The organism is Neorhizobium petrolearium (genome assembly GCF_017873175.1).
Classification (GTDB): domain Bacteria; phylum Pseudomonadota; class Alphaproteobacteria; order Rhizobiales; family Rhizobiaceae; genus Neorhizobium; species Neorhizobium petrolearium.
The window spans coordinates 166,899-223,082 of the sequence record NZ_JAGGJW010000001.1 but is presented as its reverse complement, the minus strand read 5'-3'; the positions used below and the strand labels follow the sequence as shown (position 1 = coordinate 223,082).

Genomic DNA, 56,184 nt, shown 5'->3' with positions numbered 1-56,184 from the left:
CGATATCATCGGGGATTCGATGGACCGCATCTCGCCGGAAGGCTCGGTCATCATCGTCAACCGCAAAGACAAGCGCCTTGTCCAGAACGCTTGCTATATCGTTCTGGACGGCCATGGCGGCGCCACCTACAAGCGTTATCGCCAGAGCCCGACGCGCTTCGAACCGGTTTCGACCAATCCGGCACACGAGCCGATCTTTCCCGACAACGACAATATTCCGGAAATCTTCGGCCGGGTCGTCATGACCATCGTCCGGATGTAAATCGCCCGTCACCTGCCTTTCCACCTACGCGCCTGGCCCTGATCGGAGCCGGGCGCGTCGCGTTTTGGATGGGCGCTTGCCGAATCAGAAGCCGACGCGGCGCTTATCCCGCAAAATGCCAATCGGGAACGAAGCAAGAAACATGCGGTATATATACCGTATTTCTGTTGACGCGGGATAAATACCGCATTATCGTCTCTCCTTGTCCGGCATCGTCCCCCGTGCCGGCTATCCCCGCCGAGAACGGCCGGCGCGCCTGTTACCCCCTTGGGCGCGCCGGTCGAGCGGGAAAACCCAGCCAAGGAGAGAGCAGTGAGCCGTATCTTGAAGACCAGTGCCCGCAACATCGAAACCGAGATGTTCGATCTTTACCGCGAACGCGGTGCCATGACCGACGCCGACCTGATCCGCGCCGGTTTCACCCAGGAAGAAATCGCAACCCACGCCCCGAAGGTGGCCGCCCGCATCCGCGAGGCCGGACAGGTTGCGGCATGAACGCCCGCGCCATTCGCATCGAGCCCTTCGCCGACGGATCCACGCGCGAGCGCCGCGCCGATCCCGATCTGCTCGACATCCTCGCGACTGTCCATTTCTGGCGGCTGCGCGCCGTCGAATTCACCCTTCTGAGCCTGATCGTCTTCAGGCTCTGCTTCGCCATCGCCTGCCGCCTGTGAGGGGCGGCAGTCATTCCTTTTGAACGGGGACGAAACCCATGAAGATCATACGCGATGCCAAAGTGCTGATCGGCCTTCTCGAAAGGGGCGATCTCAACAGGGAGTTTTCCGACACCCTGCACAATACCCAGAAGGCACTTGCCGAACTGGTCGAGAGCGAATGGTTCGTCGGCAGATACGGCCTTGTCATCCGCAACGCCCGCCCGGTCACGTTTATCGCGGTCAAAGGGCAGCTCGGATTTTTCGAATGGCGCAAGATGCTGGAGGCCAATCATGGCTGAAAACTCCCCGATCTCATGGACGCGCCACACCTGGAACCCCTGGATGGGATGCACAAAGGTCTCGCCAGCCTGCGACGGCTGTTATGCTGAAGCGCTGATGGACAAGCGTTATGGCAAGGTGAAGTGGGGACCGCACGCCGAAAGGGTGCTGACGTCGCCGGGCAACTGGAAGCTCCCGTATCGCTGGCAGCGGCAGGCCGAGCGCGACGGGGAGCGGCCCTTCGTCTTCTGTGCATCGCTTGCAGACATCTTCGACAACCAGATCAATGCAAAGTGGCGCGCCCACGCGTTCGAGGTCATGCGCCGTACTCCAAACCTCGTTTATCTCCTGCTGACGAAACGCCCCCAGAACATCATCAGGCTTGTCGCCGATGTCGGATATCTGCCGCCGAACGCGGCCATCGGCGCCACGATAGAGGACCAGCCGCGGGCGGACATCAACCTGCCGGCGCTCGATCGGGCGTTTCGCGCCCTGCCTGCCGCGTTCTCGTTCGTATCCTGCGAACCTCTGCTTGGCCCGATCGTCATACCGCCGCACCTGATGCCGCATTGGGTGATCACCGGCGGTGAGACCGACCAGGGCGGCCACAAGGCCCGGCCGACGCACCCGGATTGGTTCAGATCGTTGCGGGATCAGTGCGCGGCTGCCGGCGTTCCGTTCCATCACAAGCAGAACGGCGAATGGGTTTCCGTTTCGGAAGTCGCCGGGCCGGGCGCGCACTTCACGTTTGAAGACGGCGCCACCGTGCGGCGCGTCGGCAGGCACCTTTCGGGCCGCACGATCGATGGCGTGACTTACGATGCATTCCCGGAGGTTCGCGATGGATTTTGACAATGGCCAGCCGGACCATGAGCGGAGGGCGAAGTGATGGCACGCCGCGCCGGCATCCGCGCCACCGACATCAAGACGACGCTCGCCGCACTCAAGGAGAGCGGACTGACGCCTTGCGCATTGGATACCTTGCCGGATGGCGGCATGCGGTGGCATTTTGTCCCCCAGAAGGCGTCTGAAGAGGACGAGATCGATCGCGAAATCAAGGAGAATGAGGCCAGGTGGTCCAAGTCGAGTTAAAAGGCATCCACACCGTCAAGATCAGGAAGAACGGCCGCATCTTCGTCTATTATTATGCATGGCGAGGCGGCCCGCGGCTGGAAGGCGTTCCGGGCACGGCCGAGTTCATGGCCTCCTACAACGAAGCCATCGAGATCCGGCACGCCGTCGACGACACAAAACTCCAATCCGTCATCAATCATTACAAGAAGACGGAATTTCCGAAACTTTCCGATTCCACCAGGCGCGTCTGGTCGCCCTGGCTCGACAGGATCTCCGCGCAGTTCGGCCAGATGCGGACGGCGACATTCAATCACCATGAGAAGATCAGGCCGTCTATCCGGCGCTGGCGAAACCAGTACGCCGAAACGCCCCGCACTGCCGACCTCGGCATGCAGGTCTTGTCCCGCATCCTTTCGCACGCGGTCGACCCTCTGGGAAAGATTGCTTCCAACCCTTGCGAGGGCATCAAGCACCTCTACACCAGCTCCCGCGCCGAGATCGTCTGGACCGATGACGATATAGCCCAGATCAAGGCAGTCGCCTCGGATGAAGTCTGTTTCGCCGTCGACCTCGCGGCTCACACCGGCTTGCGCGTCGGAGATCTCGTGCGTCTGTCATGGTCTCACGTCGGCGAGGATGCGATCGTCATCACGACGGGCAAGAGCAAGCACCGGCGGGAAGCCGTCGTTCCGCTTTACGATGATCTCAGGAGCCTCCTGGGCAGGATCCCGAAGCGCTCGCCGGTCATCCTGACGAACAGCCGCAAGAAGCCATGGACGAACGACGGCCTCGCAAGTTCGTTCTGGACGGCGAAGGTCGAAGCGAACATGCAGGAGCGCGATCTCCACTTCCACGACCTGCGCGGCACGGCAGCGACGAAATTCTATATCGCCGGCCTGTCTATCCGGGTGATCGCGGAAATCATGGGCTGGGAAGAGGAATACGTCGAGAAGATCATCAAGCGCTATGTCGCGCGGGGAGCGGCCACGCGCGAAGCGATTCGGCAGATCAACGATGCCCGCCAGCGCCGTGCGGATGATGCCAAAAAGAACGGCCGATGAACACGCAGGTGTAAAACTGACTGTAAAACCACGGTTTGTTCTGAAGGCTTTAAAACGCCGGAAGTGCCTTAGGATCAAGGTGGAGCGGGTGAAGGGAATCGAACCCTCGTATTCAGCTTGGGAAGCTGCTGCTCTACCATTGAGCTACACCCGCTTGCGCGTTGAGACTTTCAACAGATGGGGCTGCGTGTCAAGCGTTCCCGCTTTCGATCATGCACGAAAATGTTTGGAGAGCTTCAGGCCCTGCGCCTGATAGTTCGAACCGACACCCGTGCCGTAAAGCCCTTCCGGCTTTTCCTGCATATGCTCGTAGACGAGGCGACCGACGATCTGGCCGTCCTCCAGGATGAAGGGCACTTCATGGCTGCGCACTTCGAGCACCGCCCGGCTGCCGCGGCCGCCTGCGGCTTCATGGCCAAAGCCCGGATCGAAGAAGCCGGCATAATGAACGCGGAATTCGCCGACCAGCGGGTCGAAGGGCGTCATTTCGGCTGCATAGAGAGGTGGAACGTGCACGGCCTCGCGCGAGACAAGGATATAGAATTCATCCGGATCGAGGATCAGTTCGGTGCGGCCGCGGCTATAGAGCGGCTCCCAGAAATCGAAGATGTCGTGCTGGGCTTTCTTGTCGACATCGACCACCGCCGTGTGGTGCTTGCCGCGATAACCGATCAGCCCCTCTTTGTCGCCGGTGAGATCGATCGACAACGCGATGCCGCCGCCCGAAACGTTCGGCCTGCTGGCGGCGACGAGAACCTGGTCGTTGTGGAGTTGCAGCAACTCCGGCTCGCCGAGCAGGGCATTCCCCACCCGGAAGCGGATCTGCGACAGACGCGAGCCGCGGCGCACGACGATCGGGAAGGTGCGCGGCGAGATCTCGAGATAGAGCGGGCCGGAATAACCGGCCGGGATCTTGTCGAATTCCTGCGCGTAGTCGGTGATGACGCGGGTAAAAATGTCCAGCCGGCCGGTCGAGCTCTTCGGGTTAGCCGAGGCCGACATGCCGGCCGGCAGGTCGAGCCTTTCCATCAGCGGCACGATATAGACGCAGCCGGTTTCAAGCACCGCGCCTTCCGAAAGATCGATCACATGCAGTTTCAGACGGTCGAGCTTGTCGGATACGAGGTGCGTGGGGCCAGGCATGAAGCTCGCGCGGACGCGGAAGGCTTTCGTGCCCAGGCGCAGGTCGAGACTTGCGGGCTGGATCTGATCAAGGTCGAGCTCCCGCTCGGAAGTGAGCCGTCCACTTTTGAAAAGCGCCGCAATCGCGCGGTCCGCCAGAATGCCTGTTTCGCGAGCCATCATGTCTCTTCCGTATTTCAGGTGACAAAACCAAATCGAGACCATTGACGCAAGAAGGCAGCGGGCGTATGGCAGCTTTATCCCGTGGTGATTTGGCCGGTCGGCTTGCAGCCACGTTAAATAAGTGGCTAAAAAGACCGGGTGCCAAACCGGTCTGCTTTTGCGACCGGTTTTTTTGTTGTTGAAGGTGGGAACTTAACATGACCAAGACATGGCGCCCGGCAACCCAGCTCGTTCACGGCGGCACGTTGCGCTCGCAATATGGCGAAACCTCGGAAGCGATCTTCCTGACCCAGGGCTTCGTCTACGATACGTCGGAAGCCGCCGAGGCCCGCTTCAAGGGCGAGACGGACGGCTTCATCTACGCACGCTACGGCAGCCCCACCAACGACATGTTCGAGAAGCGCATGTGCATGCTGGAAGGAGCCGAAGACGCGCGCGCCACCGCCTCCGGCATGGCCGCCGTCACCGCCGCAATCCTGTGCCAGCTGAAGGCCGGCGACCATATCGTCGCCGCACGCGCCCTCTTCGGCTCCTGCCGCTGGGTGGTCGAGACACTCGCTCCGAAATACGGGATCGACTGCACGCTGATCGACGGCCGCTATCTCGAAAACTGGGAAAAGGCGATCACTCCGAAGACCAAGGTCTTCTTCCTGGAAAGCCCGACCAATCCCACACTGGAAGTGGTCGATATCGCCGGCGTCGCCAGGCTTGCCAACCAGATCGGCGCGAAAGTGGTGGTCGACAACGTCTTTGCAACCCCGCTCTTCCAGAAGCCGCTGGAGCTCGGCGCGCATATCGTCGTCTATTCGGCAACCAAGCATATCGATGGCCAGGGCCGCTGCCTCGGTGGCGTGGTGCTGTCCGACAAGGCCTGGATCGACGAGAACCTGCACGACTATTTCCGCCATACCGGCCCGGCCATGTCGCCGTTCAACGCCTGGACGCTTTTGAAGGGGATCGAGACCCTGCCGCTGCGCGTCAAGCAGCAGACTGAGAGCGCCTCGAAGATCGCCGATTTCCTGGCCGAGCAGAGCCAGGTGGCGCAGGTCATCTATCCGGGCCGCAAGGACCATCCGCAGGCCGATATCATCGCCAGGCAGATGACAGGCGGCTCGACGCTCGTCGCCTTCGAGCTGAAGGGCGGCAAGGAAGCCGCCTTCAAACTTCAGAACGCGTTGGAGATCGTCAGAATTTCCAACAATCTGGGTGATTCCAAGAGCCTCATTACCCATCCGGCCACGACGACGCACAAGAACCTGACGGACGAGGCCCGCGCGGAGCTCGGCATTTCGCCCGGCACCGTACGCTTTTCCGCTGGCATCGAAGACACCGAGGACCTGCTCGAGGATTTCGCGAAGGCGCTTTCCGAAGTTACGGCCTAACGATCCGGCATGGTGAGTCCGGTCCTGCCGGATTCACCATATCAGTTATCCCTAATTTCAAGAAACGCTCACACTCCGTTGTTCAAACCGTGAGAATTCTTGACGTTTCAGCAGCCCTGTACAATATCGGCCAGTGTGGTGGATTGAAATTCGCAGTATTGTTCGCGGCAAGCGCTGCGGCGAACTTCCAATCCAAAACCACACTGGAATTATAAAGCTGCTCATGTTCTTTGGATTCGGAAGTTCGCTCCAAAGTTGCTGCGAAGTATGACGAACTTCGAAATCAGAAACGCAAGTGAGCATTGTTGAGGTGCCGCATGTATCGCGCCCGGACACGAGATATCGAAGTCGCTGTCGAACCCTACTATCTGGAGGAGCAATCCAATCCGGAGGAAAGCCGCTACGTCTGGGGTTACCGCATCGTCATCGAGAACCATTCGCCGATCTCCGTCAGGCTGGTCCATCGCTACTGGCACATCACCGATCAGAACGGTGTGGTGGACGAGGTCGACGGTCCCGGCGTGGTGGGCGAACAACCCCTGCTGAGACCCGGCGATTCCTATGAATACTCCTCGGGCTGCCCGCTCGACACGCCGTCCGGCATGATGTTCGGCCATTACGACATGCAGACGGATGCGGGCGAAACCTTCGAAGTGACCATCCCCGCCTTCTCTCTGGATTCGCCCGGCCTCCTGCGCGTACTCAACTGAACCGCCGCGGCGGAGACAACCCCGAGGTTATGGGTTGTGCCGTTTTTCTATTTGTTGCTCCTTTCCTCTTCCGGCATTCTCAGTCCGTCAAAACGGTCTTTGGGAGGAGCCTTGATGACCCGTCCTCTTCTGCTCGCGTCCTGCGCCCTTTTGGCGCTCGCAGCCTTCACACCCGCGCTGGCGCAGAACAAAAGCAGTTTCCTCGACATGAAGGACAGGCCGGATTTTTCGGCCGCCACCGTCTCGCCGCAGATCGCCTGCGGGATGCTGAACGGCCAATCCTTCGCCGAGGTAACCATGCTGAAGGCCACACATGCGGCTGGCGCCGGCAATGTGCCGGGCCATTGCCAGGTGACCGGATATATCCGACCGCAGATCCGCTTCGAGATCACCCTGTCCGACAACTGGAACCGGCGGCTCTACATGTTCGGCAATGGCGGTTATGCAGGCGAGAACCTTGCCGCATCATCACGCATCGCGACGCGCGATGCCGCACTTTCGCGAGGTTTCCTGACAGTCCAGCAGAATACCGGACATGACGCAGCCACCTACAAGCTCGGCGATTTCGCCCAGGACCTCGATCTCCTGATCGACTACGGTTCACGTGCCGTGCATGTGACGGTCGAGACGGCGAAGGCGATCGCCGCACGTTATTACGACCGGCACCCTTCCTTTTCCTACTGGGATGGCTGCTCGACAGGCGGGCGCCAGGGGCTGATCTCAGCGCAGCGTTATCCCGGCGATTTCGACGGCATCCTAGCCGGTGCGCCCGTCCTCGACCTCACCAACACGCAGATATGGGGTGTCTGGAACGCCCGGGCGCTCATCAAGGCGCCGATCAGCAAGGCGCAGCTTCCCGTGCTGGCCAAGGCCGTGATGGACAAATGCGACGGGATCGACGGCGCCAAGGACGGGCTGATCGCCGACCCGCGTCAATGCAATTTCGATCCCGCCAGAGACCTGAAGACCTGCGAGGCCGGCGGTTCCGACTGTTTCACCAATGCGCAGGTGGAAACGCTGAAGACATTGGCGGGCGGCGTGAAGATCAAGGGCGAGACGGTGTTTCCTGGCGTGCAATACGGCACCGAGGGCGTCGATGCCTCCGGCAGCAGCGGCTGGGACATGTGGATGGTCTCCGAAGAGGGACCGAGCCGGCAGCTCGCCTATGGAGAAACCTTCGTGAAGAACATGGCGATGCTGCCCGCCTCCGGCAAGGCGATCGACTGGAAGACCTTCGACTTCGACACGGAATATCCAAAGATCGGCATGATCCGGGAGATTGTCGACGCGACCAATCCCGACCTCAGCGAATTCGAAAAGCGCGGCGGGCGGATGATCACCTATTTCGGCTGGTCCGACCCGGCGCTCAACCCGATGATGGGGGTCAATTACTACGAATCCGTCCGCAAGCAGATGGGCGCCGAGCGGACTGCGGAATTCTACCGCCTCTTCATGGTGCCCGGCATGTACCATTGCAGCATGGGCTACGGCACGGACGTCTTCGACGCCTTCACGCCGCTGATGGATTGGGTGGAAAACGGCAATCCGCCGGAGGTGATACAGGCCGCTCAGGTGAAGGACGGCAAGCCTGCCATGACACGGCCGCTCTGCCCCTACCCGCAGGTCGCAAAATATTCCGGCAGTGGCGACCTCAAGGACGGCACCAACTTCCAGTGCAAGATGCCATGAGATGAAAAAGGCGGGAGGACACTCCCGCCTTCGACTTCAAGCCGCGGCGAATTCGGTCGCCTCGTAGCGATACGTGGTCGAGCAGAACTCGCAGGTGACGGCGATATGGCCATCTTCCTGGCTCGCCTCGATCTCCTCGGCGGTAAAGCCGTTCAGCACGCTCTTGATCTTCTCGCGCGAACAACTGCAGCGGTCATAGACGGTCTGCGGTTCGTAGACCCTCACCCCGCGCTCATGGAACAGCCGGAACAGCAGCCGCTCGATCGGGACCTGCGGGTCCGTCAGCTCGTCCGTGTCGATCGTCTCCACCAACGTGCGCGCTTCCGTCCAGGCATCGTCCTCGGTGAAATCGAGCTCGCGCTCGTCGCCGTCACCGCCATGCAGGTCCGGCTGGCGCATGCGTTCCGGCGCCTGCGGCAGGAACTGGGCGACCAATCCGCCAGCCCTCCAGTTGTGGCGCGGCCTGCCTTCGGCATCGCGGTCGAAAAGCTCGGCAACACCCAGACGCACCCTGGTCGGAATCTGCTCCGACTGGCGGAAATAGACGTCGGCAATTTCCTCGAGCGACGAACCGTCGAGCGGGACGATGCCCTGATAGGGCTGCATGCCCTTGCCCTGATCGATGGTGAAAGCAAGCACGCCGTTGCCCAGAAGATCGGGTGGAGAGGTTCGATCTTCCTCGATGGCCTCGGCAAGCGCCTCTTCGTCGTAGCGGGCATAGGCGCGCAGAGCATCGGGCGTGGAAAAGTCAGCGACCAACAGATCGACCGGACCGTCGCCTTTGGTCTGGACGGTGAACTTGCCATCGAATTTCAGCGAGGTGCCGAGCAGCGCGGTCAGCACGATCGCCTCGGCAAGCAAACGCGCAACCGGCGCCGGATATTCGTGGCGGCCGAGAATGGCATTGAGCAACGGCCCAAGCTGCACCGCCCGTCCACGTACGTCCAAGCCTTCCACCTGGAAGGGAACGACGCGGTCATCTCCAGCAAAATCGAGATCGTTCAGTACCACAGTCGCTTCCGCCATGACTTCACTCCTTCGCGCCAGCAGTCTTACACAAGCGCCAGCCCGAGCGGAACCGCTGGCTGGAGGAAAAGACGTGGCGATGTATGTTGAAACGCCGCTTCTTCAAAACGCGGCGGGATTGACAGCCGGTAGATGGGACCGGCTGCATTGAAAATCAAGACTGAGCGCAATGAGGCTCAGACAGCGCCAAAGCACCAGGCGAGGATGGACTTCTGGGCATGCAGGCGGTTTTCCGCCTCGTCGAAGACGACCGACTGCGGACCATCGATCACCTCGTCGGTGACTTCCTCGCCGCGATGAGCGGGCAGGCAATGCATGAAGAGCGCGTCCTTGTCCGCCCGTTTCATCAGCGCGCCGTTGACCTGGTAGGGCTGGAAGATGTTGTGGCCACGCGCCTTGTGCTCCTGGTTCATGGAAACCCAGGTGTCCGTGACGACGAGATCGGCGCCGGTGACCGCGCGTTCAGCATCATGGCAGAGCATGATATCGCCGCCGTTGTCGCGCGCCCAGTTCAGGAACTTGTCACGCGGTTCGGACCCCATCGGCACCGCCATATTCATGCGATAGCCGAAACGAGCAGCGCCTTCCACGAAAGAATGCAGGACGTTGTTGCCGTCGCCCGTCCAGGCGAAGGTCTTGCCCTTCACTGGACCACGATGCTCCTCGAAGGTCATCAGGTCGGCCATGATCTGGCAGGGATGGGTGTCGTCCGTCAGGCCGTTGATGACCGGCACGGTCGCATGTTCGGCCATTTCCATAAGGCGCGAATGATCGGTGGTGCGGATCATGATCGCATCGACATAGCGGGAGAGGACCTTTGCCGTGTCGCCGATCGTCTCGGCGCGACCGAGCTGCATTTCAGTGCCGGAAAGAAAGAGCGTCTCGCCGCCGAGCTGACGCATGCCCACATCGAAGGAAACGCGGGTGCGCGTCGAAGGCTTTTCGAAGATCATCGCCAGCATCTTGCCGGCAAGCGGCTTTTCCGCCGTGCCCGCCTTGGTCGCCTGCTTGCGGGTCTTGGCGTCGTCGAGGATCGTCCTCAGATCCGCCGAAGACATGGCGGAAAGATCGAGAAAATGTTTCGGTGCGGCCATCTTACGGTTCCCTATAGAGAGGGAACCATCAAATGGCGCCCCCTTCTGCCCCTCAGGCTGATTTCTTCAGTTCGGCGGAGGAGAGCTTTTCCGCCGCCTTTTCAAGACGGGCAAGCCCCTCGCGGGCCTCCTCGACGGTAACAGTCAGCGGCGGCAGGAGGCGCACCACGTTGTCGCCGGCCGGAACGCCCAGCATATGTTCGCCGCGCATCGCCGCAACGAGATCACCCGCCGGTACCTTCGCCTTGATGCCGAGGAGCAGACCTTCGCCGCGGATTTCCTCGATGACATCTGGGAAGCGATCCTTGAGGCCGGCAAGCCCCTGGCGGAAGATCAACGATACGTTGCGCACGTTTTCCAGGAAGCCATCGGCAAGGATGACATCCAGCACGGCATTGCCGACCGCCATGGCGAGCGGGTTGCCGCCATAAGTCGTACCGTGGGTACCGGCCGTCATCCCCGAAGCCGCATCCGCGGTCGCGAGGCAGGCGCCAACAGGGAAGCCGCCGCCGATGCCCTTGGCGAGCGCCATGATATCCGGAGCGACACCCGACCACTCGTAAGCGAAGAGCTTGCCGGTGCGGCCTACGCCCGTCTGCACTTCGTCGAAAATCAGGAGCAGACCATTGTCATCGCAGATCTTGCGCAGCGCCTGCAAGAATTCCTTCGGAACCGGACGGATGCCGCCCTCACCCTGGATCGGCTCGATCAGGATCGCAGCCGTATTTTCCGTGATGACCGCATTCAACGCGTCCAGATCGCCGAAAGGCACCTGGTCGAACCCTTCGACCTTCGGCCCGAAGCCTTCCAGATATTTCGCCTGACCGCCTGCGGCGATGGTCGCAAGCGTGCGGCCGTGGAAGGCGCCTTCGAAGGTCACGATATGGAACCGCTCCGGATGGCCCTTCACATACTGATAACGGCGGGCTGTCTTGATGGCGCATTCCAGCGCCTCCGCACCGGAATTCGTGAAGAACACCTTATCCGCGAAGGATTTCCCAACGAGGCGGCGCGACAGCGTCTCCTGCCCGGGCACCTCATAGAGATTAGAGGTGTGCCAGACCTTCTCTGCTTGCGCCTTCAGCGCTTCAACGAGATGCGGATGGGCATGACCAAGCGAGTTGACCGCGACACCCGATCCGAAGTCGAGATATCGCTCCCCGCTTTCCGTCACGAGCCATACACCCTCGCCACGCTCGAAACGCAACGGGGCCCGGGCAAAGGTGTCGAAAAGCGCGGCTTCAGCCATGGCGACATCACTCCTCTAGGCAAACCAAAAAGCCGTGGAACCGGCCAAAAAATCAAAAATGCCGCCCACTGGGCGGCGGTGGCACTATCGATGTTTAGGCTATGAATGTCAACAAACCGCGGCATTTTGCGTGACTTCGGCTAGGAAACAGACAAGCGCCTTCACATGTGACAAAAATGACTCTCCCGAACAGCAAGTTGGGGAAAACCACGAAATCGATTCCTGCAGATTCCTCCGACTCTTGCCACGGAGTCAGCCTCACACTAGGTTAATCGTCAATTACTAGACTGCAAGCGGCGGAACTAGTCACCTCAAGCATAGATGTAGTGGGTGCTGTGGAATGATGTCCTCAGCAAAGGTGGAAGGATTCTGCATGCCTGCAACGTTCAACGGCGGAGAACGGGCATGAACTGGACAGACGAGCGTGTCGAGAAACTCAAGAGATTGTGGTCGGAAGGCCTAAGCGCCAGCCAGATCGCTGCGCAATTGGGGGGCGTGAGCCGCAATGCTGTGATCGGCAAAGTGCATCGCCTCAGCCTGCCGGGCCGAGCGAAGGCCGGGGGCACCGTGGCAACCGGTCGCAGCACCACCAAGCGCACGACGTCTGCACCCCGGGCTCCGAACTACGCCTCCCGGGTTACGACCCGGACCGTCGCCCGTGCTGTCGGCGCGACCGTCATGAAGGAGGAGATCGAGGTCGACTCCTTCCAGGAAATGGAATACGTGCCGGCCGGCAATGTCGTGGTGCCGATTTCCCGCCGCCTGGCACTGACGGAACTCACCGAGCGCACCTGCAAATGGCCCGTCGGCGATCCACTCAAGGAAGATTTCCACTTCTGCGGCTGCGACTCCCCGGATTCCTCACCTTATTGCAACTACCATGCCCGGCTCGCCTATCAGCCGGTGCACGACCGCCGCAGAGCCGCCGCCCGGGCCTGAAAAAACGGCACGAGGATGAATTGAAAGCGGGCTTCGAGGCCCGCTTTTTTCTTGCGCTTGGCAGCCATGCCTTACAAGACTTGCCGAGTGGTTCGAAAGCCCCTATCTCAACGGAGCGAGGACGGCCTCCCCCGTATCGGGCCAAGACTTCGGGACGACCCGGAACCAACCCATTCGGGGAGTATCATGCGCTCGACCAGCGACCGTATCCGCCACGCCATCAGCTTCGAAGTTATCGCGCTGCTCATCGTCACGCCACTTGGTGCGCTTGCCTTTGGCAAGCCGGTCTCCGACATCGGCGTTATCGCAATCGGCGGTGCGACGATCGCCACCGGCTGGAACTACCTCTACAATCTCGGCTTCGACCACCTGATGCGGCGGCTGACCGGGGGCACCCAGAAGACGCCGGCAATTCGCGCAGGACATGCCATCCTTTTCGAGGTAGGCCTGCTCATCGTGCTTCTGCCGTTCGTTGCCTGGTATCTCGATATCAGCCTGTGGGAAGCGCTGATCATGGACCTCGCCTTTGCCGCCTTCTACGTCGTCTATGCCTTCGTCTTCAACTGGGCCTATGACCGGCTTTTCCCGCTGCCGGAATGGCAGAAGGCAGAGGCGCGTTGATGCGCACCTCTTTTTTCGCCGTCAGGATTCCATAAGACAGGCTGTGAGTGCGAAAAGCGCCATCCGCTGCCTCGCAGGCACCCGGTTTACATCAGAAGCGTACGGTGAACTCACTTCCCTTGCCGACTTCCGACTTCACGATCAGGCGCGCCCGGTGACGGGTAAGGATATGCTTGACGATCGCAAGCCCGAGACCGGTGCCTTTTTTTGAGCGACTGTCGGCAACGCTGACCCGGTAGAAACGCTCCGTCAGCCGCGGAACGTGCTCGGCGGGAATGCCCGGCCCCTGATCCACGACGCTTACCTCAACCGGCTTCGATGGTCCGTTCTTAAGATAAACATCGACGAACTTGCCTTCCTGACCATATTTGCATGCATTCTCGATCAGGTTCTCGAAAACCTGGACGAGCTCGTCGCGATCGCCCAGCACCTCGACCTTGCCCTCAGGCAGGTGCGTGCGAATTTCCACCCCGAGGTCTTCGGCAAGCGGCAGAAGCGCATCCCGCACATGGCCGATCAGAGGCCTCAGATCGACGGTCTGATCGGGAGCGATATGGGATTTGAGCTCCAGGCGGGAAAGCGACATCAGGTCGTCGACGAGGCGGCTCATCCGCGTCGCCTGGTCGAACATAATGGCAAGAAACCGCTCCTGGGCTGCCGGGTCAGACCGTGCCGGTCCTTGCAGCGTCTCGATAAAACCCCTCAGCGACGCAAGCGGCGTGCGCAATTCATGGCTTGCATTGGCGACGAAATCCGAACGCATCCGGTCGATGCGGCGCAGTTCCGAAATGTCCTTGAACGACAGAAGGTAGAATTTCTGCACCTCGTCGTCCGGGATCTCGGGCGCCCGCTCACCGAGATCGATCGGCGCGACACGCAGCATATAGACGCGTTCGGAAGGCAGGCGTTCGGAATGCTCGATCTGGTTCGGCTCGTCCGTGGCGATGGTCTCGCGCACCATGTCGAGAATGCCGGGCGAGCGTAGCTTCGCGGAAAGATGCGAGCCGGTGGGCAACGCACCGAAAGCCTTTTCCGCCGCCTTGTTCTGAAAAAGGACGGAGGCATCCTGCCCGAGCACGAAAGCCGGAATATCCAGCGCCCCGAGGGTTGCAGCCACCTGCGGCAAGGGATCGAAAACCGGTTCCTCCTCTTCGACAATCTCCGGCTCCGCGACCGGCAAGACGGCCGGCTTGCGGGCCACCACGACGAGGACCAGCAGCAGCCAGCCGGCAAGCACACCCGGCCATGCCATGCCGGCCAGAAGAGCAAGGGAGGCAACGAGCGTCAGGAGCAATAGCAAAGGCCGTTCCTGGCGGGCCTGGACAACCATCTCGCCCGAACTCCGCCGCCATTTTTCCAATACTGACTCCACGATCCGACTCGCCGTTCCCACAAGTTGAACACGCGCACATATATGCCTTGCGTGACAGATATACATCGCCTCCAATGGACCGATCAAAAAAACCGCGCTCACATGACGGTAGCCGGATTTCGAACCTGCGTTACATTTGAAAGTCGCTCCGTTCGCAACATTGAAGGAAGAGAATCATGGTGGATGTCACTGAAAGCCGGGCTGTCGACCTCAGGATAGGCGGCAAGATCAGGCGGTTCGACATCGACGATCCCAAACTGCCGGATTGGGTTGACGACAACGCGCTCAGCTCGGACGGTTATCCCTATGACGACAAGATGGACGAGGATAAATACGAGAAGCAGCTCGAGAAGCTGCAGATCGAACTCGTGAAGGTACAGTTCTGGCTGAAGGCGACCGGCAAGCGGCTGATGGCGCTCTTCGAAGGCCGTGACGCCGCCGGCAAGGGCGGCACGATCTTCTCTATCCACGCCTATCTCAACCCGCGCTCGGCCAGGGTTGTGGCGCTCAGCAAACCCACCGAGACCGAAGCCGGGCAATGGTATTTCCAGCGCTATATCGCGCATTTCCCGACCGCCGGCGAGATCGTGCTCTTCGACCGCTCCTGGTATAACCGCGCCGGCGTCGAACCGGTCATGGGTTTTTGCACGCCGGAACAATACAAAGATTTCATGAAGGCCGTGCCGCGCTTCGAGGACACTATCTTCGACGAGGGCATCATCTTCTTCAAGTTCTACCTGAGCATCGGCCGGGAAATGCAGCTCAAGCGCTTCCACGAGCGCCGGCACGATCCCTTGAAGATCTGGAAGCTCTCACCGATGGACATCGCCGCGCTCGACAAGTGGGACGACTACACCGAAAAGCGCGACGCGATGCTGGAAAAGACGCACGAAAAGGAAACGCCCTGGGCAGTGGTGCGGGCGAACGACAAGCGCCGCGCCCGCATCAATGTCATCCGCCATATCCTGCAGTCACTCGACTACGACGGCAAGGACAAGAGCACCATCGGCGAGGTCGATGACAAGATCCTAGGCTTCGGGCCGAAATTCCTGAAGTAGAACTATTGGCCCGGCAGGATGCGCACCGAATAAAGCAGCACCGGCCGGTCGGCGCCGTCGAGGCCGCTGTTGACGATCAGGCGGCCGGGACTATTGGGCGCTAGCGACCGTTCGAAGGTGACGCGGAAGAGCACATCCTGCTTCTCCTGCGTTGCCGTGAACCGATGGCGGCTGCAGTTGCCGAGGCTGCCGAAATCGCAGCGCACCGAGAGTTGCACGGAACTGTCCTGGGCCGATTGCAGCGTCAGCGCCACCGTCGAGCTCTTGCCGGCCATTTCTCGCAACACTTCCGGCGGTACATCGATTGCCACGTCGCCGCCTTCGCCGGGCGTGGCGGATACGATGCGGACGGCCTGTCCCTCCGCTCCCGCCACGGCCTCCACCTGCGCCTGGTTCCCAGGCTTCAATTCCGCAGCCCGGGAGGGAACGAAGATTTCCGCCCAGTCATCGGAAAACCCGCTTCGCGGATCAAAGGCTATCGGTCTCTCTCCCGATCCTGCGGCGGTGGCCCGGTCGGCCGCCTTCATCGCCTCCTCGATAAACGACTGAACCATGCCGGACTGATAAAACCACCAGCAGGCGCCACCGACGACGGCGAGCGTGATCAGCCATGTCATGAGATGCGAGAGGAAACCGCGGCGCCGGCGCGGCTTCGCAGCGCGCTCCGGCGGAACGTCCAGGGTCGTGCCGGAAGGTGGTGCCGGCGCCTTCTTTGCCTTTGCGGCCTTGGCAGGCTTCGCTGCCGGAACGGCCTCGAGGCGCTCTGCACGGGCAGCACCGAGACCGCCGAGATCGCCCGAAGACCCCATCGGCGCGGCTGCCGCCGCCTCAACCGGGGGAGCGGTGGAAGCAGCAGGCGCGGTCGTCGCCGATCGCGTTTCGCCATCGAGCATGACCTCCGGCTCCCGCCTCGCCGGCCCAGAAGCGGCGGTCGTCTGGACAGGCGGATCCACACGCTGTGGTTCCGGGTCATAGGGAAGTCTGGTATCGAACTCGACGACAGGCATTGGCGCCGGTTGCTCCAAGCGCTTAAGTTCCTCCGCCTCGATCTCCTGAATTTTCCGCTCCAGCAACTCCTGCTGCTGCATGATGGTCAGCCGGTCGGAGACGCCCTGCTTGCGAAGACCGGCATCCAGCGCCTGTCGTGCCGACTGATAAATACGGGCCCTGACTTCCCGGTTCACCCGATCCGAGCGTTCCAGTGCGTTCCTTATGGCCGTTTCCAAACCGCTCACTGCCGGTCCTTCTTCCTTCTTGTTCCCGACACACGGGGATTCACGTTTCGGTAACCTCTCCGCAGAAGAACTGCAAGCGCCGCCTGCCCGCTGCACCATTGCGAAAAATAAGGTGAGCTTATGTTCCGGCCTGGCCCTGGCGATTTCAGCATGCCACGGTTGAAAAATATTACACCGACTTTTCGCGCCCTGCAGCATCTGCTAGGGAGATTTACGTTTGCGTAAAAGTAAATCGGGAGGGACTTACCGCATGCTTCCAGCAATCCTCAAGGACAGGCTGCGCCTGCCCGTGGTGGCGTCGCCGCTTTTCATCATCTCCCATCCGGAACTGACCCTGGCGCAGTGCAAGGCCGGCGTGGTCGGCGCCTTTCCGGCACTCAACGCCCGGCCGGAGAGCCAGCTCGACGAATGGTTGGCGATGATCACCGAGGATCTGGCCGCCTACAATGCCGCGAACCCGGAAAGGCCCGCAGCTCCCTTCGCCGTCAACCAGATCGTGCACACCTCCAACAAACGGCTGGAGCACGATCTCATGATGTGCGTGAAATACAAGGTTCCGATCGTCATCTCCTCGCTCGGTGCGGTGCCGGAGGTCAACGCCGCAGTGCATTCCTATGGTGGCATCGTGCTCCACGACGTCATCAACAACCGCCATGCCAATTCAGCAATCCGCAAGGGCGCGGACGGGCTGATCGCGGTCGCAGCCGGCGCCGGAGGCCATGCCGGCACGCTATCGCCTTTCGCCCTGGTGCAGGAAATCCGCGAATGGTTCGACGGTCCTCTGCTGCTTGCGGGCGCAATCGCCACCGGCGGGGGAATCCTCGCCGCCGAGGCCATGGGAGCGGACATGGCCTATATCGGCTCGCCCTTCATCGCCACCCATGAAGCGCGCGCTTCCGAAAGCTACAAGCAGATGATCGTCGATTCGAACGCTGCCGACATCGTCTATTCGAATTACTTCACCGGGGTTCACGGCAATTATCTCAAGGGCTCCATCCGGGCCATGGGCATGGATCCGGATGACCTGCCCGCCGCCGACCCGTCGAAAATGGATTTCGAGACGGCCGTGAGCGGACCGAAGGCCTGGAAGGAGATCTGGGGCGCGGGACAGGGCGTCGGCGCAGTCAAAGCGGTGGTTCCCGTCGCCGAACTCATCGACCGGCTGGAGGGCGAATACCGCACGGCATGGAAACGCCTCGCGCTTTGAGCCCGGGCATCGACGAGGCAGGCCCATTTCAGGAAAATCGCAAAGCGGATCAAATCCCGGCTTGAAATCGCAAGTTTTTGCCTGTATCAGCCGCATCACTTGCAGCCGGCCGAGCCGCCCGCTGCCCGTGCCGCTTTAGCTCAGTCGGTAGAGCACATCATTCGTAATGATGGGGTCACGTGTTCGAGTCACGTAAGCGGCACCATTTTTCCTCAAGCACGTGGAAATTTCCATCGCCAGGCCGGCCGGCATCGGGCTGCCGAGCATGGAGTCTCATCCCGCTGCGGCGTCCGAATCCGCTTCCGCAAAGAGCGCCTGCAGTTCCATCTGAACCGCATGCATAAACAAACCTGCCTGCCGCGATATCTCTTCCTCCGCCATTCCCTGCCCCCTGAGCGCTGCGGCAAAGCCCGTGATCTCCGATCGCCAGAAATGGTTTGCGGCCTCCCCATGGAGCCGCCGGAGGGCTTCTGCGCATCGTCTTACATCGCCGGTGCGCCGATCGGCCGGGAACTGCAGAACCGTCATTTCATCTCCATCACTGTTACGCGAATCGCCTGAGAATGCAGGCACCATCGCCGCCGATCCTTCACAAAGGGTGAACCGGTCCACCGGGCGTATTTCCCGCAGCCTCTCGCCAGAGCTACCCCACAAGGCCGCTGAAGCACGCCTCACCAGGCCGGGGAGCGAATTTTCCCACGAAACTCGCAAAATACGCCTTTTTGTCAGGTCAGGCGTCCGATCAGGCGAATAGCCGAGATCCAGTGAAAATGGTCACTTTCGGGCATTCACCAGCAGACGATCGATCCATACGTCGGAACATCCATATGAAATACAGACCGGAGATAGATGGTCTTCGCGCAATAGCCGTGGTTTCGGTCATTCTGGCGCATGCCGGTCTTCGCCTGACGACTGGTGGGTTCATTGGCGTGGACGTCTTCTTCGTCATCTCCGGATATCTGATCACAAAGATCATCCATGACGACCTGACGAACGGGAAATTTTCGCTCTGGAAATTCTACGAGCGGCGAGCGCGGCGAATTCTTCCGGCCCTGCTTGTCGTTCTCGCCGCATCCTCCGTTTGTGCGTGGATGTGGATGCTTCCCGACTATCTGGAGAATTTTGGCCAAAGCGTCGTCGCCACCCTGCTGTTCTCCAATAATATCCTGCTCGCCCTGACGAGCGGTTACTGGGAACTGGAAAGTTACTTCAAACCTCTCCTTCACACCTGGAGCCTCGGGGTCGAGGAGCAATTCTACATAGCGTTTCCGCTTCTGATGTTTCTGCTCAGGAAGCAGACGAAACAGGTGATCCTGGGTTTCTTCTGCATTCTCGCGCTCGCCAGCATCGCATTCGCACAGGTTGGCTCTGTCCAATTTCCGTCCGGAAACTTCTACCTTCCATTCGGAAGGGCGTGGGAACTGCTGCTGGGAAGTATCTGCGCCTTAACGCCCCTTCGACCAAGACGCCACGACGGCTTGCTGGCATTCGTGGGACTGGCGTTGGTGCTAGGGTCCGTCGTGTTTTTTGATGAGAAACTTCCAACGCCATCGGTTTTCCTTTTGCCGCCCGTCGTTGGCACTGCGCTGATCATTCTTTTCGCCAACGGGCAAAACCGGGTAGGGCAGCTTCTCTCGACCAAGGTGTTCGTCATGATCGGGCTGATCAGCTACAGCGCCTATCTGTGGCACCAGCCGATATTCGCATTCGCCCGCATCCGAAGCCTGGATCCGCCTTCACCCGCCCTGATGGCGGCTTTAACACTGTCGATTTTTCCGGTCGCCTGGCTCTCCTGGCGCTTCATCGAGCTGCCTTTCAGGAAACCGACCTTGTTAAAGGTGAGGCCCTTCACTGCGATCTGTACCGCTGCTGCGGCCCTTATGGTGACTTTCGGACTCTATCTTCACACAACCCAGGGACGGCCGGACAGGGTATTCCCAAACGCCAAGCAGGGCGATCTTTACATAGCCTACAATGAACGGATCAGGACTTACACCGCAGATACCTTCCCCGCAAATGCACAGGAAAATGTTCTGGTGGTTGGCGACAGCTTCGCACGTGATGTGGCGAACGCGCTGTTCGAAGGCGGCTTCCTGGCCGGCCGAAATCTCGTTTACAGAGAAGACCTTCCCGCCTATTGCCGGCAGGGCGAAATGCAGTCCCCGGTCCACGACGCCCTTTTCCAACAGGCCGACTACATCGTTCTCACCGGCATTGACGATTGCGCTTCGCGGCTGGTCTCCCGCGCGAAGCAGCTCGAAAGGAGAGCCCTAGTGATTGGCCCGAAGCATTTCGGCTACAACCTCAACCCGTTCATCGGGGTGCCGGTCGAAAAAAGAGCCTATGCCCTGACCACCCCGATCGAAAGCGTCCGCGCACAGAACGAGACTCTCAGAAAACAGCTTCCTCCCGAAAACTATTTCGACCTTCTGGCCTCTCTCGAAGGCAATAGAGGCGGACTGCCGGTTTTCGATGATCGCGGCCAGATGATCTCGCAGGACAGAATGCACTTCACGAAGTTCGGCGCGATCTATGCGGCTCCGATGATTGTCTCCGCGGTCAGATCAATCAGCCCGTGAAGACGGGATTTGCCGGACCATCCTCGGTGGATCTGTGCCGCCCCGGCACAGGAGCTGTGGAAAATAAAGGTCCGTTTAGCTCGATTCTTAACGGCACTGGAACCAAGAGCAGGACTCGAAAAACGTCAGGCCCGTCGCGCCGGGCGGAGTCCTCCCCGCTTGGGCAGCGGCCGGAGGCTCGGTGCGGCGGATCACGCATCAGGCGGGCGCCGGGCCTCCAGAAGGTTGACATTATGATCGCCTAAAGCGCGGCGGATCGCTGTCGTGTCAATTAAGGAAGGCCATCAGTTTCCTTGACGAACGGGATCACGCGAAGGAATATCGCGCGCGCCGCCGGTCCTGGCGGCTCAAGACATTTCCCAAGGAGAATTCATGCCGCTGGACCTGGAGATCATCGAGACGCTCAAAGGCGTTTCCACCGCCACGCTGACCACGGTGCTTTTGAAGAAGGGCCTGCGAAACGTCTGGATGCGCGGCACCAAGCCGATCAGGCCCGGCCAGGGCCGTGTCGTCGGCAGGGCCTTCACGCTGCGCTTCGTGCCTGCCCGCGAGGACCTGGCGACGCCGGAAAGCTGGTCTTCGCCGATCTCGACCCGCGCTGCGATCGAGGCGATGCCGGAAGGCTGCGTGGCGGTCGCGGATGCCATGGGCGTCACCGATGCCGGCATTTTCGGTGACATTCTTTGCGCCCGCATGGCCAAGCGCAATGTAGCGGCTCTCGTTACTGACGGCGTCATGCGCGACGCCGAAGGCGTGCTCGGCAGCGGCATGAAGGTCTGGTGCAACGGGGTCGCAGCCCCGCCGTCCGTTGCCGGGCTTACTTTTGTCGGCTGGCAGGAGCCAATCGCCTGCGGCGGCGTCGCCGTCTTCCCCGATGACATCGTCGTGGTGGACGAAGACGGTGCCGTGCTGATCCCCGCGAAACTCCTCGAGGCGGTTCTTGCGGAAGCTCCCGAGCAGGAACGGATGGAAGCCTGGATCATGACCGAGGTCGACCGCGGCGTGCCGCTGCCCGGCCTCTATCCGATGAACGCAGAAACGAAAGCCCGCTACCAGGCCTGGAAGGACAGCCAGAAATGACATTCGGAGCCGATTCCAACGGCGTCTATGCCATCGCCACCACGCCCTTTCTTGAAGACGGCTCGATCGACTTTGTCTCGATCGACCGGCTGACGGATTTCTACGAGGAAAGCGGCTGCACAGGCATCACTATCCTCGGCATCATGGGCGAGGCACCGAAAATGGAGCCTGAAGAGAGCCGCGCGATCGTCAAACGCGTTCTCGCGCGCGCCAAGGTGCCGGTGATCGTCGGCGTTTCGGCGCCCGGCTTTGCCGGCATGCGGTCGCTGGCACGCGACGCGATGGAGATGGGTGCGGCCGGGGTCATGATCGCCCCGCCTCCTTCGCTGAGGACCGATGACCAGATCGTCAACTATTTCGGCGGCGCCGTCGAGGCGGTCGGCGAGGATGTGCCATGGGTGCTGCAGGATTATCCGCTGACGCTCACCGTCGTCATGTCGCCCGGCGTCATTGCGAAGATCATGACCAATCATCCGTCCTGCCTGATGCTGAAGCATGAAGATTGGCCGGGACTCGAGAAGATTTCAAAGCTGCGCGCCATGCAGAAGACGGGCGAACTGCGTCCCTTCTCGATCCTGTGCGGCAATGGCGGCCTGTTTCTTGATTTCGAACCGGAACGCGGCGCCGACGGCGCGATGACCGGCTATGGTTTCCCGGACATGCTGACCGAACTGATCAGCCTTTTTGCGGCCGGTAGGCGGGACGAGGCGCATGATCTCTTCGATGCGCATCTGCCACTTATCCGCTACGAGCAACAGGTCGGCGTCGGCCTTGCAATCAGGAAGCACGTGCTGAAACGGCGCGGGGTTATCGCCACAGATGTACAGCGCAAGCCGGCGCAGATGCTTTCGGCGACTGCGAAGGCGGAAGTCGACTACCTGCTTGCCCGCCTCGCCAAGCATGACAAGCGGGCGGCGCTCTGAATCCGGTAGCGCCTCCCTTCACAAAGCGAGGCGCGCCACCCTTTCGGCAATCGCCATGGAGGCCGTGAGGCCGGGGCTTTCGATACCGTAAAGCGCGACGTAAGCGGTATGACCGGTCGCCTCAGGTCCCTGAATGACGAAGTCGCCGCCACCTCCCCCGTTAGGCCCAACCACCTTGGGACGCATGCCGGAATAGGCAGGCTGCAATGCTCCATCAGCCAGGTCCGGCCAATAGCGGCGGATGGCTGCATAGAACCTGTCCGCCCGGCGCGGATCGACATCGTAATCGATCGTCTCGACCCATTCGACATCCGGTCCGAAACGCGCCTGACCAGAGAGATCGAGCGTCAGGTGGACGCCGAGGCCGCCCGGTTCCGGCACTGGATAGATGAGCCGCTCCGCCGGTGCACGGCCGGCGAGCGAGAAATAGCAGCCCTTCGCATAGTGGCGTTCCGGTATCGTCTTTGGGTCAAGGCCGGTCAAGCCCTCCGAGACCGCCCAGGCATTCAGGCCCGCGGCATTTACCACCAACTTCGCCTCGATCTCCACCGGATCGCGGCCGCCGACCAAAAGCCGGACGACGTCGTCCAGCAGCTCTCCGCTCAGGACGGGCGAGTTCAGCACGATCGCGCCGCCATGCGCCTCGATATCGATGACGTAAGCCTCCATCAGCCGGTGGCTGTCGATGATGCCGGTCGAGGGCGAAACGAGTGCGGCGAAGCCTTTGATCCGCGGCTCCATGCCCGCAAGCTCGGCGCCGCCGATCAGGTAACAATCCTCGACCCCGTTGGCTTCGGCCTGTTTCAGGAGCTTTTCGAGATAGCCGACCTCCGCCTCGTTGGAGGCGACGACCAGCTTGCCGCATCGCCTGTGCGGGATATCTCTTTCACGGCAATAGTCGTAGAGCCGGGACCTGCCGGCGACGCAGAGTTCGGCCTTCAGGCTGCCGGTTGGATAATAGAGACCGGCGTGGATGACTTCGCTGTTACGGGCGGATGTGACGCTGCCGGTCATCGGCTCCGCTTCCAGGAGTACGACCTCGCGGCCGGCAAGCGCCAGCTCACGCGCCACCGCGAGCCCCACCACGCCGCCGCCGATGACGACACAATCGAGCTCCGGCACCTCGTTCATTCCGTTCTCCGCGCTCTTCCGATTAGCAGGCAGAATGATATACGAGAAATCGGCTGCGGCCAGACTTCGGCTGCGAGGGAGGATTTATCATGCAGGATTTTTCTCAATGAAGGTGGTGTTTCTCGACCGCGACACGATCGGCCCCTCGGTGACGATCACAAGACCCTCTTTTGCGCATGAGTGGGTGGAATACGGCAAGACAGCGCCGGAGGACGTCGCCGCGCGTATTGCAGACGCCGATATCGTCATCACCAACAAAGCGCCGGTTCGCGAGCAGGCAATAGCCGCTGCATCGAAGCTGAAGATGATCGCCGTCGCCGCCACCGGCTATGACGTGATCGACCTCGCTTTCGCCAAGGAGCGCGGCATCACCGTGTCTAACGTGCGCGGCTATGCGGTCAACACGGTGCCTGAGCATACATTCGCGCTCATTTTCGCGCTGCGTCACTCGATCGTCGGTTTTCGGCAGGACGTGATCGCCGGCGAATGGCAGCGCGCCAACCAGTTCTGCTTCTTCAACCACCCGATCCGCGACCTTGCCGGTTCGACACTCGGCATTTTCGGCCGCGGGGCACTCGGCAAGTCAGTGGCGAAGATTGCCGAGGCCTTCGGCATGAAAGTCATCTTTGCGGCCCGCAAGGGTACCGAGACGATCGAGCCGGGTTACACAGCTTTCGATGACGTGCTGAAAACTGCCGACATCATCACCTTCCATATGCCGCTGACGCCGACGACGCGAAACCTGATCGGGATCGAGGAATTCCGCAGGATGAAGAAGCGCCCGCTGATCATCAACACGGCACGCGGCGGACTGGTGAACGAGGCGGACCTGGTCACCGCTCTCAACGAGGGGCTGATCGCCGGTGCCGGCTTCGACGTTCTGACGAAGGAACCGCCGGCGCCGGACAATCCGCTGCTCGCCGTCCTCGAGCGGTCGAACGTCATCGTGACACCGCATGTCGCCTGGGCGAGCGACGAGGCGATGCAGACGCTCTGGGCGCAGGTAATCAGCCATATCGAGAATTTCGAAAAGGGCGCGCCGACCAACGTTCTTTAACATCATCGCGGCCTCAAGGAGCGCAATCGATGGACCTCAGCACCCCCACCATCCGCCGCCCGCTTTCGGCCTGCCCGCTGGAGGTGGCGGCGCAGGCCTATACCGAAGGCTTTGCGGGTTACGTCGTTCCGGTCAACGTCACGTCGCAGGCCTTGGCGCTGCGCGTCCAGCGGGAGGACGTCGATCCCGACATCAGCCAGGTCTTCTTCGACGGTGAAAAACCCGCGGGCATCCTGCTCGTTGCCAGACGAGGCGACCGGTCGCGCATCAGCGCACTCGGCATCGGCCCGACGATCCGCGCCAGGGGGCTTGGACGCAGCATCATGCGCGAAGCCATCGAGGCAGCCAGGGCGCGCGGCGAGGCGAAACTTATCCTCGAGGTGATCAATTCCAATGTCCGGGCGCGCGACCTCTACCTTTCGCTCGGCTTCGAAATCACCCGAAAGCTGGTCGGCTTCAGCCGCAGCCACGAGGTCGCCGCCCCGGACGTGATGCCGGCGACGGAATGCGATCTCGCGACCGCCGTCGAGATGCTGTCAAAATTCTCGGATGCTGACCCGACCTGGCAGACGGATCCGATCTGCTTCCGGCAGGCCGGGCCGCCGCTCAAAGGCTTTGCGCTCGACGGAAAGGCGGCCGCATTGGTGGATGACAGCGGCCGCGACGTGCGGCTCTACGGCCTTGCCGTCGATCCGGACCATCGCCGCCGGGGATTGGGCCGGTCGCTGACGGATGCACTGGCGGCGCGCTATCCCGGGCGCAAGCTCTACGTCGTCGAAAATGTGCCGGAGGGCGCGCTCGACCGGTTCATGCGGCGCATCGCCTGGCGCAAAAGCAGTCTGACACAGTCGGAAATGTCGCTGGAGCTCAAGTAAATTCGTCCATTACGACACATAGATACAAAAGTATTTCCGGCTTTAGCGAAACATTTAGGGGTGATGCTGAAGATGGCCGCTTGACTTCCGCGCCGTATCTGCGCTGGGATTTCAGGAAAAAGAGGGGTTGGGCGATGGCAAATGCATTCGAAAATGCGGTGCGCGAATTTATTGCGGAAAATTTCCTTTTCCGCGCCGATGCCGAGGTGACGAACAGCCAGTCGCTGCTTGAGACCGGCGTGATCGACTCGACCGGCGTGCTCGAACTCATCGCCTTTCTGGAGCAGACCTACGGCATCACGGTCGCCGACGAAGAAATCGTGCCGGAAAACCTCGACAGCATCGACAACATGACCCGATATCTCGCCTCCAAGCTTCCCGCGGCGGCGTGAGCGCCGGAAAGGTCATGCGATGCGCCTAGAGGCACGGCTCCGCGAAAGCGCCCGACGGTTCGGCAACAAGATCGCGCTCGTCGCGGGCGATGTCCGGCTGACCTATGCGGACCTCGATGCGCAATCCGACCGGTTGGCGGCGAGCCTCGCCCGTGCCGGCATCAAGCCCGGAGACCGGGTACTGATGCTGCTGGATAACGGCCACGAGGCCGTCATCAGCTTCTTTGGCGCCTGGAAGGCCGGTGCGGTGCCCTGCCCGCTCCATCCTTCGATCAAGGCGGACAAGCTCGCCATCATCCTGGAAAGCACCGAGGCGGCTGCGATCCTCACGCAAGCGCGCCAGCTGATGGTTATCAATGCCGCGGTGGCTAGCGCGAAGAGTCGGCCTGTGGTGATCATCGTACAGGCGGATGCGGGAAGAGATACCGGCGAGGCCTTGCGGTTCGAGGAGGCCGTGGCGCGCGAGCCGAAGGCACCGCCGCGGCAATTCCGAAACAAGGAAGCGCTAGCGCTCTTGATCCATACCTCGGGATCGACCGGGCGACCGAAGGGCGTCATGCTCACGCATACCAATGTCCAGGCCGCCTGCGACGCAATCGCCTCCTATCTCGACAATACGGCGGACGACATCGTGCTGAGCGTGCTGCCTCTCTCTTTCGGCTACGGCATTACGCAGATGGTCACGATGGTGATGGTCGGCGGCACGCTGGTTCTGGAGAAGAGCTTCGCGTTTCCGCGCAAGATCCTGGAGCGGCTGGCGGAGGTCAAGGCGACCGGCTTCCCTTTGGTGCCACCGATGGCCGCGCTCATTGCCGGCATGAAGGATCTCGAGCCCGGCTTTCTGCCGCAACTGCGCTATATAACCAGTGCGGCCGCCGCCATGCCGCCTGCTTTCACCGAACGGCTGCAGCATCTCTTCCCGGCAACACGGCTTTTCCTGATGTACGGTCAGACCGAATGCCTGCGCGCCACCTACCTGCCGCCGGATGAAATTGCCCGCCGGCCTCTTTCGGTCGGCAAGGCCATTCCCGGCACCAGGGCCTTCGTCATCGACGAGGACGGGCTCCCGGCGCCCCCCGACGTGGTCGGAGAGCTCGTCGTCGAAGGGCCGCACGTGATGTCCGGCTATTGGGGCGACAGCCTGACATCGCTGCGCGCGCTTTCTCCGGTGGCTGATGGCCGGCGGCTGCATACCGGCGATCTGTTCCGCACCGATGCAGACGGGTTTCTCTACTTTGTCAGCCGGCGCGACGATATCATCAAGACGCGTGGCGAAAAGGTGAGCCCGCAGGAGGTCGAGCGGGTTCTCTATGCGCTGCCGGGCATACGCGAAGCGATCGTCGGCGGCATTGACGACCCGGTCTTCGGTCAGGCGATCCGCGCCTATGTGGTGATCGAGGATGGCGCGGGGCTGACGGAACGCGAGATCATCCGCCACTGCGCTGGCCAGCTTGAGGATTACATGGTGCCGAAAAGCGTCGAATTCCGCGATGCATTGCCGCGCACGACGACCGGCAAGATCCGGCTCGGAGCCGGCGAGACCAACGAAATCATACGGGAGAATGTGGCATGATCCAGAGTTTGAAGCGTGCCCGGGCGGTGGAGAAATTCTCGGCCGAAACACTGAAACTCGACGCGGAGGCGGAGATCGAACGCATCTGCGGCTGGATCCGCGAAACGGTGCTCAAGGACCTGCGCAAGCGCGGCGCCGTGCTGGGGCTTTCCGGCGGCATCGATTCCAGCGTGACGGCGGCACTCTGCGCCCGTGCGCTCGGGCCTGCCAAGGTTACCGGCATCTTCATGCCGGAGCACGATTCCGATCCGGAAAGCCTGCGCCTCGGCAAGGCACTGGCCGAAGCCGTCGGCATCGAAACAGTGCTGGAGGATATCGGCCCGGCGCTCGCCGCCGCGGGCTGCTATACCCGCCGCGACGGATTCATCCGCCAGATCGTGCCGGAATTCGGCGACGGCTGGGGCTGCAAGGTTGTGCTGGAAAATGCGCTCTCGAACCGAGGCTACAACATTTCCTGGCTGGTCGTCGCCAATCCGGCCGGCGAACAGAGCCGCCACCGCATGCCGCTCGATGTCTATCTCGGCATGATCGCCGCTGCCAACATGAAGCAGCGCACCCGCAAGCAGATCGAATATTACCACGCCGACCGGCTGAATTTCGCGGTTGCCGGCACGCCGAACCGGCTGGAATACGACCAGGGCTTTTTCGTCAAGAACGGCGATGGCGCGGCCGACTTCAAGCCGATCGCGCATCTCTACAAGAGCCAGGTCTACCAGCTCGCCGAAGCGCTCGGCGTGCCCGCTGACATCCGCCGCCGCCCGCCGACAACCGATACCTGGTCGCTGCCGCAGGGTCAGGACGAATATTACTTCTCGCTGCCCTATGACCGGATGGACCTTTGCCTCTACGGGCTCGAAAACGGCATTTCGCGGGAAAACGTGGGGGAGGCCGTGGGAATCACCCCGGATCAGGTCGAGGCCGTTTGGCGCAATATCGCCTCCAAACGCAAGGTTGCGGAATACCTGCACGCCGAGCCGTTGACGATGATCGGCTGACGAAAGTCAGTCGAACCGGTCGCCGATCAGGCGCGTCCAGCCTTCGCCGGCCAGCCCGCTGATCAGCGCCTGGCCGGACCTGACCGGCTCCAGCAGCGCCTTGTCCCGCGCATGTGCGACATAGAAAGAACGGCTGTAGAAGAAGGTGCGGCGGGTCATCAGCGCCGGAATCAGCCAGGGATGTGCTGCACCGCGCAGCCCTGCGCAGCCGAGCCGGTAGGCGTGGGTGAAGAGATCGTCGACGAGATCGCCCGCCATGGCCGGTGCGGCAAGCGCCTGAAGCACCCAGCCGATGCCTCCCGGCTCCGTGAAATAGGCGTAGGCGGCAAGCGGCCTGTTGTCGGCGGCATAACCGACCCGCCATTCCGGATAGCCGAAATTCAGCTTCTGCTCCGCCTGACGAATGAACCAGCCGAGGCTGTCAGCATCCCAGCGCGGCCTCAGGGGATAGAAATCCTTGAGCGTCAACAGCGCATCACCGAACACGTCCGGCGTCACATCGCGAAAGGTGAGCTTGCCATTGTAGGCAGGATGGAAGGGCGACTTCTTGGCGAACGACATCATGCGGTCTGTAAGCCGGCCGAACGGACGCAAGAGCCGCGCCGGGCCGAAACGTCGTTCCAGCAGTTGAATGCCTATGGAGGCCGGTCGCAACACGCGCAGCCAGTTCAGGCTGTATCCCGGATCGAGTGGGTGACCGGCCTTCTGCCACATACCGATCGCCGTCTGGTTGGCCGTCTCCGTCAGAGAGATATCCTGCGGGCCCGACAGAAAAGCGCGAACGAGGCGCGCCCCGGCGAGCGGATTTTCCTTCGGATTTTCCACCATCAGCGAACTTGCAAAAGCCGCCCGCAGCAGACGGCCATCGAATTCCAGGCGCGAGGGAAAAACGCCGACGAAACCCGATATCCGGCCATCCCCCTCGACGAAAACCTTGGAACGGATATCCGGCTCCGTCCAGGGATGATCGAAAAAGGCCTGTTTCAGATAGGTGACGAGCGAAGGCGATGGCGTCTCGGTGTCACGGAACGTTCTTTGAAAAAGCTGTGCTACGGCATCGACGTCGCCACGTTCGAAGTCGCGGACCGTACCCGCTTCCGTCCTGCCCGTCATGATCATCCCCTTGTTGGGGAAAGAACTTGCATGATGAGGATTAAATAAACGAAAAGAGGCTCGCTGATCGCGAGCCTCCCAAAACGAATACTCTACCGGTTACATCCAATAGGGCGGAACGCCGTAATAGTCGTAGATCGACCGGCCGTCGTTATACCAGGTCTCGTCGTCCAGATCGCGATACCGCGGGGCGCCGACGATCTGGTCCTTCGTCAAGTCGATGCGATAGCCATCGAGCTCTTCGTCGTAGCGCAGCTTTTCCCAGGGCAGCGGATAATAGTCGTCGCCGATCCCCAGGAAGCCACCGAAACTCAGCACCGCATAAGCGACTCGGCCGCCGCGCTTTTCAAGCAGCACGCGCTCGATAGATCCAATACGCTTGCCATCGGCGCCGTAGACATGCGTGCCTTCCACCTTGTCGCTGGCAATCAGCGACGGCGTATCCTTGACATAGGGGTCCTGTCCGGCTCGCGGTTCGTGATGCAACATGACGTACCTCCTTGTTTCCTCGTTATGGTTACGTCTGGGAAACTCCCGCCCTGGCGCTTTGTTCCCCGAATCTGCGGGTGTCGGCGAGCCCGCATCACGCATCAATTGACGTTTACGTTAAAGTTATATAGCTCTTGTAAACTCCCTATGGCTCAAGGTCATGGTGGCGTGGCATAATCTGTTTCTCGCGGCGAGGTGGAGGACCTTGCCGTTACGTGTCGATGGAAAGGCGCGGGCAGCAGGAACACAACGGAGGAGGCTTTCATGAACGAACTGTCCGCACGAATGGGCGCAAACCCGGACAAGATCTGGCTGGCCTCCTACCCTCCGACCGTGCCGGAAGAGATCCCTCCCCTCGCCCACCATTCGCTCGGAGAACTTTTCGAAGAGAGTTGCGCGCGCTACGCGGACCGGCTCGCGTTTTCAAGCATGGGCAAATCGCTGACATTCAGGCAGCTCGAAGCGGAAAGCCGCAAGATCGCCGCATGGCTGCAGGCGCAGGGGCTTGAAAAAGGCGACCGCGTCGCCGTCATGTTGCCGAACATCCTGCAGAATCCGGTGATCGTCTACGGCATCCTTCGCATCGGCCTGGTCGTGGTCAACGTCAACCCGCTCTATACCCCGCGTGAACTGGAGCACCAACTCAAGGACGCCGGCGCCAAAGCCATTTTCGTTCTCGAAAACTTCGCCCATACGGTCGAGCAGGCTCTGCCTCACACCGACGTCACGCATGTGGTTGTCGCTACCATGGGCGATATGCTCGGCCTCAAGGGCCATATCGTCAATCTGGTCGTGCGGCGAGCCAAGAAGCTCGTACCGAAATGGTCGCTGCCATCGGCCAGAAGCTTCAAGCAGGTCATCGCGGAAGGCACACGCCTGACCATGAACCCCGTCGAAGTGCATGGCCGGGATATCGCCTTCCTGCAATATACCGGAGGCACGACAGGCGTCTCCAAAGGCGCGATCCTCACCCATTCGAACCTGCTCGCCAACAAGGAACAGATGGGGATCTGGCTGGAAACGGCCTTTCTGACCAAACCGCGGCCGGAAAACCTGCAATTCCTCTGCGCGCTGCCGCTCTACCACATCTTTGCGCTGACCGTGAATTCGCTGATGGGCATTGCGACCGGCAGCCATAACGTCCTGATCGCCAATCCGCGCGACATTCCCGCGCTGGTGAAGGAGCTGCAGAAATACAAGATACACGTTTTCCCGGGCCTCAATACGCTGTTCAACGCGCTGATGAACAACAAGGATTTCCAGAAGCTCGACTTCTCCTCGCTGCTTCTCGTCTTCGGCGGCGGCATGGCGGTTCAACGGCCGGTGGCGGAACGCTGGCTGAAGATGACCGGGTGCCCGATCACCGAGGGATACGGACTTTCCGAAACTTCGCCGGTCGCCACTGCCAACCGGCTCGACACGACCGAATTCACGGGCATGATCGGCCTGCCTCTCTCTTCGACGGAAATTTCCATTCGGGACGATGACGGGGACGAGGTCGAGCTGGGCGATGTGGGTGAGATCTGCATCCGCGGGCCGCAGGTCATGGCCGGTTACTGGAACCGTCCGGACGAGACCGCCAAGGCGATGACACCCGACGGCTTCTTCCGCACCGGCGACATGGGCTATATGGACCGCCAAGGATACACGAAGATCGTCGACCGCAAGAAGGACATGATCCTGGTCTCAGGCTTCAACGTCTATCCGAACGAAGTCGAAGAGGTGGTCACCATGCATCCTGGCGTGCTGGAATGCGCGGCGATCGGCGTGCCGGACGAGCATTCCGGCGAGGCGGTGAAACTCTTCGTGGTAAAGAAAGACCCGAACCTGACGGACGTGGACATCAGGGCCCATTGCGCCGCCAACCTGACCAATTACAAGCGGCCGCGCTTCATCGAATTCCGCACCGAGCTGCCGAAATCGAACGTCGGCAAGATTTTGCGGCGCGAGCTGCGCGGCTGACCGATCGTTGCATTGCCGCGACAGGACTTCCCCAAGCGCCAGCCCTATTGGCGGAATACCGGCATTCGTGGTGGACGGCCGGGCATTCCTTGATTAGTGCTTTGCGATAAGGGGCTGGAATAAAGAGCATGTTGGAGTTCGCTTGCAGAGCCGCACCGGGTTTTCGTTTCGCCTGATCGTTGTCATCACAGTCCTGGCCGTTCTTTCCGGCTGCGCCGGACGGCCCGAAGGCGTGCTCGTTCCAACTGAAGCGCGGGCTGCCCAGACATCGAAGGTCGATGTACTGGTCGCGACCACGCGACGCCCTTCTGAAACGCCGGGCATGCTTTTTTCCGGTGAACGCGGCAAGGATCTGCAGGTCACCGAGATCGCCGTCTCCGTCCCGCCAGACAGCGCCCGCGAGATCGGTCAGGTCCAGTGGCCGAAGAAACTGCCCGCCAATCCGGCCAAGGAATTTGCAACCATCTCCGTCACGCCGATGGCGCCGCAAAGCGCCCAGGGCTGGCTGAAGCAGCATCTGCCGAAAAGCCGGCGCGTGCTGGTCTTCGTGCATGGCTTCAACAATCGCTACGAGGATGCAGTCTATCGCTTCGCCCAGATCGTTCACGACTCGAAGGCGGATGTGGCGCCGGTGCTTTTCACATGGCCGTCGCGCGGCAGCATTTTCGCCTACAACTACGACAAGGAAAGCACGAACTATTCCCGCGAGGCGCTCGAGGAGATGTTGCGCCGGTTGTCCCAGGAGCCGAGCGTCGGCGAAGTCACCATCATGGCTCATTCCATGGGTTCCTGGCTGACCGTCGAAGCGCTCCGGCAGATGGCAATCCGCGACGGCCGCGTGGCGCCGAAGATTCAGAACGTCATCCTCGCCTCCCCGGATCTCGACGTCGATGTCTTCAGCCGCCAGCTTGCCGAGATCGGCGAGAAGCGGCCGCATTTCACCCTGTTCGTTTCCCGCGATGACCGGGCGCTCAGCCTGTCACGCCGTATTTCCGGCAATATCGACCGGCTCGGCCAGGTGGACCCGACCGTCGAACCCTATCGCAGCGAGTTCGAAAAAGCCGGCATCGTCGTTCTCGACCTCACGGCGCTCAAGACGGGTGATCGTCTGAACCACGGGAAATTCGCCGAAAGCCCGGAAGTCGTGAAACTGATCGGCAACCGGCTGATCGCCGGACAGACAGTGACCGATTCCAATGTGGGTCTCGGAGAGCGGCTCGGCGCCGTTGCGGTCGGCACGGCCCAGACAGTCGGAAGCGCCGCAAGCGTTGCGGTCAGCGCCCCGATCGCGATCTTCGATCCGGCAACACGGCGCACCTACAACGAACAGGTCGATCGCTTCGGCAATGCCGTGGGCAACACAGTCACCACGGCGGTCGGGCAATAAAACACATCGTCTCCTTAGCCGCGCTTGATTTGATGGGGAAAGCGAATAGGTTCCCGTGCATCCCTTTCCGAGCGTGAGGACATATCCATGCGGGCCATCATCCAAGACCTGAAATCCGCCGTCGCGAGAGCCAATGCCACGAATATCCGTGCCGCCTTCGCGGCCGATCCCGATCGTTTTGAAAGGTTCAGTGCCAGCTTCGGCGACCTGCTGATGGACTATTCGAAGACGGCGGTGAACGATGAAATCATGCTGCTTCTCGAAAGGCTCGCCGAAGTTGGCGGCGTCGCGAAGAAGCGCGAGGAAATGTTCTCAGGCGTTCCGATCAACTTCACCGAGGGCCGCGCGGTGCTGCATACCGCGCTCCGCAACCGCTCCAACACGCCGGTTCTCGTCGAGGGCAAGGACGTCATGCCGGATGTCAACGCCGTGCTTACCGCGATGGGTGCGTTTGCCGACGGCATCCGCTCCGGCGGCCTGAAGGGCGCCACCGGCAAGACGATCACCGATGTCGTCAATATCGGCATCGGCGGCTCCGACCTCGGACCGGTCATGGCGACGCTGGCGCTTGCGCCCTACCATGACGGCCCGCGCGCGCATTTCGTCTCCAATGTGGATGGCGCCCATATCGCCGATACGCTGAAACTGCTCGATGCCGAGACGACGCTGTTCATCATAGCGTCGAAGACCTTCACGACCATCGAGACCATGACGAATGCCGCCTCGGCCCGCACCTTCATCGCCGACAAGCTCGGGGAAGCGGCCGTGAAGCATCATTTCGCGGCGGTCTCCACGGCGCTCGACAAGGTCGCCGCCTTCGGCATCGAAAGCGACCGCATCTTCGGCTTCTGGGACTGGGTCGGTGGGCGTTACTCCATCTGGTCGGCGATCGGCCTGCCGCTGATGATCGCCATCGGTCCGGAGAATTTCGGAAAATTCCTCGATGGCGCCCATGCGATGGACAGGCATTTCCGCACCGCGCCGGCGCGCCAGAACCTGCCGATGCTGCTAGGCCTGATCGGCTACTATCACCGCAACGTGCTGGGTTACCCGTCGCGCGCCATCCTGCCCTATGACCAGCGGCTCCTGCGCTTCCCGGCCTATCTCCAGCAGCTCGACATGGAATCGAACGGCAAAGGCGTGACGATCGACGGCACGCCGGTCGAGGGCAATTCAGGCCCGGTCGTCTGGGGCGAACCCGGCACCAACGGCCAGCACGCCTTCTATCAGCTCATCCATCAGGGCACGAGCATCATTCCGGCGGAGTTCATGATCGCGGCCAATGGTTTCGAGCCGCACCTGCGCCATCAGCACGAGCTCCTGATCGCCAATTGCCTGGCGCAATCGGAAGCCCTAATGAAGGGCCGTACCCTAGATGAGGCAAAGGAACAGCTCACCTCCAAGGGCATGGACGAAGCGAAGGCGGATTTCATCGCGCCGCACCGCGTCTTTACCGGCAACCGGCCATCGATCACCTTCGTCTACGACAAGCTGACACCCTTCGCGCTCGGCCGGCTGATCGCGCTCTACGAGCACCGCGTCTTCGTCGAAGGCGTACTCTTCCGCATCAATTCCTTCGACCAGTGGGGCGTCGAGCTCGGCAAGGAACTGGCGACCGGCCTGCTCCCCGTCGTGCAGGGCAAGGAGAGCGCCGCAGGGCACGACAGCTCGACGCAGGGACTTGTGACGGCGCTGGCGGGCCTAAAGGCATAACGCCGGCGACACGATAAACCCTCCCCGCCAGAGCGCCGGGAGGGCTCCGTTCATTGCGTTGAACTTACAAACCGATCTCGTGGGCGAAAGGCGGATTGGCGCCGGCGCGCGAGACGGTGACGGCGGCAGCCTTCGCGCCCAGCGCCAGCGCCTTGCGAACCTGATCCTCGGTCAGTGCCGCGACCCTTTCCTTGTTCAGAAGGTCCTGCATTTTGAACGAAGCCAGAATGCCGGCATCGAATGTGTCGCCTGCACCGACCGTATCAACCACCGCCACGCGCTCGCTCGGCACCGAAACCTTGAAGCTCTTCGTATAGCCGGTCGCGCCCTCCGCGCCGCGGGTCAGCAAGACGAGCCTTGCCCCCTCGTTCAGCCAGTAGGCGGCGAGCGCATCGTGATCGCCCTCCATGCCGAACCAGTCGAGATCCTCGTCCGAAAACTTCACAATGTCCGACATGCCGGCCATGCGGCGGACACGATCCATATGCTTCTGCTTGTCCTTGATGAAACCCGGACGGATGTTCGGATCGAAGGAAATCACGCGCGTCCTGTATTCGCGGGCCATCAGCGCTTCATAGGTGCTGCCGCAAGGCTCCGGAATGAGGCTGATCGCGCCGAAATGCATCGCTTCGCAATCGTCGCCCAGCACCGGCAGGTCGACCTCGGTGATCATCCGGCCGGCCGTGCCCTCGTCATAGAAGGCATAGCTCGCCTGGCCGTTGACGAGCTTCACGAAAGCGATCGTCGTCGGGCGGGAGGAGACTGCAGCGAGACTGTAGTCGACGCCGCTGTTTGCCAGCGTCTCGCGCAGGATGTCGCCCATCATGTCGTCGGAAATGCCGGTAAAAAAGGCCGTTGGCTGGCCGAGTCGACCGAGCGCAATCGCCGTATTAAAGACCGCGCCGCCCGCATAGGGCGCAAAACCCCTCTCTCCAAGCGTCGTCTCGCGCGGCAGCATGTCGATCAGGGCTTCGCCGCAGCACAAAATCATAAGAGTCCTCCCGCTCGCTCAGCAACTTTCAATCGATTAAGCGAGCTTTTGTCAAAAGACCAGAGCAAAAAATCAAGGCGCCAGCTCGCTGACGCCGCCATTGCGGCCCGACCAGGCGAGCGGAGCGTCCAGAAAAGCCTCGACTTCAGACAGCGTCTTGTCGTCAAACAGCTTGCCTTCGCGCGCGACCGCCAGGACATTCCGCCACGTGGCGATGTGATGGAGCTGGACTTTGCCGTTTGCAAAACGCTGTCCGGCTTCCGGAAAGATATCATAGAAGAAAAGCGCGATGCCGTGATCCACCACGCCGCCGGCGGCGCGGATGGCATCAATGAACGTGAACATGCTGCCGCCTGCGGTCGTCAGGTCCTCGATGACAAGCACGCGTGCGCCTTCCGGCATGTGTCCCTCGATCTGCGCGTTACGGCCGTGACCCTTGGGTTTCTTGCGGACATAAATCATCGGCAGGCCGAGGCGTTCGGAGAGGAAAGCCGCGAAGGGAATGCCGGCCGTCTCACCGCCGGCGACGCAATCGAACTTCTCGAAGCCTGCGTCGCGCATGACGGTGGTGGCGGCAAAATCCATGATGGCCGAGCGGATACGGGGATAGGAGATCAGCTTGCGGCAGTCGATATAGACGGGGCTCATCATGCCGGATGAGAACTTGTAAGGCTTGTCGGCGCTGAAATGAACCGCCCCGATCTCCCAGAGCATCTTCGCCATCAGTTCGGCCATTACGCCACGGTCTGGAAATGTGGTCTGGATCATGCGCCCGCTCCTGTTTGATCACCACGCGCCGCAATAGCAGCATGCGGCGGCACGCGCCAGACAATGCCGAGAAATGATGTCAGAAATAACGTGCGATCAGGCGCTGCTGCGCGTGTCGCCCACGTCCACCGATCGCAGGTAACCGGCAACCTCGACACGGTTGCGACCTGCGCGCTTGGCCTCATAGAGCGCATTATCTGCCAGACCGAGCACGGTTTCGAAGGGATGGCCGCCGGTCGCCCCTACGGCAACACCCGCGCTGACGGTGCAGCGGAGCACCGTTTCGCCCATCGGGATTTCGCGGGCAGCAAAGCGACGGGAAATCTCGTTGGCAATCCGCTCGGCCCGACCAGGCAGGACGTTGTGAAGGATCATCGCGAATTCCTCCCCGCCAAGGCGGGCAACGGCATTCGGCGCCGGCGTACCGTTTGCCAGTTCCTCTGCAAAAATCTTCAGCATCATGTCGCCCGCTGCGTGGCCATGCTGGTCGTTGATCGACTTGAAGCGGTCGATGTCAAAAACTATCACCGCGGTCGACGAATTCAGGATGCGGCTGCCGTACTGCTCGAAAAGCGCCCGACGGTTGAGAAGCCCGGTCAGTGCGTCTGTCATTGCCTCCCGACGGTGATGGGCGGCCATGCGCCACTGGTGAAGAGCAAGCGATAGCGAACCGATGCCGGTCATACCGGCAATACAGACGCCGATATTGAGATTCTCCGCCCAGTTGTCGGGTGCGCGTCCGAGCACCCATTGGGCCCCGTCGATCAATACGGCGGCACACAGGGCGAAGGACAAGCCGCTCAGAGTATATAGAATCGCCATTCCGCACAGCGGTCCGGGAGCTTCCCGACGCGCCAGCCAGTATTGCCAGGCGGTGCCTGTCAGCAGCATCGCCGCGCCAATATTCATCGCAATCAGCCCGAGGCCGTCAAACCCAACAGCAAAGAGCGGCAGCCCCAGTATGGCGCTTACGACAGAGAGCGTTACGGCAAGCCTCCAAGGCTGGTTGCCGGTCCGGAACTGCATGGATGCGGCATAGGTGGTGCTGAAGCCTGCCATGAGGAACATGTAGGCGACCGATACCCGCAGCAGGCCTGTTTCCATAGTGTAGGAACTATAGGAAAATATCCCCGATACGATCAGGCAGAGCGCAACGACCAGCGTGAGCAGAAAGGAATCCGTACGACGGGAAAACCATGTTCCGAACAGCGTTACCATAAGGCACGCCGCCGAGACACCCAGCGCCAGCAGAAGAGAATGGTAGTCAAGCATCATGCCAAGCTTTCTCTTCGGGGCACCCCAGCGGGAAATCTTGGCGCCTACGCTAATTCCGGATTCTATCCAAAAGGTTACCGCATTGCGCTAAATGCTACCCATCCGCGTGCATTAGGCATCACTTTTCAACCACCTGCCAGTGGAGCGGGAACATCGGATCGAAAACCGTGATCGGTCCGGCACCTGTTTCCCGCTTTGGGGGGAAATTGGCCGGTTCATCCCGCTTCTCAAGCGTGATCGTCTCCTCGTTCGGCTTCAGGCCATACCAGACAGGGCCGTTGAGTGACGTGAAAGCCTCCAGCTTGTCGAGCGCATTCTCTTCTTCGAACACATGCGCCAGACAACTCATCGTGTTGACCGAGGTATAAATGCCGGCACAACCGCAGGCGCATTCCTTCAACGGATCGACATGCGGGGCGGAATCCGTGCCCAGGAAGAAGCGGGCGTCACCCGAGATCGCGGCAGCGCGGAGCGCCAGCCGGTGGTTCTCACGCTTGGCGACCGGCAGGCAATAATAGTGTGGTCGGATACCGCCGACGAGGATGGCATTGCGGTTGATGATCAGGTGATGAGTGGTGATCGAGCCGGCGAGATTGCCCTTCGACGACTTGATGTAGTCAATACCATCCGCCGTCGTCACATGTTCCATGGTGATCTTCAGTTCCGGCAAGCGCTTGCGCAGCGGATCGAGTACCGTCTCGATGAAAACCGCCTCGCGATCGAAGATGTCCACGTCCGGCGTCGTCACCTCCCCATGCACGCAGAGCGGCAGACCGATCTTCGCCATGCGCTCCAGAACCGGCATCGCCTTGTCGAGATCGCGCACGCCGCCATGGGAGTTGGTCGTCGCGCCCGCAGGATAAAGCTTCACCGCGGTGATGAGGCCACTCTTCTTGCCCTCCTCCACATCGTCGGGATCGGTATGCTCGGTCAGGTAAAGGGTCATCAGCGGCTCGAAGCGATCGCCGTTGGGAAGGGCGGCGATGATACGGTCCCGATAGGCCCTGGCATCCGTGGTCGTCACCACCGGCGGCACCAGATTGGGCATGATGATGGCGCGAGCGAAATGCCGGCTCGTATCGCCGATCACCCCTTGCAGGATCGCGCCGTCGCGCAGATGCAGGTGCCAGTCATCGGGGCGGCGAAGCGTGAGCGTTTTCATGAAAAGCTTCCGAGTTGATCGATCTCAACCGCCATACCACCAACGGCTCATCCAAAACAATCCGATGGGATGAGTGAAACCGTCCAGGACATCTCATCTGCCAAATATCAGGCTTCACGGAAATGTGCAGGATAAGAGGACCGATCGTGGAACGAAAGCTCAGGACAAACGGAACCTGCGCCCGCCAACAGCGTTCGTTAACCAATCTGAGGAATCTCTGAGTCGGAGTACACACGATGAAATCCCAGGCGTCCAAAGTCAACAGGGGATTTGCAATTGCCACAGGTACCGCCATCGCACTTTGTGCCTTGGCGGTTTCCCCGGGTGCCGAGGAACAAGCCAGCCTGCAGCTCGCGGCGGCCGTGCAGACGGAATGCGACCGGCTCGCCGGCAGCCCTTACGACCAGCAGCGCAACAGCGAATTCGCGCCGGTCGGCATCGATGATATCGACGATTCTGCCGTCAATGCCTGTCAGATGGCCTATGACGCAACCGGTAATCCACGTTTTGCCTATCAGCTCGGCCGTGCGCTCAACAAAATCCAGCAGCCTGACCATGCGATGAGCGCGTATAATGCCGCCGTCCAGGCGGGCTATCCGGCCGCCAAGGTGAACTTCGGCATGCTGATGGGGCGGCTCGGCGACGAACAGGCAGAATTTCAGCTTTACCAGGAAGCCGCTCTCAGCGGCAACGTGCTTGGCGCCTACAATCTCGGCGTCGCTTATCGCGACGGCCTCGGCACCAAGCCGGATGTAAGCAAAGCGCTGCAATGGTTCGAGAAGGCTGCAGCCGAAGGCGATGATACGGCCGCCTTCAACATCGGTACTATCTACGACGAAGGCCAGCTTGTGCCGCAGGACGACCAGATGGCGATCGCCTGGTATGATCTTGCCGCCCAGCGCGGCAATACCGATGCGATGGTCAATCTCGGCCTGATGTATGAGACCGGCGAAGGCATCGCGGCCGATGCCAAGAAGGCTGCCGAAATGTATCGCCAGGCGGGCGAAAACGGCGACCTCTTCGGCGCCTACAAATTCCTGCAGATGCAGGAGCTTGGCATCGTTCCGGCACCGAGCGATCCGTCCATGCCCGAAGGCGTCAACTCACTGGTTCTGAAGCCGGGCGATGTGGAAACACCCACAACCGTTGGCAAGGAGATCTGAGGCCCGATCTCCGATCCTAGATTTCTCCGGCGGACGGTCCCCAAACGTCGGTCATGGCAAAACCATCCGCGAGTGGATCGAACGGGTCAAGCGCCACCTGATGCAGGCCAAACGTAAAACCACGACCGGCGATCGTCGGAATGATCGCCGGTTTTCCCGCGACCGCCGTTTCCGCCGCCAGCCCTATCTCGAATTCCGAGCCGATGATGGAGCGCGACTTGAAGACGTCGCCGACCCTCACCTTGCCACGGGCATGCAAGGCGGCCAAGTTGGCGGAATTGCCCGTTCCGCAGGGCGAGCGATCCGCCCGGCCCGGCCACATCGTGGTGCAGGTGCGTACCGTGCCATCGGCTTCAGTATCGCGGAACATCACATAAGCAACGCCGGAGATCGCGGGGATTTCCGGGTGAACGACGGGTATCTGCCTGTTGATCAGGTCCTTGAGTACCATGCCCGCCTTGACAAGCGCCGCGGCGTTACCCTTCTCGATCGTCAAATTGATCTGACCGACATCCACCAACGCATAAAAAATGCCGCCATAACAGAGATCGAGCCTGATCCCGCCCCATTCCGGCGTGTCGAGCCGCACGTCGAGTTCGTGCACGAAGGACGGCACCATCGTAAGCTTCACCTTTTCACAGCGTCCGTCCCGGCAAGAGGCTGTCGCCTTGACCAAGCCGGCCGCCGTTTCCAATGTCACGACGGTTTCCGGCTCCTTCATCTCGACAATACCGGATTCCAGAAGCGCTGTTGTGACGCAGATGGAGTTCGAGCCGGAACTCGCATGCGCCTGGTCGGGCTGCAGGATGATAAAGGCCGCGTCCGCATCCGGATGTTTTGCCGGCAGCAGCAGGTTGACGGAGCCGATCGGCGCGCCGCGCGGTTCGAGGCAGAGGAAACGGCGAAGCTCCTGCCCCTTGGGATCGGTGTTCAGCCAGTGAAGCTGGGCGGCAATCGTTTCGCCGGGTATCTTCGGCACGCCGCCGATCGCGACCTTGCCGATCTCGCCTTCGCAATGGACGTCCAAAAGCTGGATCGTACGCTTCCATCTCATTCCGGGATGCTCCAATCAAACGTGGCGGGTAATGCCGCCATCGACGCGAACGTTCTGGCCGGTGATGTAGCCGGCGCCGTCCGACAGGAGGAAGGCAGCCGTCTTGGCGATCTCCTCCACATGGCCGATACGCTTCATCGGGATCTTATCGGCGGTCTCGGGCTTGTGGTTCAGGCTGTCGATATAGCCGGGTAGAATGCAGTTCATACGGATGTTGTCCGCGGCATAGCGGTCCGCATAGAGCTTGGTGAAAGCTCCGGCTGCCGCACGGTAGGTACAGGAAACCGGGAAAACCAGCGAAGGCTCATAGGCGGCAAACGTGGTGATGTTGACGAAGGCGCCCTTGCCCTGCTTCAGCATCACCGGTGTCACGAGGCGGGCCATACGCACCAGCGACAGGATCATCATGTCGGAGCCGAGCGTCCAGGCTTCATCGGTGATGTCGAGCAGATCCCCCTTCGGCGGATGGCCGGTATGGTTCACGACGGCGTCGATGCGGCCGTAGGTCTTCATCGCAAGGTCGAAAATTGCCTGAATGTCTTCGGCCTTTTCCGCCACACCGCGGGATGCCACGCCTCCGAGCTCGGCTGCCAGTATCTCGCAGCTTTCCGATGGCGACATCAGAGCCAGCCTGTAATCTTGAGCATTGAGTTCCCGCGCAATCGCTTCGCCCATGCCGCGTCCGCCGCCGGTGATCAACACCACCTTTTCCGTCTCAGCCATTGGAATCTCCCTGACGATTTGCCGGCCACCCGCCAGCCTCCGCGAACAGGTATATCAGCGCGCCGGTTTTGCCTACTGCCTTCAGCGAAGCCAGAGATAACCGAGGTTCAGCTTCGTGTTGCCGTCACTATAATAATAAGGAAGCGAAAGGGATTGGGGGGGCGACGGTGTCAGCCCCAGGGCGTTCACGGATGAAAGGTCGATCGGCGGCGTGCCCGTGGTCTTCCCGCTATCCACCCATATGGCCAAGACCGGTGCCCTCATAGCATCCGGCGGCGGAAAGCCGTCGATCGGCTGCTCGGAACTGATGACGGGCACGTCGGGAAACTGCAGCCGCATATTGCCTGCAAGATGCATGCCCCCGGCGACGATCAACGCAGGTCGTTGTTCAGCGTTCAGCGCTTCCGCGACGGATGCGAAGGGATAGTTTATCCGTGAATAAGAGCCCGTCAGCCCGCTGGTCAATGTCTTGCCCGCCAAAGGGATCAGGGTGACGGCCATGATGACGACGAAGACCGGCACGAAACGTCCGAGGTTCGCTCCGGTATCCACACTCGACCGCTCCAGCTTCAGAAGCAGATAAAGCGGCAGGGCAAGCAGATAAGGATCGAGCCAGCGCTCGGTGATCTTGGTCGTTCCCGTGACCAGGATCACGCAGACAACGCCCAGGAGTGCGACCAGCATCATCAGCCCGAGCAGACGCGCCCACCGATCCCCTGCCTTCAAGACATGGCGAAGATCCTTCTTGAAGGCGACCGCGAAGATGACAACCGTCAGAGCTCCGAAGGCAATGCAGGCAAGAGCGAGGGAACCGAGCGCCTTGGCAACACGGGCGGCTCCATGAGGAGCGTTGGCTTCCACCATCTTGCCGATCGTACCGTTCGTCGCGAGATCGAGATTGCCGACAAGCCAGAGCGCGTGCGGGAGAATGATGGCCAGACCAGCAACGGCGGTCAGCAGGATGCACGGAGCGAACAGGCGACCGCGCCACTCGCGATCAGAGAATACCGCGACGACCGCCGCCGCCGGCAGCAGAACGAAATTATATTTCGAGATCGTGCCTATGCCGATCGCAACGCCAAGGATCAAGTAGCCAATCCAATCCGGGTGCCTGAGCGTGCGGAAAAGGCCATAGAGGAACAGCGAGGTCGCCATCAGCACCGCAACCGTATGGGTGAGATCCTGCTGCGGCATGTAGGAGACCTGCGGCAGAGTAACCAGGCTCAGCATCGCCATCGCCACGAAAGCGGGACGCCGGTCGAGCTCGCGCGCCGCCAGGCCGAAGAACACGTAGCACAGGAACAGCATGAGGAATTTCGGGAGCATCAGGGAAAACAGCGAAATCCCCATGACGCGAACGAAGGCATTCTGAACCCAGTTGTAGAAAGGCGGCTGCGGTCCGTAACCGGCAAGCCAGTATTGCGAGAACAGCGACTGTTCGGCCTCGTCGAGGGTCAGCGAATTCGGCAGAATCAACCGGACGGCAATGCTCAACGCAAAATAGATGCCGAGAAACAGCGCGCTCGCCCACAGGCCCCGTGAAAGAAATCGCGTCAGGCGGCCGGGCTCTTCCAAATCTTCGCGCGCGAATATCGCGCCGCTCTCACGATCCATTTCCGTTCCTCGTGGAAGACGACATCCTTCAGCACGTGACACGGTGCACGGCACGGATCAATACCAAACTGGCGACGGCCGGACCTTGGATATAGATCACCAACTGTGGAGAGGCGAGATTTCAACTCGCGACCTCCCGATTCGGAGTACGACGAACCACGTGAGCAGGCCTGCTCCAACGGTCGCAGCGGCTGCGGCGGGCACGCCGGACCGCGCCACCACCCGCCAGTCTGCCTGCTTGGCATCAGTCCGAATTTGAAGCTGTTATCGGCGAAGCGCACGATTGTCGTCACTGCGATTGCCAACAAGAGCCGAAGCCCTGGAAAAGCGTGACACCAGCGGTGAGCAACGTCACAATGTCGATCCGGACAAATTCCATGTCTTGCCTTCCTCCCGCAATCGAATTTCGATATCGTGAACCGATATCATGTATCAAACGGTATTCGCTGAAAATGGAGCACCACGATCTCCTCTCCGGCCTTGTGCGCCTGCATGTGCTCCATCACGCAGCCGAGCATGAGATTTATGGCCAGTGGATGATCGATGAACTGGCGAGCCACGGCTACCGCCTGTCTGCCGGCACACTCTATCCGCAGCTGCACAAGATGACACGCGATGGCTACCTCACCGCACGCGAGGAGCGCGCCGGACGCACCATGCGCAAACTCTATTCCATCACGGACAAAGGGCGCGATGGCCTTGCTGTGGCCAAGCAGCGCATCCGCGAATTTACGGGAGAGGCGATGAAAAGATGACGGACACGACGACGAGCCAAGATGAAAACCAGAGCACCCGAGGCTCGGCCGGCGAGGTTTTCGCGGCGTTCCTCAAGCTCGGCCTCACCTCCTTTGGCGGGCCCATCGCGCATCTCGGGTACTTTCGCGACGAACTGGTTCTGCGGCGCAAGTGGATCGATGACAAGGGCTATGCCGACCTCGTGGCGCTCAGCCAGTTCCTGCCCGGTCCGGCATCGAGCCAGGTCGGTTTCGCCCTAGGGCTTCTGCGCGGCGGGCCGCTCGGAGCGTTTGCCGCCTGGACGGCCTTTACCTTACCGTCGGCCATTCTGCTCGTCCTCTTCGCTTACGGCGCGGCCGCATTCGGCGGACCGATCGGCGGCGGTATCATCACCGGTCTCAAGATCGTCGCTGTCGCCATCGTCGCCCAGGCCGTCTGGGGCATGGCGAGGAACCTCTGCCCGGACCGCGAGCGTGCCACCATCGCCCTCGGCGCGGTGCTGATCATCGTTTTCATGACGGGTGTGCTCGGGCAGGCGGCCGCGATCGCTGCCGGTGCCGTGGCGGGCCTTGTCTACTGCCGCAACCATCAGGCGGAGATCACCCGGCACATCGAATTCCCAGTTTCGCGATTGTTCGGGGCGATTTCGCTCTCGCTCTTCATCGCTTTGCTCGTCGGACTGCCCATCGTCACCTCCGCTACGTCTTCGCAAGGTTTCTCCGTCTTCGACTCGTTCTACCGCGCGGGCTCGCTGGTCTTCGGCGGCGGACATGTCGTATTGCCGCTTCTCGAAACGGAGGTCGTCCAACGCGGCTGGGTCAACCACGACCAGTTTCTTGCCGGCTACGGAGCGGCGCAGGCCGTGCCAGGGCCGCTCTTTACCTTTGCTGCCTATCTGGGAACTGTTTTGGAGCACGCCCCCAACGGTCTCGCCGGAGCGGGCATTGCGCTGATTGCCATCTTCCTGCCGGGCTTTCTGATCCTGCTTGGCGTTATTCCGTTCTGGGACAGCTTCCGCAAACGCGAAAGCGCACAAGCCCTCATGCGCGGCGCCAATGCCGCCGTTGTCGGCATTCTCGGCGCGGCGCTTTACGATCCCGTTTTCACCAGTGCGATTGTCGGTCCCCGTCAATTCGCGCTGGCGCTGACCTGCTTCGTGCTGCTGATGGCGTGGAAGGCCGCACCCTGGATCGTCGTGCTCGTCGCTGCGGCGGGTGGCGTGCTGATCGGTGTGGGTTGACGTCAGCTCGCTGCCGGAAAGCGTTCGGAAGCAGATGCATGCACTGCACGACAGCCACTGCGGCGGTTCGCTCGCAAGCCCGGCGTCCGGCGACTGATTCGATCGCGGCCGACTCGAGCGCATCCTGCGCATTGAGATAATCGGTCATCATCTGGCGCACCTCGACGACGTTGCGCTCCTCGATGCAGCCCAGCGCCATGATGAGAGCCCCACCTTGGTCTTGCCCGTCAGGCTGTAGAGGCCTACCTGCCGCGACGCTTCCGCCGGCCCAACCCGTAGGAGAAAGAGGTATGCTCGAAGCCTACGCGGAGAATTTCCCAGACCCAAACCGAGGCTGAACGTGATTCTGTCTTGATGCGCTCGTTGAAGGTCACAAAAAATACAATGGTATCAGGGAGGTAAATGGCGCACCCGAAGAGATTCGAACTCCTGACCCCCAGATTCGTAGTCTGGTGCTCTATCCAGCTGAGCTACGGGTGCGTGAGCAAGCAGTGCGTCACCGCTTGCGTGGCGATCCTCTAATGGGTGCCGCGAAGGATTGCAAGCGATTTTACCGCGGGCCGCGTCATTTTACTGTCACTTCCCGCTCAAACCGTTGAGAAGCAACATTTATTTGCGTCAGGCCCGAGCCCGGTAGTCTTCCAGCGAGACCGGGCGGTCGGGAATTTCGATCCTGAACTGCGTGCCAGGACCGGGTTTTTCCACAAGCGCGATCGTGCCGCCATGCGCCAGAACCAGCTCGCGGGCAATTACCAGGCCGAGGCCGGTGCCTCCTGAACGGGCGGAGCCGCGGAAGGCCGCGAACAGATTCTCGCGCGCCTTGCGCGGCATGCCGGGGCCGGTATCGTCGATCATAATGCTGACCACGCTGCCCACCCGATGCGCCGAAACGGAGATCCGGCGGACCATGGACGCATCCTCAGGGTCGAAGGTCGTAAGCGCCTGCACGGCATTGCGGCAGAGATTGTGGATGACCCGGAAAAGCTGCTCACTGTCGCAATCCACCTCCAGGTCGGCCGCCACCTGCTCCTGGAATTCGATACCCGCATCCGGATCGATAGCCAGGATATCGCGTACTTCCTGGCAAAGATCGGCGAGCCGGATGCGCCGGCGGCGCGGCGCGGCTTCGGAGGCCTGGCCGTAGGCAAGCACCTCACTCGTATAGCCCACGGCACGATCGATCGTGCGCAAAAGCTTCGGGGCGAAACTCCGCACCATCGGATCCTCGACGTCCGTCAGCCGGTCGGACATCAGCTGCGCAGACGCCAGAATGTTGCGCATGTCATGGTTGATCTTCGAAACGGCAAGGCCGAGATCGGCAAGATTCTTCTGCTGCTTCAGTGTGCGCTGCAGCTGCACCTGCATCGCGGTCAGATGCCGGCCCGCCACCGCAAGTTCGCCGCGCGAGCGGTCGGGGGCGAAGACACGGGCAGGATCATCCGGCTGCTCGGAAAAGCGCTGCATGCTATGGGTGAGCCGCCGGATCGGCAGGATCATCATGCGGTTGATGGCGAGGAAGATCAGAACCGCTGTGAAGAGCGAGATCAGCAAGGAAATCAGAAACATCATCTTTGAATATTTCAGCATGTCCTTGCGCAGTGCGCCATCCGTCATCACCAGCTCGATGACCATGTCGCTCTCGCCGATCGGACCATAGAAGCGCATCACGCGGCCGCCTCCGAACAGCAGCGTGTCGAGCGCATCACGCATGGACGCAAGCATCGGCGTATCGGAGAGATCGTAGACCTCATCTACCTGCGGCGGCATGTCGGTCGCGGCGAGCAGCCGCGAGGTGCCGTCCTTACGAAGCGCGATCACCTTGGTGCCGGTAGCCAGCAGCGTGTCGTCCTGTACCGCACGGGGAAGCTCGGCCGACTGCAGGCCATCGATGACGATGCCGGCGGCCGCAGCCGTATCCAGTTTGTCACGCAGCCAGTTCATCCGCATATTGGCGACAGAGGGCACGAAGATCAGCACTTCGGCAAGCATGACGAAGATGACGGTAAGCCAGAGGAGTCGGCCGGACAGGCCGCGGAAAAGGCGCGGCATCGGCTCCAGGCCCGCGCCCTCCGGCGAGGACCCCGAGCGCCCCGAGGTGTGAACCTCGCCGTCCATGCGGGTCTCCATTTCCGAATTTCGATCCCGACCGGCACCAATATCAGCCGATTTCGGTAATCCTCTATCTTAAGACTTCGATGCCAATTTACCAGCCCCTTCACCGCAGCGCAAAAAGAAAGCGGAGACGTTTCCGTTTCCGCTTCCTGATCTGGTTGATTTACGCGGCGCGGATCAGAATTCCTCCCAATCCCCCGCCGCCGGGGCCGCTGCGGCACTGCCGCCGAAAGCGCGTTTCAGCGCACCCGCCATTGCCTTGACGGGGGAGACGCGCGGACTGTGGGTCGAGGCAGCGGCAACCGGCCGCGGCGCTCCGGCACTTGCACCGGTCCTCTCGGCATCGTCGCCGATGTTGAACTGCGACAGGAGAGCAAAGAGGCTATCGGCTTCCGAAGAGAGCTTCTGGGTCGCTGCCGAAGTCTCTTCCACCATGGCGGCGTTCTGCTGTGTCACCTGATCCATCTGGTTGACGGCGGTATTGACCTCCGCAAGGCCGGTTGCCTGCTCACCGGAAGCGACCGCGATCGAATGGATATGATCGTTGATCTGCAGCACACGTGTTTCGATTTCGGAGAGGGCGTCGCCAGTCTTCTGCACCAGATCCACGCCCACCGCCACCTCGCCACCGGACTTGCTGATCAGCGCCTTGATGTCCTTCGCCGCACTTGCCGAGCGTTGTGCGAGTTCACGAACCTCCTGGGCGACGACCGCAAAGCCCTTGCCGGCCTCGCCGGCACGGGCTGCCTCAACGCCGGCATTCAGTGCCAGAAGATTGGTCTGGAACGCGATTTCATCGATGACGTTGGTGATCTGGGCGATCTCGCGGGACGCCTGCTCTATGCGGCCCATCGCCTCGACGGCGCTGCGGACAACTTCGCCGGACTGCGCCGCGCTCTGCTTTGCCTCGCCCACCATGACGGTGGCTTCCTGCGCGCGTTGTGTGGACGTGCGCACCACCGCGGTAATCTGATCGAGCGCTGCGGACGTCTGCTCCAGCGCAGCCGCTTGCCGCTCCGTGCGTTTGGAGAGGTCGTTGGTAGCATTGCTCAGCTCTGAAGCGCTGCCGTTCATCGAGCCGGTCGCGACACGGACATTGCTCATGGTGACGCGCAACGTTTCCATCGTGCCGTTAACGTCACGCTGCAGCTCTGCGAACGCACCCTTGAAGTTGCCGTTCATGCTGTCTGTGAAATCGCCGGCGGCGAGGCTCTTCACAACCCGGCACGTCTCTGAAATGCCTGTGTCGACGCTCGCCAGCAAATGGTCGACATTGCGGGCAAAATGATCGAGGCTTTCCTCACCCCATTGTTTGTCGATGCGGCGGGTGAAGTCACCTTCGGCGGCGGCGGCCACGACAGTCGACATGCGAGCCTGCAGATCGTCGCTCTTGCCGCGCATGGTTGCCTCCGAGGCATTCATACGCGCGACCTCGATACCGTTCTTGCGGAAGATCTCGATTGCTGCCGCCATATCGCCGATTTCGTCAGCGCGGCCCGCTCCGGAAACCTGCGCATTGAAATCGCCGGCAGCGATCTGCTTCATCGCTTTCGTCAAGTTCATGATCGGATGGCTGAGCTGACGCCGGCCAAGATAGAGTCCGAAACCCGCACCGGCCGCGACGCCGGCAACGGTAATGGCAGATACAAGGATGAAGAGCGTGCGGGTGAAATCATTGAGTTTCTGATCCACCTCGGCGAGCAGCGCCTGGTCTGTCTTGACGACTTCGTCGATCTCCACCTGATAGGCCTTGCGGTTGTTGCGATTGGCCTCGTTGTTGCCCTGCTCGTTTGCAGCCGCGGGACTGACTTCGCGCCCAAGGCGCGCGGTCTCGGACCTGAAGGCGGTGAATTCTTTCGACCGGGCAAGCAGCTTGTCGAATACGGCCCGCTCGTCGGCGGGAACGATCTTGTCCCAATCCGTAAGAAGCTGGTCCATTTCTTTGAGATAGCCGAGGATGCCGTCACCGAATTTCTTGGCTTCCTTGGTATCCTTCGACATGTAGACGCCGCGGGAATCCATAACGACAGCGGTTACGAGACGGTTCAGATGCTCGCCCTTTTGCGCGCGATCAGCCGCCAGCTCGTATTCGTCCATCATGGTACGATATTCCGTCATGGCAAATAGCGACATGCCGCCGATAAAGCAGGCCACGAGGCTCATGAACCCGACGAGGAGATTGATTTTCCCGCGAATTTTCATTGCTTTCCTTCCAGACCCGGGTGGATTTCCAGGGAAATGCAACTGTTCAGCAGTTCCTCCCCTATCCCGATATGCTAAAATTAGCTCTCATCAATTAAGAAATACTTGAAACTCCTCTTGAAACGGAAACAATCGCGACGGGTATAATTTTCCAAAATCACTCCTGATTGCAAAACGGCTTGCCATTCCTCGCCCTGGTCTTCTCCGCTCCTGAAATTATTGCATTTCAATTCGGAAAAGCTTGAATAACCGGAGAAATTCGGAATGGTTAACGGGATGCCTTGCAATCTTATCCTTTGAATCCGGAGCAAAGGGGATGCCCCCTCCCCAGGCCGAGATCAAAAAGCCCACCGTGATTGACTTTTCCGGCAAAGTTCTCTTATAAGCCGCGCACGTTCAGCTCCGGCGGGCTTGCACGCATGCAGCCGGTTATGCGGATCGTTTTTCCGAAGCGCTCTTGCTCTCTTTCACGGGGGCAAAATCCAAGAAGGGCCGCACACCGCGGTATTAAAATAAATGAAGCGTACCTACCAACCGTCCAAGCTTGTTCGCAAGCGTCGTCACGGATTCCGTGCCCGCATGGCCACCAAAGGCGGCCGCAAGGTTCTTTCCGCACGCCGCGCCCGTGGCCGCAAGCGTCTCTCGGCCTAAGGCCGAGCTGCCCGAGGCGACCGGGCGATGATGACGGAGACCAAGATCAAGAAGACTGTCGGGCGGCTGAAAAGCCGGCCGCAGTTTCTTGCTGTCCGGGAGGGCGAAAGTCGTCGTGGCCGAACCTTCCTTCTGGAAGTGCTCGATCGCCATGTGCCGGACGAGCCGCCGCGCGTCGGCTTCACCGTCACCAAGAAACAAGGCAACGCAGTCGAACGCAATCGCATGCGCCGGCGCCTCAAGGAGGCGGTGAGGCAATCTGCCGGATTTGCAATGAAGAACGGACACGACTATGTGATTGTCGCGCGGAGGGAGGTGCTGGCGGTTCCCTTCGCTGATATGACGGCCCGGCTCATCGAGCGCATTGAAAGCAGGCCGAAACCGAAGCGGTCCGAGGAGACCCGTTCCAGGAAAGCATGATGGAAAAGAACCGCAATTACTTCATCGCGATCGCGCTCTCGGTGCTGATCGTCCTTGCCTGGCAGTTCCTCTACATGAATCCGAGGATGGAAGCTCAGCAGCGCGCCGAAGAGGCTCGCCGTGCGCTGCAAGGCGAAACTGCCCAGACCACCTCTCCGGAAAGCCCCGGCGCCCAAAGCGGATCGAGTGCGCCCACGGGTGCCTTGCCAGGAGCCGCCCCAGGGCAGACGACCGTCACTCGTGAACAGGCGCTTGCCAAGTCGCAGCGCGTCCAGATCGAGACGCCAGCCCTCACCGGTTCCATCAACCTGACCGGCGCCCGTTTCGATGATCTGAAGCTGCGCGAATACCACGAGACCGTGGACGACAAGAGCCCGATCATCACGCTCTTCTCACCCTCCGATACGAAGGATGGCTATTTTGCCGAAGTCGGTTACATCCCCAATGAATCGATAGGGACAGTGCCCGGTACGAGCACCCAGTGGACGCTCGCAAGCGGCGACAAGCTGACCCAGCAGACGCCTCTGACGCTCTCCTTCACCAACGACAAGGGCATCACCTTCACCCGCACGATCTCGGTTGACGACCACTACATGCTGACGGTCGTGGATAAGATTGATAACAAGACCGGTACGCCGGTGACATTGACGCCCTATGGCCGCGTCATCCGTAACAACAAACCGGCAACGCCTTCCGTATGGGTCATTCACGAGGGCTTCATCGGCGTGATGGGCGAAAGCGGCTCACTCAGCGAGCATACTTATTCCAATATCGAAGAAGAACAATATACCAACGAGAAAGCGACCACCGGCTGGTTCGGCATCACCGACAAGTATTGGGCCGCGACCATCGTTCCCCCTCAGACGCTGCCCTACGTCACGCGCTTCTCGCATTTCACCGGCGGACAGGCGAGCTATCAGGCGGATTACAAAGGCGACGACCTGACGGTGCAACCCGGCCAGTCGACCGAGCTTAAGAACCTCGTCTTTGCCGGCGCCAAGGAAGTGCCGCTGATCTCGCGCTACGAAACGGAATACGCCGTTCCGCAGTTCAATCGCCTGATCGACTGGGGCTGGTTCTACTTCATCACCAAGCCGATGTTCCAGCTGATGGACTTTTTCTTCCGTCACGTGGGTAATTTCGGCGTCGCGATCCTGCTCACCACCATCGTCGTCAAGGCACTGTTTTTCCCGCTCGCCAGCAAGCAATACGCCTCCATGGCCAACATGAAGCGCATGCAGCCGAAGATGGAGGAACTCAAGGCCAAGTTCGGCGACGATCGCATGGGCCTGCAGCAGGCGATGATGGCGCTCTACAAGGAGGAGAAGATCAATCCGATTGCCGGCTGCTGGCCGGTGCTCCTGCAGATCCCGGTATTTTTCGCGCTCTACAAGGTCATCTACGTGACGATCGAGATGCGTCACGCGCCCTTCTTCGGCTGGATCCAGGACCTTTCCGCGCCCGATCCGACCTCGCTCTTCAACCTGTTCGGCCTGTTACCTTACGACGTGCCACACTTCCTGTTGATCGGCGTCTGGCCGCTCGTCATGGGGGTCACCATGTTCCTGCAGATGCGCATGAACCCGACGCCGCCAGACCCAACCCAGGCGATGATCTTCACCTGGATGCCGGTCGTCTTCACCTTCATGCTGGCATCATTCCCGGCCGGCCTCGTCATCTACTGGGCCTGGAACAACACGCTGTCAGTCACGCAGCAGGCGATCATCATGAAGCGCCATGGAGCCAAGGTCGAGCTCTTCGACAACCTGAAGGGCCTCTTCCGACGAAAACCGGCAGCTTCGAAGTAACATCAGAAAACCCCGGTTCGCCGGGGTTTTCTTTTTCGGCAATAGGCAAATATCTTCCATAGCTTGACATTGGCCGGCAAAACCCGGAAGCCGTGTCGCTTCGATCAAGACAGGACCGACAGAACCGATGCCCGCAGACAGGAACATGGACGACAAGCCGCTTTTCGGCCGCCCCTGGATCTTCATCCGCGGCGTGCCGTCGATGAAATTCCTTCCCCCGGAAGGCCCGCTGGAAGTGGCTTTCGCCGGACGATCCAATGTTGGCAAGTCGTCGCTCATCAACGCGCTCGTGGGCCATAAAGGGCTTGCCCGCACGTCCAACACGCCGGGCCGCACCCAGGAACTCAACTATTTCGTTCCGGACGGATATTCCGGCGAAGGCACGGACCTGCCGCCGATGGCACTGGTCGACATGCCGGGCTACGGCTATGCGCAGGCGCCGAAGGAACAGGTCGATGCCTGGACCAAGCTCGTCTTCGATTACCTGCGCGGACGCGCCACGCTGAAGCGCGTCTATGTGCTGATCGACAGCCGCCACGGCATCAAGAAGAATGACGAGGAAGTGCTTTCCCTGCTCGACAAGGCCGCCGTCTCCTACCAGGTCGTGCTGACGAAGACCGACAAGATCAAGGAACCGGCTGTCGCGAAACTGATCGCGGAAACGACGGAAAAGATCCGCAAGCGGCCGGCAGCCTACCCGGTCGTTCTTTCGACGTCATCGGAAAAGGGCCGCGGCCTCGATGAACTGCGCCAAGCAATCACCGAAACGGTCGGCATGCCGGTCTGATGGCCTCGAAACTTCGGCCATGATTATTTCCTCTGTCAAAAACATGCGCTAAAAGGCCCCACTCACTTCATGGGGAATCCGATGACCGCTTCCGATAGCGAACTTCAGGCCAAGCTTCTGGCCCAGGCGCTGCCCTATATGCAGCGTTACGAGAACAAGACCATCGTCGTGAAATATGGCGGCCACGCCATGGGCGACCCGGAACTCGGCAAGGCGTTCGCGGCGGATATCGCGCTCCTCAAGCAATCGGGTGTCAACCCGATCGTCGTCCATGGCGGCGGCCCGCAGATCGGCGCGATGCTGACCAAGATGGGCATCGAATCCAAGTTCGAAGGCGGCCTGCGCGTCACCGACGCCAAAACCGTCGAGATCGTCGAAATGGTGCTCGCCGGCTCGATCAACAAGGAGATCGTGGCGCTGATCAACCAGACCGGCGAATGGGCGATCGGGCTCTGTGGCAAGGACGGCAACATGGTCTTCGCGGAGAAGGCCAAGAAGACCGTCATCGACCCGGACAGCAATATCGAGCGCGTTCTCGACCTCGGCTTCGTCGGCGAAGTGGTGGAAGTCGACCGCACGCTGCTCGACCTGCTCGCCAAGTCGGAGATGATCCCGGTCATCGCCCCCGTCGCTCCCGGCCGTGACGGCGCCACCTACAACATCAATGCCGATACGTTCGCTGGCGCCATCGCCGGCGCGCTGAACGCGACGCGCCTGCTCTTCCTCACCGATGTTCCCGGCGTGCTGGACAAGGACAGGAACCTCATCAAGGAGTTGACCGTCGCCCAGGCCCAGGCGCTCATCAAGGATGGCACGATCTCCGGCGGCATGATCCCGAAGGTCGAGACCTGCATCGAAGCGATCAAGGCCGGGGTTCAGGGCGTCGTCATCCTGAACGGCAAGACCGCCCATTCCGTGCTGCTTGAAATCTTCACCGAGCGCGGGGCGGGCACGCTGATCGTGCCCTGATCCCGAGGCGCTTCAAGGCTCAGCCGGCGGCGGCAAAAACCGCCGCGGCATCCTCCTTCAGCCTCGCCATCATCGCCCGATAAGGACCGGGACCGTAACTCACACGACTGACGCCGAGCTCGCCGAGGCGTTTCGGCGTGGAGACGCCCGGCATCATCATGATGTTGACCGGCACTGGCGTCGCTTCGCAGAGCGTGCGGATCAGCTTTTCATCTGCAAGTCCCGGCGCGAAGAAGCCGCTGGCGCCGGCCCCGGCATAAGCTTTGGCGCGTTCGATCGCCTGATCGAGAAGGCCCGCATGCTTCGCCCGGTCGCCCTCCTGCAGGAAAAGATCGGTGCGGGCGTTGATGAAGAAAGTCATATCAAGCGCGTCGGCAAATGCCCTTATGGCGCGGACGCGTTCCGCCTGCACCTCGATGGCGTAGACGCCGCTGCCGCCAACGACCTGATCCTCGAAATTGATGCCGATCGCGCCGGCATCGATGACCTTGCCGACATTTCTCGCAAGTTCCGTCGGTTCTTCCGCATAACCGCCTTCGAAATCCACCGACAAGGGCACATCGACAGCCGCAGTGATCGATTTCACGGTCGCAAGCAATGCTTCCATCGGCAGGTTCTCGCCGTCGGCATACCCTTGGGCCGCTGCGACCGACCAGCTTCCGGTGCCGAGCGCCTTTGCCCCGGCATCGGCGACGGCCTTTGCCGTGCCGGCATCCCAGATATTGTAGATGATGACCGGATTGCCCTTTTTGTGAAGCGCGCCGAAAGCGGCCGCCTTGTCCTTCTGAGACATCAAATGATCCTCCCGTTAAGGATACCACCCTAACTGGATTCGATCACTATTGCCGCCTGAAATCGGGCGCCGATTACGAGAAAAGCAACCCGAGGATGCCGCAGACGATCAGCAGGCAGCCGATCACCTCCATACGGTTCACCCGCTCGTGGAAGAGGAAATAGGAAGCCATGAAGGTGAAGACGAGTTCGATCTGGCCGAGCGCGCGCACATAGGCCACCTGCTGCAG

54 protein-coding genes, 3 tRNA genes and 1 riboswitch (2 of these 58 running past the window's edge) are annotated in these 56,184 nt (G+C 61.0%); of the genes, 34 read left to right on the top strand and 23 right to left on the bottom strand.

What is annotated here, in order from left to right; translation table 11 throughout:
* The 7 genes from J2046_RS01170 to J2046_RS01140 form a co-directional block, all read left to right on the top strand.
* A protein-coding gene (locus J2046_RS01170) for a S24 family peptidase (RefSeq protein ID WP_233469460.1) crosses the window boundary here: on the top strand, nt 1-262 show its 3' portion. Its footprint begins 341 nt before the window's first position; only the last 262 of its 603 coding nucleotides appear in the window; its start codon lies off the left edge, out of view; the stop codon is at nt 260-262.
* Nucleotides 263-574: 312 nt separating this feature from the next.
* Entirely contained in the window at nt 575-757 is a 183-nt protein-coding gene (locus tag J2046_RS01165; RefSeq protein WP_210048205.1) for a hypothetical protein, read from the top strand.
* On the top strand, nt 754-936 hold the full coding sequence (locus tag J2046_RS01160) for a hypothetical protein (RefSeq protein ID WP_210048195.1): 183 nt from the start codon (nt 754-756) through the stop codon (nt 934-936). Before J2046_RS01165 ends, J2046_RS01160 begins: the two co-directional genes overlap by 4 nt.
* Before the next feature lie 38 nt (nt 937-974).
* The gene (locus J2046_RS01155) at nt 975-1,217 is read left to right on the top strand and encodes a hypothetical protein (RefSeq protein WP_210048193.1); all 243 of its coding nucleotides are present in this window, start codon (nt 975-977) and stop codon (nt 1,215-1,217) included.
* Entirely contained in the window at nt 1,210-2,049 is an 840-nt protein-coding gene (locus J2046_RS01150) for a phage Gp37/Gp68 family protein (RefSeq protein ID WP_210048184.1), read from the top strand. Before J2046_RS01155 ends, J2046_RS01150 begins: the two co-directional genes overlap by 8 nt.
* Before the next feature lie 36 nt (nt 2,050-2,085).
* Entirely contained in the window at nt 2,086-2,289 is a 204-nt protein-coding gene (locus tag J2046_RS01145) for a hypothetical protein (protein ID WP_210048182.1), read from the top strand.
* Nucleotides 2,271-3,332 (top strand): tyrosine-type recombinase/integrase, encoded by a 1,062-nt coding sequence (locus tag J2046_RS01140; protein ID WP_210048180.1) that lies wholly within the window; start codon nt 2,271-2,273, stop codon nt 3,330-3,332. The genes J2046_RS01145 and J2046_RS01140 overlap by 19 nt, the downstream gene beginning before the upstream one ends.
* 80 nt (nt 3,333-3,412) lie before the next feature.
* Here J2046_RS01140 and J2046_RS01135 read toward each other — a convergent pair.
* Together J2046_RS01135 and J2046_RS01130 are read right to left on the bottom strand one after the other, a co-directional pair.
* Nucleotides 3,413-3,486 (bottom strand) — tRNA-Gly (locus J2046_RS01135).
* Between the two features lie 56 nt (nt 3,487-3,542).
* Entirely contained in the window at nt 3,543-4,637 is a 1,095-nt protein-coding gene (locus J2046_RS01130; RefSeq protein WP_210048178.1) for a 2'-deoxycytidine 5'-triphosphate deaminase, read from the bottom strand.
* 71 nt (nt 4,638-4,708) lie between these two features.
* Nucleotides 4,709-4,787: riboswitch (SAM riboswitch) on the top strand.
* Nucleotides 4,788-4,834: 47 nt separating this feature from the next.
* On the opposite strand from J2046_RS01130, the gene J2046_RS01125 reads away from it, so the two are divergent.
* The 3 genes from J2046_RS01125 (at nt 4,835) to J2046_RS01115 (ending at nt 8,418) form a co-directional block, all read left to right on the top strand.
* Nucleotides 4,835-6,019 (top strand): O-succinylhomoserine sulfhydrylase, encoded by a 1,185-nt coding sequence (locus J2046_RS01125; RefSeq protein ID WP_037159015.1) that lies wholly within the window; start codon nt 4,835-4,837, stop codon nt 6,017-6,019.
* Nucleotides 6,020-6,336: 317 nt separating this feature from the next.
* Nucleotides 6,337-6,729 (top strand): Co2+/Mg2+ efflux protein ApaG, encoded by a 393-nt coding sequence (apaG, locus tag J2046_RS01120; RefSeq protein ID WP_210048176.1) that lies wholly within the window; start codon nt 6,337-6,339, stop codon nt 6,727-6,729.
* A gap of 114 nt (nt 6,730-6,843) precedes the next feature.
* A complete protein-coding gene (locus J2046_RS01115; protein WP_210048174.1) occupies nt 6,844-8,418 on the top strand; it encodes a tannase/feruloyl esterase family alpha/beta hydrolase in 1,575 nt (524 codons plus the stop codon).
* Nucleotides 8,419-8,454: 36 nt separating this feature from the next.
* On the opposite strand, the gene J2046_RS01110 is transcribed toward J2046_RS01115, so the two are convergent.
* The 3 genes from J2046_RS01110 to J2046_RS01100 form a co-directional block, all read right to left on the bottom strand.
* Nucleotides 8,455-9,444: an Hsp33 family molecular chaperone gene (locus J2046_RS01110; RefSeq protein ID WP_210048165.1), complete on the bottom strand. Its 990-nt coding sequence runs from the start codon at nt 9,442-9,444 to the stop codon at nt 8,455-8,457.
* Between the two features lie 176 nt (nt 9,445-9,620).
* Nucleotides 9,621-10,538, bottom strand: a complete 918-nt coding sequence (gene argF, locus J2046_RS01105; protein ID WP_210048163.1) for an ornithine carbamoyltransferase — start codon at nt 10,536-10,538, stop codon at nt 9,621-9,623.
* 52 nt (nt 10,539-10,590) lie between these two features.
* A complete protein-coding gene (locus J2046_RS01100) occupies nt 10,591-11,787 on the bottom strand; it encodes an aspartate aminotransferase family protein (RefSeq protein WP_210048161.1) in 1,197 nt (398 codons plus the stop codon).
* A 405-nt stretch (nt 11,788-12,192) separates the two neighbouring features.
* Between J2046_RS01100 and J2046_RS01095 the strand changes: the two genes are divergently transcribed.
* Both J2046_RS01095 and J2046_RS01090 read left to right on the top strand, forming a co-directional pair.
* Complete coding sequence (locus J2046_RS01095; protein WP_037159029.1) at nt 12,193-12,726, top strand: GcrA family cell cycle regulator; 534 nt, start codon at nt 12,193-12,195, stop codon at nt 12,724-12,726.
* A gap of 186 nt (nt 12,727-12,912) precedes the next feature.
* Complete coding sequence (locus tag J2046_RS01090) at nt 12,913-13,347, top strand: PACE efflux transporter (protein ID WP_210048159.1); 435 nt, start codon at nt 12,913-12,915, stop codon at nt 13,345-13,347.
* 91 nt (nt 13,348-13,438) lie between these two features.
* On the opposite strand, the gene phoR is transcribed toward J2046_RS01090, so the two are convergent.
* Entirely contained in the window at nt 13,439-14,677 is a 1,239-nt protein-coding gene (gene phoR, locus J2046_RS01085) for a phosphate regulon sensor histidine kinase PhoR (protein ID WP_210048149.1), read from the bottom strand.
* A gap of 218 nt (nt 14,678-14,895) precedes the next feature.
* Between phoR and ppk2 the strand changes: the two genes are divergently transcribed.
* Complete coding sequence (gene ppk2, locus J2046_RS01080) at nt 14,896-15,777, top strand: polyphosphate kinase 2 (protein ID WP_210048141.1); 882 nt, start codon at nt 14,896-14,898, stop codon at nt 15,775-15,777.
* Between the two features lie 2 nt (nt 15,778-15,779).
* Here ppk2 and J2046_RS01075 read toward each other — a convergent pair whose 3' ends face one another.
* Nucleotides 15,780-17,012, bottom strand: coding sequence for a hypothetical protein (locus J2046_RS01075; protein ID WP_210048133.1), 1,233 nt, complete (start codon nt 17,010-17,012; stop codon nt 15,780-15,782).
* A 250-nt stretch (nt 17,013-17,262) separates the two neighbouring features.
* Here J2046_RS01075 and J2046_RS01070 point away from each other — a divergent pair, with 250 nt between their 5' ends.
* Both J2046_RS01070 and J2046_RS01065 read left to right on the top strand, forming a co-directional pair.
* Complete coding sequence (locus J2046_RS01070) at nt 17,263-18,219, top strand: NAD(P)H-dependent flavin oxidoreductase (protein ID WP_210048131.1); 957 nt, start codon at nt 17,263-17,265, stop codon at nt 18,217-18,219.
* 129 nt (nt 18,220-18,348) lie between these two features.
* Nucleotides 18,349-18,424 (top strand) — tRNA-Thr (locus J2046_RS01065).
* A 68-nt stretch (nt 18,425-18,492) separates the two neighbouring features.
* Here J2046_RS01065 and J2046_RS01060 read toward each other — a convergent pair.
* Nucleotides 18,493-18,747 carry a DUF6074 family protein gene (locus J2046_RS01060; RefSeq protein ID WP_037159996.1) on the bottom strand — a complete coding sequence of 85 codons (255 nt, stop codon included), beginning with the start codon at nt 18,745-18,747 and terminating at the stop codon, nt 18,493-18,495.
* 299 nt (nt 18,748-19,046) lie between these two features.
* Here J2046_RS01060 and J2046_RS01055 point away from each other — a divergent pair, with 299 nt between their 5' ends.
* From J2046_RS01055 to J2046_RS01045, 3 genes are all read left to right on the top strand, one after another.
* Nucleotides 19,047-20,798: an acyltransferase family protein gene (locus tag J2046_RS01055; RefSeq protein ID WP_210048122.1), complete on the top strand. Its 1,752-nt coding sequence runs from the start codon at nt 19,047-19,049 to the stop codon at nt 20,796-20,798.
* A gap of 372 nt (nt 20,799-21,170) precedes the next feature.
* A complete protein-coding gene (locus J2046_RS01050) occupies nt 21,171-21,878 on the top strand; it encodes a ribonuclease activity regulator RraA (protein WP_210048120.1) in 708 nt (235 codons plus the stop codon).
* Nucleotides 21,875-22,801 (top strand): dihydrodipicolinate synthase family protein, encoded by a 927-nt coding sequence (locus J2046_RS01045; RefSeq protein WP_210048118.1) that lies wholly within the window; start codon nt 21,875-21,877, stop codon nt 22,799-22,801. Before J2046_RS01050 ends, J2046_RS01045 begins: the two co-directional genes overlap by 4 nt.
* Nucleotides 22,802-22,819: 18 nt before the next feature.
* Here the strand turns inward: J2046_RS01045 and J2046_RS01040 are convergent, their stop codons facing one another.
* On the bottom strand, nt 22,820-23,932 hold the full coding sequence (locus tag J2046_RS01040) for an NAD(P)/FAD-dependent oxidoreductase (protein WP_210048116.1): 1,113 nt from the start codon (nt 23,930-23,932) through the stop codon (nt 22,820-22,822).
* A gap of 106 nt (nt 23,933-24,038) precedes the next feature.
* Here J2046_RS01040 and J2046_RS01035 point away from each other — a divergent pair, with 106 nt between their 5' ends.
* The 5 genes from J2046_RS01035 to nadE all read left to right on the top strand — a co-directional run bounded on the left by J2046_RS01035 (nt 24,039) and on the right by nadE (nt 28,824).
* Nucleotides 24,039-24,989: a D-2-hydroxyacid dehydrogenase gene (locus J2046_RS01035; RefSeq protein WP_210048113.1), complete on the top strand. Its 951-nt coding sequence runs from the start codon at nt 24,039-24,041 to the stop codon at nt 24,987-24,989.
* A gap of 29 nt (nt 24,990-25,018) precedes the next feature.
* Complete coding sequence (locus J2046_RS01030; protein WP_210048111.1) at nt 25,019-25,864, top strand: GNAT family N-acetyltransferase; 846 nt, start codon at nt 25,019-25,021, stop codon at nt 25,862-25,864.
* 134 nt (nt 25,865-25,998) lie between these two features.
* Nucleotides 25,999-26,256, top strand: coding sequence for an acyl carrier protein (locus J2046_RS01025; protein ID WP_210048096.1), 258 nt, complete (start codon nt 25,999-26,001; stop codon nt 26,254-26,256).
* A 19-nt stretch (nt 26,257-26,275) separates the two neighbouring features.
* On the top strand, nt 26,276-27,829 hold the full coding sequence (locus tag J2046_RS01020) for a class I adenylate-forming enzyme family protein (protein ID WP_210048094.1): 1,554 nt from the start codon (nt 26,276-26,278) through the stop codon (nt 27,827-27,829).
* Complete coding sequence (gene nadE / locus J2046_RS01015) at nt 27,826-28,824, top strand: NAD(+) synthase (protein WP_210048092.1); 999 nt, start codon at nt 27,826-27,828, stop codon at nt 28,822-28,824. The genes J2046_RS01020 and nadE overlap by 4 nt, the downstream gene beginning before the upstream one ends.
* A 6-nt stretch (nt 28,825-28,830) precedes the next feature.
* On the opposite strand, the gene J2046_RS01010 is transcribed toward nadE, so the two are convergent.
* Nucleotides 28,831-29,937 (bottom strand): hypothetical protein, encoded by a 1,107-nt coding sequence (locus J2046_RS01010; RefSeq protein WP_210048090.1) that lies wholly within the window; start codon nt 29,935-29,937, stop codon nt 28,831-28,833.
* 99 nt (nt 29,938-30,036) lie between these two features.
* Nucleotides 30,037-30,426 (bottom strand): PRC-barrel domain-containing protein, encoded by a 390-nt coding sequence (locus tag J2046_RS01005; RefSeq protein WP_210048088.1) that lies wholly within the window; start codon nt 30,424-30,426, stop codon nt 30,037-30,039.
* A 264-nt stretch (nt 30,427-30,690) separates the two neighbouring features.
* Between J2046_RS01005 and J2046_RS01000 the strand changes: the two genes are divergently transcribed.
* The 3 genes from J2046_RS01000 to pgi all read left to right on the top strand — a co-directional run bounded on the left by J2046_RS01000 (nt 30,691) and on the right by pgi (nt 35,488).
* Complete coding sequence (locus tag J2046_RS01000; RefSeq protein ID WP_210048079.1) at nt 30,691-32,388, top strand: long-chain fatty acid--CoA ligase; 1,698 nt, start codon at nt 30,691-30,693, stop codon at nt 32,386-32,388.
* A gap of 142 nt (nt 32,389-32,530) precedes the next feature.
* Nucleotides 32,531-33,775, top strand: coding sequence for an alpha/beta hydrolase (locus tag J2046_RS00995; RefSeq protein WP_210048071.1), 1,245 nt, complete (start codon nt 32,531-32,533; stop codon nt 33,773-33,775).
* Between the two features lie 87 nt (nt 33,776-33,862).
* Nucleotides 33,863-35,488 carry a glucose-6-phosphate isomerase gene (gene pgi / locus J2046_RS00990; protein WP_210048069.1) on the top strand — a complete coding sequence of 542 codons (1,626 nt, stop codon included), beginning with the start codon at nt 33,863-33,865 and terminating at the stop codon, nt 35,486-35,488.
* Between the two features lie 64 nt (nt 35,489-35,552).
* On the opposite strand, the gene J2046_RS00985 is transcribed toward pgi, so the two are convergent.
* The 4 genes from J2046_RS00985 to pyrC form a co-directional block, all read right to left on the bottom strand.
* Entirely contained in the window at nt 35,553-36,479 is a 927-nt protein-coding gene (locus J2046_RS00985) for a carbohydrate kinase family protein (protein WP_210048067.1), read from the bottom strand.
* Nucleotides 36,480-36,551: 72 nt separating this feature from the next.
* Nucleotides 36,552-37,247: an orotate phosphoribosyltransferase gene (locus J2046_RS00980; protein ID WP_210048065.1), complete on the bottom strand. Its 696-nt coding sequence runs from the start codon at nt 37,245-37,247 to the stop codon at nt 36,552-36,554.
* Between the two features lie 96 nt (nt 37,248-37,343).
* Complete coding sequence (locus J2046_RS00975; protein WP_210048063.1) at nt 37,344-38,522, bottom strand: GGDEF domain-containing protein; 1,179 nt, start codon at nt 38,520-38,522, stop codon at nt 37,344-37,346.
* Between the two features lie 118 nt (nt 38,523-38,640).
* Nucleotides 38,641-39,684: a dihydroorotase gene (gene pyrC / locus J2046_RS00970; protein ID WP_210048061.1), complete on the bottom strand. Its 1,044-nt coding sequence runs from the start codon at nt 39,682-39,684 to the stop codon at nt 38,641-38,643.
* A 236-nt stretch (nt 39,685-39,920) separates the two neighbouring features.
* Here pyrC and J2046_RS00965 point away from each other — a divergent pair, with 236 nt between their 5' ends.
* Complete coding sequence (locus tag J2046_RS00965; RefSeq protein ID WP_210048059.1) at nt 39,921-40,847, top strand: tetratricopeptide repeat protein; 927 nt, start codon at nt 39,921-39,923, stop codon at nt 40,845-40,847.
* Between the two features lie 16 nt (nt 40,848-40,863).
* Here the strand turns inward: J2046_RS00965 and J2046_RS00960 are convergent, their stop codons facing one another.
* From J2046_RS00960 to J2046_RS00950, 3 genes are all read right to left on the bottom strand, one after another.
* Nucleotides 40,864-41,901: a 4-hydroxyproline epimerase gene (locus J2046_RS00960; protein ID WP_210048057.1), complete on the bottom strand. Its 1,038-nt coding sequence runs from the start codon at nt 41,899-41,901 to the stop codon at nt 40,864-40,866.
* A gap of 15 nt (nt 41,902-41,916) precedes the next feature.
* Complete coding sequence (locus tag J2046_RS00955; protein WP_210048048.1) at nt 41,917-42,624, bottom strand: SDR family oxidoreductase; 708 nt, start codon at nt 42,622-42,624, stop codon at nt 41,917-41,919.
* 81 nt (nt 42,625-42,705) lie between these two features.
* Complete coding sequence (locus tag J2046_RS00950; RefSeq protein ID WP_210048046.1) at nt 42,706-44,238, bottom strand: glycosyltransferase family 39 protein; 1,533 nt, start codon at nt 44,236-44,238, stop codon at nt 42,706-42,708.
* 452 nt (nt 44,239-44,690) lie between these two features.
* Here J2046_RS00950 and J2046_RS00945 point away from each other — a divergent pair, with 452 nt between their 5' ends.
* Nucleotides 44,691-44,993 (top strand): PadR family transcriptional regulator, encoded by a 303-nt coding sequence (locus J2046_RS00945; protein WP_210048038.1) that lies wholly within the window; start codon nt 44,691-44,693, stop codon nt 44,991-44,993.
* On the top strand, nt 44,990-46,213 hold the full coding sequence (chrA, locus tag J2046_RS00940) for a chromate efflux transporter (protein ID WP_210048036.1): 1,224 nt from the start codon (nt 44,990-44,992) through the stop codon (nt 46,211-46,213). Before J2046_RS00945 ends, chrA begins: the two co-directional genes overlap by 4 nt.
* Nucleotides 46,214-46,616: 403 nt before the next feature.
* Here the strand turns inward: chrA and J2046_RS00935 are convergent.
* From J2046_RS00935 to J2046_RS00925, 3 genes are all read right to left on the bottom strand, one after another.
* Nucleotides 46,617-46,693, bottom strand: a tRNA-Arg gene (locus J2046_RS00935).
* A 138-nt stretch (nt 46,694-46,831) separates the two neighbouring features.
* On the bottom strand, nt 46,832-48,262 hold the full coding sequence (locus J2046_RS00930) for a sensor histidine kinase (protein ID WP_233469502.1): 1,431 nt from the start codon (nt 48,260-48,262) through the stop codon (nt 46,832-46,834).
* Nucleotides 48,263-48,502: 240 nt separating this feature from the next.
* Entirely contained in the window at nt 48,503-50,527 is a 2,025-nt protein-coding gene (locus tag J2046_RS00925; RefSeq protein ID WP_210048027.1) for a HAMP domain-containing methyl-accepting chemotaxis protein, read from the bottom strand.
* Between the two features lie 516 nt (nt 50,528-51,043).
* Here J2046_RS00925 and rpmH point away from each other — a divergent pair.
* The 5 genes from rpmH (at nt 51,044) to argB (ending at nt 55,162) form a co-directional block, all read left to right on the top strand.
* Nucleotides 51,044-51,178, top strand: coding sequence for a 50S ribosomal protein L34 (gene rpmH / locus J2046_RS00920; protein WP_081953029.1), 135 nt, complete (start codon nt 51,044-51,046; stop codon nt 51,176-51,178).
* A 30-nt stretch (nt 51,179-51,208) separates the two neighbouring features.
* Complete coding sequence (gene rnpA / locus J2046_RS00915; RefSeq protein ID WP_210049711.1) at nt 51,209-51,598, top strand: ribonuclease P protein component; 390 nt, start codon at nt 51,209-51,211, stop codon at nt 51,596-51,598.
* A complete protein-coding gene (gene yidC / locus J2046_RS00910) occupies nt 51,598-53,406 on the top strand; it encodes a membrane protein insertase YidC (protein ID WP_210048025.1) in 1,809 nt (602 codons plus the stop codon). Before rnpA ends, yidC begins: the two co-directional genes overlap by 1 nt.
* A 127-nt stretch (nt 53,407-53,533) precedes the next feature.
* Complete coding sequence (yihA, locus tag J2046_RS00905; RefSeq protein WP_210048023.1) at nt 53,534-54,193, top strand: ribosome biogenesis GTP-binding protein YihA/YsxC; 660 nt, start codon at nt 53,534-53,536, stop codon at nt 54,191-54,193.
* A gap of 81 nt (nt 54,194-54,274) precedes the next feature.
* The gene (gene argB / locus J2046_RS00900; RefSeq protein ID WP_210048021.1) at nt 54,275-55,162 is read left to right on the top strand and encodes an acetylglutamate kinase; all 888 of its coding nucleotides are present in this window, start codon (nt 54,275-54,277) and stop codon (nt 55,160-55,162) included.
* Nucleotides 55,163-55,181: 19 nt separating this feature from the next.
* On the opposite strand, the gene J2046_RS00895 is transcribed toward argB, so the two are convergent.
* Together J2046_RS00895 and J2046_RS00890 are read right to left on the bottom strand one after the other, a co-directional pair.
* On the bottom strand, nt 55,182-55,955 hold the full coding sequence (locus tag J2046_RS00895) for an isocitrate lyase/PEP mutase family protein (protein ID WP_210048008.1): 774 nt from the start codon (nt 55,953-55,955) through the stop codon (nt 55,182-55,184).
* Nucleotides 55,956-56,028: 73 nt separating this feature from the next.
* Nucleotides 56,029-56,184, bottom strand: the final stretch of a protein-coding gene (locus J2046_RS00890) for a DMT family transporter (RefSeq protein WP_210048006.1). Its footprint extends 747 nt past the window's final position; only the last 156 of its 903 coding nucleotides appear in the window; its start codon lies off the right edge, out of view — the gene reads right to left on this strand; the stop codon is at nt 56,029-56,031.

Coding starts and splice junctions, on each gene's coding strand:
- J2046_RS01110 (WP_210048165.1), bottom strand. CDS start 9,444: ATGGCGGAAGCGACTGTGGTACTGAACGATCTCGATTTTGCTGGAGAT.
- chrA (WP_210048036.1), top strand. CDS start 44,990: ATGACGGACACGACGACGAGCCAAGATGAAAACCAGAGCACCCGAGGC.
- J2046_RS01045 (WP_210048118.1), top strand. CDS start 21,875: ATGACATTCGGAGCCGATTCCAACGGCGTCTATGCCATCGCCACCACG.
- J2046_RS01095 (WP_037159029.1), top strand. CDS start 12,193: ATGAACTGGACAGACGAGCGTGTCGAGAAACTCAAGAGATTGTGGTCG.
- J2046_RS00985 (WP_210048067.1), bottom strand. CDS start 36,479: ATGATTTTGTGCTGCGGCGAAGCCCTGATCGACATGCTGCCGCGCGAG.
- apaG (WP_210048176.1), top strand. CDS start 6,337: ATGTATCGCGCCCGGACACGAGATATCGAAGTCGCTGTCGAACCCTAC.
- J2046_RS01115 (WP_210048174.1), top strand. CDS start 6,844: ATGACCCGTCCTCTTCTGCTCGCGTCCTGCGCCCTTTTGGCGCTCGCA.
- J2046_RS00945 (WP_210048038.1), top strand. CDS start 44,691: ATGGAGCACCACGATCTCCTCTCCGGCCTTGTGCGCCTGCATGTGCTC.
- J2046_RS01025 (WP_210048096.1), top strand. CDS start 25,999: ATGGCAAATGCATTCGAAAATGCGGTGCGCGAATTTATTGCGGAAAAT.
- J2046_RS00930 (WP_233469502.1), bottom strand. CDS start 48,262: ATGCCGCGCCTTTTCCGCGGCCTGTCCGGCCGACTCCTCTGGCTTACC.
- rpmH (WP_081953029.1), top strand. CDS start 51,044: ATGAAGCGTACCTACCAACCGTCCAAGCTTGTTCGCAAGCGTCGTCAC.
- J2046_RS01060 (WP_037159996.1), bottom strand. CDS start 18,747: ATGACGGTTCTGCAGTTCCCGGCCGATCGGCGCACCGGCGATGTAAGA.
- J2046_RS01010 (WP_210048090.1), bottom strand. CDS start 29,937: ATGACGGGCAGGACGGAAGCGGGTACGGTCCGCGACTTCGAACGTGGC.
- J2046_RS00950 (WP_210048046.1), bottom strand. CDS start 44,238: ATGGATCGTGAGAGCGGCGCGATATTCGCGCGCGAAGATTTGGAAGAG.
- yihA (WP_210048023.1), top strand. CDS start 53,534: ATGCCCGCAGACAGGAACATGGACGACAAGCCGCTTTTCGGCCGCCCC.
- rnpA (WP_210049711.1), top strand. CDS start 51,209: ATGACGGAGACCAAGATCAAGAAGACTGTCGGGCGGCTGAAAAGCCGG.
- J2046_RS00965 (WP_210048059.1), top strand. CDS start 39,921: ATGAAATCCCAGGCGTCCAAAGTCAACAGGGGATTTGCAATTGCCACA.
- J2046_RS01020 (WP_210048094.1), top strand. CDS start 26,276: ATGCGCCTAGAGGCACGGCTCCGCGAAAGCGCCCGACGGTTCGGCAAC.
- J2046_RS00980 (WP_210048065.1), bottom strand. CDS start 37,247: ATGATCCAGACCACATTTCCAGACCGTGGCGTAATGGCCGAACTGATG.
- J2046_RS01070 (WP_210048131.1), top strand. CDS start 17,263: ATGCTTCCAGCAATCCTCAAGGACAGGCTGCGCCTGCCCGTGGTGGCG.
- argF (WP_210048163.1), bottom strand. CDS start 10,538: ATGGCCGCACCGAAACATTTTCTCGATCTTTCCGCCATGTCTTCGGCG.
- J2046_RS01155 (WP_210048193.1), top strand. CDS start 975: ATGAAGATCATACGCGATGCCAAAGTGCTGATCGGCCTTCTCGAAAGG.
- J2046_RS01125 (WP_037159015.1), top strand. CDS start 4,835: ATGACCAAGACATGGCGCCCGGCAACCCAGCTCGTTCACGGCGGCACG.
- J2046_RS00895 (WP_210048008.1), bottom strand. CDS start 55,955: ATGTCTCAGAAGGACAAGGCGGCCGCTTTCGGCGCGCTTCACAAAAAG.
- J2046_RS01100 (WP_210048161.1), bottom strand. CDS start 11,787: ATGGCTGAAGCCGCGCTTTTCGACACCTTTGCCCGGGCCCCGTTGCGT.
- J2046_RS01030 (WP_210048111.1), top strand. CDS start 25,019: ATGGACCTCAGCACCCCCACCATCCGCCGCCCGCTTTCGGCCTGCCCG.
- pgi (WP_210048069.1), top strand. CDS start 33,863: ATGCGGGCCATCATCCAAGACCTGAAATCCGCCGTCGCGAGAGCCAAT.
- J2046_RS01150 (WP_210048184.1), top strand. CDS start 1,210: ATGGCTGAAAACTCCCCGATCTCATGGACGCGCCACACCTGGAACCCC.
- J2046_RS01035 (WP_210048113.1), top strand. CDS start 24,039: ATGAAGGTGGTGTTTCTCGACCGCGACACGATCGGCCCCTCGGTGACG.
- argB (WP_210048021.1), top strand. CDS start 54,275: ATGACCGCTTCCGATAGCGAACTTCAGGCCAAGCTTCTGGCCCAGGCG.
- J2046_RS01160 (WP_210048195.1), top strand. CDS start 754: ATGAACGCCCGCGCCATTCGCATCGAGCCCTTCGCCGACGGATCCACG.
- J2046_RS01000 (WP_210048079.1), top strand. CDS start 30,691: ATGAACGAACTGTCCGCACGAATGGGCGCAAACCCGGACAAGATCTGG.
- yidC (WP_210048025.1), top strand. CDS start 51,598: ATGGAAAAGAACCGCAATTACTTCATCGCGATCGCGCTCTCGGTGCTG.
- J2046_RS01005 (WP_210048088.1), bottom strand. CDS start 30,426: ATGTTGCATCACGAACCGCGAGCCGGACAGGACCCCTATGTCAAGGAT.
- J2046_RS01055 (WP_210048122.1), top strand. CDS start 19,047: ATGAAATACAGACCGGAGATAGATGGTCTTCGCGCAATAGCCGTGGTT.
- J2046_RS00975 (WP_210048063.1), bottom strand. CDS start 38,522: ATGATGCTTGACTACCATTCTCTTCTGCTGGCGCTGGGTGTCTCGGCG.
- J2046_RS01145 (WP_210048182.1), top strand. CDS start 2,086: ATGGCACGCCGCGCCGGCATCCGCGCCACCGACATCAAGACGACGCTC.
- J2046_RS00960 (WP_210048057.1), bottom strand. CDS start 41,901: ATGAGATGGAAGCGTACGATCCAGCTTTTGGACGTCCATTGCGAAGGC.
- phoR (WP_210048149.1), bottom strand. CDS start 14,677: ATGGTTGTCCAGGCCCGCCAGGAACGGCCTTTGCTATTGCTCCTGACG.
- J2046_RS00925 (WP_210048027.1), bottom strand. CDS start 50,527: ATGAAAATTCGCGGGAAAATCAATCTCCTCGTCGGGTTCATGAGCCTC.
- J2046_RS01050 (WP_210048120.1), top strand. CDS start 21,171: ATGCCGCTGGACCTGGAGATCATCGAGACGCTCAAAGGCGTTTCCACC.
- J2046_RS01090 (WP_210048159.1), top strand. CDS start 12,913: ATGCGCTCGACCAGCGACCGTATCCGCCACGCCATCAGCTTCGAAGTT.
- ppk2 (WP_210048141.1), top strand. CDS start 14,896: ATGGTGGATGTCACTGAAAGCCGGGCTGTCGACCTCAGGATAGGCGGC.
- J2046_RS01040 (WP_210048116.1), bottom strand. CDS start 23,932: ATGAACGAGGTGCCGGAGCTCGATTGTGTCGTCATCGGCGGCGGCGTG.
- nadE (WP_210048092.1), top strand. CDS start 27,826: ATGATCCAGAGTTTGAAGCGTGCCCGGGCGGTGGAGAAATTCTCGGCC.
- J2046_RS01130 (WP_210048178.1), bottom strand. CDS start 4,637: ATGATGGCTCGCGAAACAGGCATTCTGGCGGACCGCGCGATTGCGGCG.
- pyrC (WP_210048061.1), bottom strand. CDS start 39,684: ATGAAAACGCTCACGCTTCGCCGCCCCGATGACTGGCACCTGCATCTG.
- J2046_RS00955 (WP_210048048.1), bottom strand. CDS start 42,624: ATGGCTGAGACGGAAAAGGTGGTGTTGATCACCGGCGGCGGACGCGGC.